The following is a 48,165-nucleotide window of genomic DNA, read 5'->3' as shown; positions in this document are numbered from 1 at the left end:
TCACGTGAAACATTGCGCCGGGGCGCTGCTGCGCGGTTACGCGCCGATGAAGCCCTCGAGGTCGCGGAGGATCGCGGCCTTCGGCTTGGCGCCGACGATGGTCTTGGCGACCTCGCCGCCCTGGTACACGTTCAGGGTCGGGATGGACATCACGCCGTACTTGGCGGCGGTGGCAGGGTTCTCGTCGATGTTGAGCTTGACGATCTCGATCTGGTCGCCGTGCTCTGCCGCGATCGCCTCCAGCGAAGGGGCGATCTGGCGGCACGGGCCGCACCAGGCGGCCCAGAAGTCCACCAGAACGGGCTTGTCGCTCTTGAGGACGACATCGTCGAAGGTGTCGTCCGTAACGTGCTTCAGGTCGCCGGCCACGGCGGCCTCCTTAGTCTCTCGGGGTGGTGGGGGTGCGGTGCGGACGTTCAGACGGCCGGGGTCTTCTCCGGCTCGGCGGGCTCCGCGTCGGCCAGGGCCGCGAGGAAGCGCTCGGCGTCCAGGGCGGCGGAGCAGCCGGTGCCCGCTGCCGTGATGGCCTGACGATAGGTGTGGTCGACCACGTCTCCGGCGCCGAACACGCCGGTCAGGTTGGTGCGCGTGGAGGGCGCCTCAACCTTCAGGTAACCCTCGTCGTCGAGCTCCAGCTGGCCCTTGAAGAGCTCGGTGCGCGGGTCGTGGCCAACGGCGATGAACAGTCCGGTCACGGGGAGCTCGGAGGTCTCGCCGGACTTGGTGTTGCGCAGGGTCAGACCGGAGAGCTTCTGGTCACCTTTGACCTCGGCGACCTCGCTGTCCCAGGCGAACTTGATCTTCGGGTCGGCGAAGGCCCGGTCCTGCATGGCCTTGGAGGCACGCAGGGTGTCGCGGCGGTGGACGATCGTCACGGACTTGGCGAAGCGGGAGAGGAAGGTCGCCTCCTCCATCGCGGTGTCACCGCCGCCGATCACGGCGATGTCGTGGTCCTTGAAGAAGAAGCCGTCGCAGGTGGCGCACCAGGAGACGCCGCGTCCGGAGAGGGCGTCCTCGTTGGGCAGTCCCAGCTTGCGGTGCTGGGAGCCGGTCGTGACGATGACGGCCTTGGCGCGGTGGACGGTGCCCGCGGTGTCGGTGACGGTCTTGATGTCACCGGTGAGGTCGACCGCGACCACGTCGTCGGGGATCAGCTCGGCGCCGAAGCGCTCGGCCTGGGCCCGCATGTTGTCCATGAGCTCGGGGCCCATGATGCCGTCCTGGAATCCGGGGAAGTTCTCCACGTCGGTGGTGTTCATCAGCGCACCGCCGGCCGTGACGGCGCCCTCGAAGACCAACGGGTTCAGCGAGGCGCGGGCGGTGTACAGCGCGGCGGTGTACCCGGCCGGTCCGGAGCCGATGATGATCACATTACGGACGTCGCTCACGGGTTGCTTCCTCGTTTCTGCAGACTGCCTAACTGCTTACGGGGTCGGTTCAACGACTCTCACCCCACCCAACGGATCCTACGGCTGATGCATTCCCGAACGTGCCGCGGTGGTCGCCGACGGTTTTCAGGGGCGGTGGTAGGCGCGGGTGAGCAGCAGCTGCCCGGTGGATTCAGGGGTGGTGTCCACGCAGGAGGCGGCCACGAGGTAGGCCTGTACGCGTGAGGTGTCGCTCGGGTGCGGAAGGACGACGAGGTAGGCGTCCGTCCCCTGGTACGTCCCCTCGTCGAGGGCGAGGGCCGGGGTGGTGCGGCCGGTGGCCTGCTGGACACAGGGGGGAACGGCGACGGCAGGGGCCTTCAAAGGGCTCCTGGACGTCTCGGCGTCGGGCGTGTGAGTTCCGTCCAACCATTGCATGTCCACGTCCGGCGGCACCTTCTTGGCACCGGGGCTCTCCTGGCCCGATCCACCGCCGAGCAGTTCCTGCACCCGGGATTCGAGCGTGCCGTCGGCGTAGGCGTGCGCGCCGCTCTCCGCGGCGCTGACTCCGCTGTCGGCCGCGGTCTTGGGGGAGTCGCCGGACGGGACGATGGACTGGAGGAAGGAGACGCCCATCCCGATGACCGCCGCGCCGAACGCGGTGCCGAGCACCACAATGCGCCGACGCCGACGGGCGGGACGGCGGCCAGGCCCGGTAGCGGCGGAGGACCGGCCCTCAGGACGGTCCGAGGCGGGGGCGCCGACGCTCCTGGGAGCGGACGCACTCGTCGCACGGTCGGTCGACGTGTCTTCGGCAGTCGTTGTTTCACGTGAAACAACGACCGGCTCGTCCACGGCGGGAGCGATGGGGCGGACCTCCGCCGCGAGGGCCGCGTCGATTCGGGCAGCGATGTCCTCGGGCATCGGCTCGGAGGAGGGCATCGATCCGAGCATCTCCCGGATCTCCTCCAGGGAGTCAGCGACCTCGGAGCAGAGGTCGCACCCCGCGACGTGCTGCCGGACTTCCGCCGCCCGGGAAGGGGGGAGCAGCCCCTCGGTGAGATCGGAGATCTCGGAGACCTCCGGGTGCTGAGCCGTGTCGGCCGTGGATGTCACGGGCGCCCACCTCCTCCCTTCGTGGCGGCAGGATCGCTTGCTCCTGCGTCTCTGGGGCCTGGCGCAGGTGGGACGGATGGTCCGGGCGTCCGGTTCCTTCCGGCGTCGTTCTCCCCGTCGGGGGTCTGTCCCCCGGTTCCCGCGCGCAGATGGCGGACCAGGGGGGCCAGTCTCGCCCGGCCCCGGGCGCATCGGCTCTTCACGGTGCCGGTCGGCACCCCCAGGATGCTGGCCGCCTCCGCGACGGGGTAGCCCTGCATGTCGACGAGGACGAGGGCCGCCCGTTGCTCGGCGGGCAGTGTGGCCAGGGCTTCCTGGAGCTGGCGCTGGAGGTCCTGCCGCACGGCGGGGGCCTCGGCCGATTCGTGGGGTTCCAGGAGCTGGTCGAGCCGTTCGGCGTCGTCCACCGGGGACGTCTTGCGGGAGGCGGCCTTGCGGACCCGGTCGAGGCAGGCGTTGACGGTGATCCGGTGGAGCCAGGTGGTGACGGCGGACTGGCCGCGGAAGGTGTGGGCGGCGCGGAAGGCGGAGACCAGGGCGTCCTGGACGGCGTCGGCCGCCTCCTCCCTGTCTCCCAGGGTGCGCAGTGCCACGGCCCAGAGCCGGTCGCGGTGGCGGCGTACGAGTTCACCGAAAGCGTCGGGGGCGCCCGCCACATGCTGGGCGAGCAGCTCCGAGTCGCTCGGTGCCTCTGGTGGAACGGAATCCACCGTGCTCCCCCTCCGAACCGGATCCGATGTCACATGTGGGCCGCGCCCTGCGAAGCGGTGGCGACGGGGAGAAGCCTGCCGTCACGGGTATGACGGCCGCAACCCTCGGCGCCGTCGGCGCTCGGTGGGCGAACGGTCCGCCCCACAGTACGGGGCGGTGGATCAGCCGAGGACGGAGATGTCGGTGATGCCGCCCCGGTATCCGCCCGTTCCGTCCGACGGGAGCTCCGTGATGTGGATCAGGACATAGCGGGTACGGACGGGCTTGTCGAGCTTCTCCTCGATCTTCGATCCCGAGACGGTCCGCTTGACGATCGGCTGGTCGAAGTCGGCCGTCGCGGACGGGGACGAGGCGTCCGGGGACGCGGCGAGCACGGTCGTCGTCTGCCCCTTCCGGTACATGGACACGTCGATGCCGGAGACGTCACGCACCTTGCCGAGGTCGACGATGATTCCGCTGCCCTGCTTGCGCTGGGGGAGGTTGCCGAAGTTGGCGAAGTTCTCGTACCGCGGGGTGACCCAGTGGGTTCCGGGATTGCCGTCGATGGTGTTCGGCACCGTCCGCTGCTTGATGCCGGAGCCGTCGGGCATGAACTCCGTGGCCCCCGCGATGTCCAGGGGTTCGGCGGACGGCGCGGGCTTGTCGTCCTTGTTCTTGTCGTTATCGTTCGGCTCGGTGACGCCGGTGTCGTCGGAGCCCTTGGTCCGGTCGAGCAGTGCCTCCGCGAGCTGCCAGCTGCCGAGGCCCAGCGCGGCGATGAGGAGTGCCGAGACGGTCCACTTGAGGACGCGGCCGGTACGGCTCTGCAGCGGGGCCGGAGGCACCGGCATCACGGGCTGGGTGACGGCGGGCGGGTGGGAGGACGGGCGCCCGTACGTGCCCTGTTGATAGGTCGTCCGCTGGTACGCCGGCGGCGCGGTGAACGTGGGCTCCGGAGGAAGGATGCGCGGCATGGCCGCGACGGCCCGGGCCAGCTCGTCCGGAGTGGTGCAGGGCGGTTCCTGCCGGGAGGCGGTGGCACCGTCGTTGGCGAGCGCCCGCATGGCGAGCTCGGAGAGGCCCCGGTGGACGCCGGCCCGGACCTGGTCCGGGGCGATGAGTCCCATGCTCTTGGGCAGCCCGGAGAGCCCGTGGGCGTCGCTTCCGTACGGCCAGCGGTGGGTCAGCGCGGCGTACAGCAGGGCACCGATGGCCTCGGTGTCCGTACGGAGGGGGCGTTCGGCGGTGATACCGCGCAGGGCGGCGTTCACGGCGAGGCCGCGGATCCGGTACTGCCCCGTGGAGCTGCGCAGGACCGCGCCGGGGGTGAGGCGCAGATGGGCCAGCCCCTCGCGGTGGGCGGCGGCCATCGCCTGGGAGAGCTGGCTGACGAGCTGGTAGGCGTCATGGGCCTCCATCGGCCCGGTGGCCAGCAGCGCGGTGAGCTCAGTGGCGTCCGGCAGCCATTCGTGGACCACGTAGACGAGGTCGTTCTCCTCGACGGCGTCCAGGACCTGGACGAAGCGGGGGTCGCCGAGCAGGGCGGAGGAACGGGCGGCGGCCAGCACCGAGCGGGCCCGCGGGTGGTCCGCGGGCAGCAGGTGCACGCCTACCGCCCGGCGGAGCTTCTCGTCGACAGCACGCCAGCTGCTGAAGCCGTCCAGACGGGTGACACACTCCTCCAGGCGGTAGCGCCCGGCGAGTTTGTGACCGCTGTGCAGATCGGGTGACGCCGGAACGACCTCGGAACGCTCCCGCCCACCGTCCGTGTTCTCGGTGTCCTTGGGGCTCGCGCCCTTGGTGTCCTCGGCTTGCGCCGTCCCGTCGGTCGTGGCCTCGTCCGCCTTGGCGGTCAGCGGCTCGTCGCCGCTGTTGTCGGCCACGTCGACGGCGGCCGTGCTACGTTCCGCCACCGTCGTTCCTGCCTCCCCATCCGTTGCGCGATGCCAGCCAGCTCTGCACAGTCACGCCAATTGTGCCCACACTCCAGCGCTATGCACGACACGCGGAGTGCGGCGATGGTTGTGCGGGCGGGCGCTCATTCAGCGTCCGAGCCGTCCACGGACCATGCCGACCAGGCCGTTGACCTCTTCGATGCGCATCCTCTTCGCCGCGACGAAGAAGATGCCCAGGAGGAGTACGCCGCCGCAGATCAGCGCGGCCAGTGAGCCGAGAGCACCGGTGCCGACCACTTCCAGGATCCCGAATCCGACGGCGCCGCCGACCAGGGCGGCGGGCACCGCGGCCATGCAGAGGCGGGCGTAGGTCCGCACGATGTGCGCCCCGTCCAGGTCGCCGCCCAACCGGTTGCTCAGTCGGCGCCAGGCGATGCCGACGCCGACCGCGTAGGCCAGACCGTAGGAGAAGGCCATGCCGACGACGGCCCAGCGGGCGGGCAGGACGACATAACAGAGGGAGGAGGCAGCGGCGTTGACGGCGGCCACGATGACCGTGTTGTAGAAGGGGGTACGGGTGTCCTCGTAGGCGTAGAACCCGCGGAGGACGACGTACTGCACGGAGTACGGGATCAGGCCGAGCGCGAACGCCATGAGGATGAAGCCCATGGAGCGGGCGGCCTCGGTGCCACTGGAGGCGTACAGCAGGGTGGCCATCGGCAGGCCGAGCGCGAGGAAGGCGAAGGCCACCGGCACGATGGCGACGGCCGAGTTGCGCAGTCCCTGCGAGATGTCGTCCCGGACCGCACCCGGGTCGTTGTCATGGGCGGCCCGGGAGATGCGGGGCAGCAGCGCGGCCATGACGGAGACGGTGATGATGGCCTGCGGCATGCCCCAGATCAGCTGGGCGTTGGAGTAGGCCAGGAACCCGGTGCCGTCGTGGCCCGAGGCCGCGCCCGCCGCGGTGGCGAGTTGGGTGACGACCAGAACGCCCGCCTGGTTGGCCAGGACGAACAACACGGTCCATTTGGCCAGTTTGACGGTCTTGCCGAGCCCGTGGCCCTTCCAGTCGAACCGGGGGCGGAAGCGGAAGCCCGTCTCGCGCAGGTAGGGGATCATCGCCAGCGACTGGACGACGAGGCCGAGCAGGGTGCCGATGCCGAGCAGCCGGACGCCCTCCGGCGGGATGGTGTCGACGCCCATCTGCGACTCGCCAGAGGTGCCGTAGACCCAGATGAACAGCCCGAACGTGATGATCATGACGATGTTGTTCAGGACCGGGGTCCACATCATCGCGCCGAACTTGCCACGGGCGTTGAGGATCTGCCCCATCACCACGTGCACACCCATGAAGAAGATGGTGGGCAGGCAGTACCGGGCGAAAGTGACGGCCACGCTGTTGGCGGCCACGTCGTCGGCGATCGTGCTGGACATCAGTTTGATCAGTACCGGTGCGACAAGGACCGCGGCGGCGACGATCAGGCCGAGCGCGACCATCACCAGCGTCAGCAACCGGTTCGCGAACGCCTCGCCGCCGTCCTCGTCGTTCTTCATGGCGCGCACGAGCTGCGGGACGAAGACCGAGTTCAGGCCGCCGCCGACGGTGAGGATGTAGATCATCGTCGGCAGGGTGTACGCGATGGTGAAGCTGTCGCCGAGGATCGCGGCGCCGAGTGCGGCGGTGATCACCAGGGACCGCACGAATCCGGTGAGCCGGGAGACGAGGGTGCCCGCGGCCATGACCGCGCTGGACTTCAGGAGCCCGGAGACCTTGCCGCCGCCCTTGGCAGGCGCGGGCGCGGGCGCCGGTTCGGGCTGGGGCGGCACCGGAGGCTTCCCCGATCCCTCCTGGTCCCGGAAGAGGTGGGCGAAGGCGTCCGGCTCCTGCCGGTCGTCCGAAGCCTGGGTGACGAGGGCGTCGACGCCGACGAACTGCGTGGTCGCCGGGCGGTCCCCGTACGGCAGGTGCCGCGAGGGCCCCGCCGGCTCGGGGGGCGGGGTCTGGGCCCAGACGCGCGGGTCGGGGGCGTAGGGAGCGGCGGGCGGCTGCTGGTAGAGCGGCCCCGGCTCCTGGTAGGTGCCGGGAGGCGGCGGAGGGTGCGCGGCGCGGTCGTAGAGCGCCTCGCCCACCGGGTCCTGGGCGGCCAGGTCCTGAGCCCGGTAGGGGTCGTCCTCGTAGGCGTGCTGGAAGTACGGGTCCGGCGGCACGGAGCCGTCCTGGCCCGCGCCCGGAGGAACCGGAGGCCCGCTCGGAGACGCTGCTCCGCCCGCGCCCTGCCCGCGGTCACCGTCGTACGGCGCGTTCATCGAAACCCCTACCTCATCGTCCCCGGCCGACCGGCCACGACAGACATCGCTCAACGGTCCACTTTCTCACCCGTTCCCGACGGGTCCCCGCTTTCCGGACCGGTGTCCGGAGTCGGGTCACTCGGCTGCTCGGGTCCGCCGCCGTTGCCGTCCGCCGTGCCGCTTGCCACGGCGCGCTTGCGGTGGCTGTACATCCTGATGCCTGCCAGCACGAGGAGCAGCAGTCCGCCGGCGATCACGAGCAGCACGGTGGGTGTCACCTCGGAGACCTTCACGGTGAAGGTCATCGCCTCGCCGTACTGCCTGCCGTCCTCCGTGTACAGCCGGGCGGTCACCTGGGCACGGCCGTTGGCGCTGGTCGCCGTGTCGAACTTCACCGACTGGCTGTGCCCGCCCGCGATGTTGATCGGCAGTGCTGCGGTACTCCCATCATCGTTGAACTTGAGCCGGATGTTGTCCGAGGTGAGCCGGAGAACCAGCCGGTCGACACCCTGCACCAGCTGGTTCTGCACGGTCACCGGAATCGTCGCGCTGCGCCCGGAGAGGGTGACGTCGGACTTCTCGATGAGCTGGACCTCGGAGGTGAGGCTCTGAAGGTAGTCGCGGACCGCGTCCCGGTACTGCTGCGCTTCCAGGGACCGTCCGCGCCAGGACGTCGACATCGAGCGGTTGACGGCGTTGCCGAAGGGCGTCACCACGCGCTCGGGCTGCGTCAGGATCGTCGCGAAGCTGTCGAGCGAGCCCTGGGTGGTGCGGATGTCCTGGAAAGCCTGTGTGGGCAGTTCCTGGGCGCGGAGCTTCTTCGGGTACGCGGCTGCCCGGGGCACCTTGGCGGTGGCCTTCGGGTCGGGCTTCACCTCGGCTGCGGCGACGAGGTCGAGTGGCTGCGTCCAGCTGTTGCCCGCCAGGCCCTCCAGGGCGCGGGCCATCGTCTGGGCCTGCGCGGCGGTAGGCATCCGCGGCGGGGCCACGACGATGCTGCGCTCGTTGTCGGGCGCCTGCTCGGTCAGTGCGAGGGTGTGTGCGAGGAACTTCTGGACCGCGAGGGTGGAGGTACCCGCCCTCGACATGTCGCCGTCGAACAAGGTCGACAGCCGGGCGTCCGCGACGACCGCGGTGGTCCCCCCGCCGATCGGCCGCGCCGCGGTCGGCGTGTACGGAAGCTCCGCCGTCTGCCCGAAGCTGTCGCTGCGAGCGATCACGTTGTGGGCGCCCGCCGAAGTCGCCACATCGACGATGGAGGAGTCCACGGCGCCGTTCACGGGCCAGGCGAAGTCGGTGGACGGTTTCACATGGAGGATGGTCTCCACCGCGGTCGCGGCCACCGTGGAGGCGTTCTGCAGATGGCTGAGCGTTCCGGAGACGTTCTTGCCGCGGTGCGCGATGGAGGCCAGATCGGGGTCGGCGAACGGCAGCGCGATCACCTTGCCGTCCTCCACCACCTTCTCCAGAGCGGTCAGCCACTGCTTGGCAACGGTCTGGTTCTTGCCCGGGACGGTGGTGTCACCCGACTCGATCTCGTACTTCCCGGCCATCGCCGCGACGCTCGCCAGGAGGTCCGGGTCGACGACCCAGGTCACGGGGAGCCGGCTGCCCAGGGCCACCATCCGCTCCAGCCGGCCGCCTGGCGCCAGCTCCTCGGCCAGGTTGTCGTCGGTGAACACGGGCGTCTGCTGTTCGTCCGAGCGGGTCTCCGCCGTGACGTGGGGAGACGCGATCAGCGGCCAGAGGAAGGTGAGCTTCGTCCTGCTGTCGCTCGCCTCGGGCTGCCAGGGCAGGAACGAGCGCTTGATGCCCAGCACCTGCTCGTAGTAGGGGGCGCTGGTCGTGCGGCCGGAGACCGAGACGCCGAGCTGGTAGACGCCGGAGTCGTCCAGGCCCAGCTTGTCGACGGGCACGGTGAGCGTGAAGTCCTGGCTGATCCCCTTGGCGAGCTTGGGGAATTTCACCGTGTACTTGTCCCCGACGGTGGCCGGGTCGACACCGGGAACGTATGCGGAGCGCTTGGCGGCGTCGTCGACCTCTCCCCGGCCGGAGAGCCGGGGGCCGACCCGCAGATCGACCTCGGCGCTGCTGATCGTCTCCTTGCCCTTGTTCGTGAGCGTTCCGGAGACGGTCAGGGTGTCGTCCTCCGTGGGAACGCTCGGGGAGAGCGTGTCCAGGGACACATCGACCGTACGGGAGCCTGTGGGGGCCTTGGCGGGCTCGGCGGACGGGGCGGAACCGGCGGCCGGAACGGCCAGGAGACCGGCCAGCAGAGGTGCTCCCAGCACCACGGAGGCCGTGCGCCGGAGCCACCGGCGGGCAGGAGACGGACGCGTCCCCTGGAAGTCTGCCGCCTCGGCCACGCGCCTACCCGTCCCTTTTCGTCGTCAGATGCTGTCGATCGTTCGGTCCTGCGTCCCCGCATGGTAACGAGGTGCGGAGAGCCGAAGTGCTGGGGTCCGTCGCACATGCTCGCGGGTATCCCGCAGGGTCCCCGTAAACGATGACGCCGCGGCCGGTCCGTGCACGTACCCTTTTCTGTTGTGCCGAACGCCAACGAAGAGAACGCCAGTGCACTGAGCCAGGTGCAGCACCGCGCGGTGAGTGAGCTGCTGAGGGTGTCCCCGGTCGCCGACGACCTCGCCCGTCGATTCCAGGAGGCCGGATTCGGCCTCGCGCTGGTCGGCGGCTCGGTCCGCGACGCGCTGCTGGGCAGGCTCGGGAACGACTTGGACTTCACCACCGATGCCCGCCCCGAGGACGTACTCAAGATCGTCCGCCCCTGGGCCGACTCGGTGTGGGAGGTCGGGATCGCCTTCGGCACCGTCGGCTCCCAGAAGGACGGGTACCAGATCGAGGTCACGACCTACCGGTCGGAGGCGTACGACCGGACCTCGCGCAAACCGGAGGTCTCCTACGGCGACTCCATCGAGGACGACCTCGTGCGACGCGACTTCACGGTCAACGCGATGGCCGTGGCGCTGCCGCAGAAGGAGTTCGTCGATCCGCACGGAGGTCTGAAGGACCTCGCCGAGCGGGTGCTGCGCACTCCGGGCACGCCCGAGGCGTCCTTCTCCGACGACCCGCTGCGCATGCTGCGCGCCGCCCGCTTCGCCGCGCAGCTCGACTTCGAGGTCGCCCCCGACGTCGTCACCGCCATGACGGAGATGGCCGCGCGCATCGGCATCGTCTCCGCCGAGCGGGTCCGCGACGAACTCAACAAGCTGTTGCTCTCCCAGCACCCGCGCAAGGGTCTGGGGCTCCTGGTCGACACAGGACTGGCCGAGCACGTGCTGCCCGAGCTTCCCGCGCTGCGCCTGGAGAGTGACGAGCATCACCGTCACAAGGACGTCTATGAGCACTCGCTGACCGTTCTGGAGCAGGCCATCGGCCTGGAGGAGGACGGCCCCGATCTCGTACTGCGTCTGGCTGCGCTGCTCCATGACATCGGCAAGCCGAGGACCCGCCGCTTCGAGAAGGACGGCAGGGTCTCCTTCCACCACCACGAGGTGGTGGGCGCGAAGATGACGAAGAAGCGCATGACCGAGCTCAAGTACTCCAACGACCTGGTCAAGGACGTGTCGAAACTGGTGGAGCTCCACCTTCGCTTCCACGGGTACGGCGATGGAGAGTGGACCGACTCCGCGGTGCGCCGGTACGTGCGCGACGCCGGGCCGCTGCTGGAGCGTCTGCACAAGCTGACCCGCTCGGACTGCACGACCCGGAACAAGCGCAAGGCGAACGCGCTCTCCCGCACCTACGACGGGCTGGAGGAGCGCATCGCCCTGCTGCAGGAGCAGGAGGAGCTCGACTCGATCCGCCCCGATCTGGACGGCAACGAGATCATGCGGATCCTCGATGTCGGCCCCGGGCCGGTGATCGGCAAGGCGTACGGGTTCCTGCTGGAGCTGCGCCTGGAGCACGGGCCCATGGAGCGGGACGCCGCTGTGGCGGCACTCAAGGAGTGGTGGGCGCGGCAGGACTGAGCCCCGGCGCGGTGATGTTTCACGTGAAACATCACCCGCTGGATGTGTCGAGGGGCGTTGTTCCACGTGAAACAACGCCCCTCGGCACATCCATGAGCCGCTACCAGCGGTCCGCGGTGCGTCGCCAGCGGAACATCGTCAGCGCGACCACCGAGTACAGCACCGATACGACCGCCACGACGGAGACCGATCTGCCGTCCGACGGGAGCATCAGGGCCGCCACGCCTGCGGCGCTCACGAACGCGACATTGAAGAGCACGTCGTAGAGCGAGAAGACGCGGCCGCGGAAGGAATCGTCGACCGAGGTCTGCACGACCGTGTCGGTCGCGATCTTCGACCCCTGGGTCATGGCACCGAGCACGAACGCGGCGATCAGCATCGGGGCGGGGGCGAAGGAGAGCCCCAGGGCGGGCACCAGGACCGCCGCCGTCCCGGCGCAGGCCACGATCCACCCGTACCGGCCGAGCCGTCCCACCCCCCACGGGGTGAGGACGGCGGCGACGAAGAATCCCGCACCGGACACCCCGACCGCCAGGCCGAGCAGGGCCAGCCCGTCGGACTCGGTGTCGGACCAGGCGTAGCGGCACAGCATGAGCACCATCACGGTGAGGGCGCCGTAACAGAAGCGGATCACGGTCATGGCGGCCAGGGCCCGGGCCGCGTGGTTCCGCTGTGCCAGATGCCGCAGCCCGGCGACGAGCCCACGTGCGGTGACGGCCAGAGCGGCCCGCAGCCGCAGGGGGCTCCCGTCGGTATCCGGTCCCAGCAGGGTGCGGGGCAGGCTCAGGGACGCCAGCGCCGACAGCAGGTAGAGCATCGATCCCAGCAGCACGACCGCCGCGTCGGACTCGTCGGCCAGTAGCCGTACGACGAAGGCGAGGCCGCCTCCCGCGGTCGCCGCCAGGGTGCCGGCGGTCGGGGAGAGGGAGTTGGCGACGACGAGGCGATCGGTGTCGACCACCCGGGGCAGGGCGGCGGAGAGCCCGGCCAGCACGAAGCGGTTGACGGCGGTTACGCAGAGGGCCGAGGCGTAGAAGAGCCAGTCGGGGACCGCGGCGAGGATCAGCAGCGCAGTGGAGCAGGCCAGGGCGGCCCGCAGGAGGTTCCCGTAGAGGAAGACCTGACGTCGGGGCCAGCGGTCCAGCAGTACCCCCGCGAAGGGGCCGATCAGGGAGTAGGGCAGGAGGAGAACGGCCATCGCGGAAGCGATGGCGGCGGCCGACGTCTGCTTCTCCGGGGAGAAGACGACGTACGTGGCGAGGGCGACCTGGTAGACGCCGTCGGCGGACTGCGACAGGAGCCGCACGGTGAGCAGGCGGCGGAAGTTCCGCAGGCGCAGCAGGGTGCGCAGATCACGCGCGACAGACATGGGAGCAAGCGTCACACACGTCGGGGGTCCGCGGGCGGATTGCCCGGGGACCCCCGACGTGCGGCAGGAAGAGGTGAGCGTCTCCGCTCAGCGCTCCGGTGAGGCTGTCAGCCGAGAAGGCCTGTTCAGCTCTCGGTGTCGCCGTTGATGAACCTCTCGACGTTCTCGCGGGCCTCGTCGTCGAAGTACTGCACCGGCGGGCTCTTCATGAAGTAGCTCGAAGCCGAGAGGATCGGGCCACCGATGCCGCGGTCCTTGGCGATCTTCGCCGCACGGACGGCGTCGATGATGACACCGGCCGAGTTCGGGGAGTCCCACACCTCGAGCTTGTACTCCAGGTTCAGCGGAACGTCGCCGAACGCGCGGCCTTCGAGGCGCACGTAGGCCCACTTGCGGTCGTCCAGCCAGGCCACGTAGTCCGAGGGGCCGATGTGGACGTTGTCCGCACCGAGCTCACGGTCACGGATCTGCGAGGTGACGGCCTGCGTCTTCGAGATCTTCTTGGACTCCAGGCGCTCACGCTCGAGCATGTTCTTGAAGTCCATGTTGCCGCCGACGTTCAGCTGCATCGTGCGGTCCAGGATGACACCGCGGTCCTCGAAGAGCTTCGCCATCACGCGGTGCGTGATGGTGGCGCCCACCTGGGACTTGATGTCGTCGCCGACGATCGGGACACCGGCCTCGGTGAACTTGTCCGCCCACTCCTTGGTGCCGGCGATGAACACCGGGAGAGCGTTGACGAACGCGACCTTGGCGTCGATGGCGCACTGCGCGTAGAACTTCGCAGCGACCTCGGAACCGACGGGCAGGTAGCAGACGAGAACGTCGACCTGCTTGTCCTTGAGGATCTGGACGACGTCGACCGGGGCGTCCGCGGACTCCTCGATCGTCTCGCGGTAGTACTTGCCGAGACCGTCGTGGGTGTGGCCGCGCTGGACGGTCACGCCCGTGTTCGGCACGTCCGCGATCTTGATGGTGTTGTTCTCGCTGGCGCCGATGGCGTCCGCGAGGTCGAGGCCGACCTTCTTCGCGTCGACGTCGAAGGCGGCGACGAACTCGACGTCACTGACGTGGTACTCGCCGAACTGGACGTGCATCAGACCGGGCACCTTGCCGGCCGGATCGGCGTCCTTGTAGTACTCGACGCCCTGCACCAGCGAGGCGGCGCAGTTGCCCACGCCTACGATGGCTACGCGAACCGAACCCATTCCGGTTGCTCCCTGTGTAATCGGTGTTTCCGATGAAGTCGCCGCGGAGTGCGATGACTTCACTTGGCGGTGTCGTCGGACGGATCCGGCCGGGTGTTGTCCCGGTGCCGGGGCAGGCCGCCCGTCTCTCCAGGTGTGTCCTGCTGAGCGGAGCCGTCGGGCGAGGATCGTCGCCGATCCCGTCCCGACCGCTCGCTCTCGATGAGCTCGTTCAGCCAGCGCACTTCGCGCTCCACGGACTCCATGCCGTGCCGCTGCAGCTCAAGTGTGTAGTCGTCGAGTCGTTCACGGGTGCGGGAGAGAGAGGCGCGCATCTTCTCCAGGCGCTCCTCCAGCCGACTGCGCCGGCCTTCGAGGACACGCATCCGTACATCGCGTTCGGTCTGGCCGAAGAAGGCGAAGCGCGCTGCGAAGTGCTCGTCCTCCCAGGCGTCCGGACCGGTGTGCGACAGCAGCTCCTCGAAGTGCTCCTTACCTTCTGCCGTCAACCGGTAGACGATCTTCGCCCGGCGTCCCGTCAGTGACGAGGAGGCAGCGGCCGGGCGTCCGGCGACCGGCGCGGTGTCCGCCGGGTCACCGGCGGGCTCCTCGATCAACCAGCCGCTGGCGACCAGCGTCTTGAGGCAGGGGTAGAGGGTTCCGTAGCTGAACGCACGGAAGATCCCCAGCGAGGTGTTGAGGCGTTTGCGCAGCTCATAGCCGTGCATCGGCGATTCGCGGAGCAGGCCGAGAACGGCGAACTCGAGGATGCCGGAGCGTCTGCTCACCGGTGCCTCCTCCTTCTCCCGCTGCTTCCGTCGGCACGGTCCACCGGAATCACCGGCGTACGTATGCCGCGCTGATGTATCGACTCGATACATCAGCACGATAGATCGCTCCGACCCATTCGACAAGGGTGACCTTCGTGAACGGCGTCACATCAACAATTCTCAGGGTTCGACTTGCGTTGTTTGGGGTGAAGTTCGGCCCTAGGTGGGTTTTGACCGTGCGTAGTCTGTGCGGCATGCAGACCACCGGGAACCGCGAGGCGCTTTCGCGCGTCAGTCATCGCGGACTGCCGGATGCACTGCGGGTGAGCCTTCCGCAGTGGCTTGTCCGTAATTCGGGGGGACCGGATCTCAACTGCCGCTTCCAGGCGCTCTCGCCTGCCCGAGGAGTAGTCGTTCCATGAGCGAGCACCGTCGCAAAACGCCTCAGCCACAGGGTGGCGGGCGCGCCGCGGCCAGACGAGCCGCCCAGCAGTCGACCGGACGCCGAGCGGTCCCGTCACGCAGAGCCACGTCTGAGTCACCTTCCGAATCACCGTCCGAGTCACGCGGTGGCCAGGAGCGCCAGTACGGCAGTCGGGCCGAGGCCCGCCGTGCGTCCCAGGGCGGCGGCCGACGGCGCGGTGGCGGTTCTGACGGCCCGAGGGGCCGGGGGCGCGACAACGGCGGCCCCGGAAAGAAGCGCTTCATCGACTACCCGCGGTACGGCAAGCACGGGTTCCGTCGCTGGGTGCCCTCCTGGAAGCTGGTCTCGGGGCTCTGCCTGGGGTTCCTCGGCGTCCTGATGGGCATCGGGGGCGTCGCCTATGCGTTTGTGGTCAAACCGGAAGTCAGTAAAACGGCCGCGGCGCAGAACAACGTCTACTACTGGGCCGACGGCACGCAGATGGTGGCGACCGGCGGTGCGGTCAACCGTCAGATGCTCAAGTACGAGCAGATCCCGGTGGAGATGCGCAACGCCGTGATCTCGGCCGAGAACAAGAGCTTCGATTCGGACCGCGGCATCGACCCGATGGGCATCGGGCGCGCGCTGTTCAACATGGCCACGGGCGGCGAGACCCAGGGCGGCTCGACCATCACCCAGCAGTACGTGAAGAACTCCATGCTCACCCAGGACCAGACGCTCAAGCGGAAGTTCCAGGAGCTCTTCATCACGCTCAAGGTCGCCGAGGAGGACTCCAAGGAAGAGGTGATGGCGGGCTACCTCAACGTCTCCTACTACGGACGTGGGGCCTCGGGTCTGCAGGCGGCGGCCCGCACCTACTACAACAAGGACGCCGGCGACCTGAACGCGAGCGAGTGCGCCTTCCTGGCCACCCTGCTCAAGGGCGCGAGCTACTACGACCCCGCCGGCGCCACCGACATCGACAAGGTCAACGCGACCAAGGCGAAGAACACCAAGCGGGCCAAAGAGCGTTGGAAGTGGATCCTTGACGAGCAGGTCAAGGACGGGCGCATGACGGCGGAGGAGCGGTCCAAGCACACGAAGTTCCCGGATCCGCTGCCGAAGAAGAAGGACGCCAAGCTCGGCGGCCAGACCGGCTACCTGGTGGACCTCGCCAAGAAGTACTTCGTCGCCAACAACGACCAGGGCATCGACGCCAAGCAGCTCGAACTGGGCGGCTTCGAGATCCACACCACCTTCCAGAAGAAGAGGGTGGAGGAGCTCGAAGCAGCGGTGGACAAGGTCTACAAGGCCAAGATCCGGCCCAAGGAGCGGCCCAAGACGGACACGCACGTCGAGTTCGGCGGTGCGTCGGTGGACGCGAAGACCGGTGCCATCATCGCCACGTACGGCGGCCAGGACGCCACCACGCACTTCACGAACAACGCCGACGCCACCGGTGCCCAGGTCGGATCGACGTGGAAGCCGTTCGTACTGGCCGCGGCCATGCAGTACGGCGTGCGCGATCCTTCCGGTGGGAAGGAGCAGAGCAACTCCGAGCGCACCCAGGTCTCGCCGGAGAGCATCTACAACGGCGACAACAAGCTGCGGATCAGGGACTACACGGGCAAGATCTGGCTGAACGAGAACGGCGACGAGTGGCGTCAGACCAACGACGGCGACCAGAACTACGGTGAGATCGACCTGCGGACGGCCATGGAGAAGTCCGCCAACTCCCCGTTCGTGCAGCTCGGCATGGACGTCGGTACGGACAAGGTGAAGGACGTCGCCGTCGCCTCAGGCCTGAAGGACGACACCTTCATGGCGAACGCGACCGTTCCCTCGTTCTCCATCGGCACCTCGTCGCCGAGCGCCATCCGCATGGCGGGTTCCTACGCCACCTTCGCCACGAGCGGCCAGCAGAACGACACGTTCTCGGTGTCCGAGGTGAAGAAGGGGGGCGTGACCGTCTTCAAGCACAAGAAGAAGTCCAAGCGCGCCTTCAGCCCGGACATCGCCGACAACATCACGGATGTGCTGAAGAACGTCGTGGAGAACGGGACGGGTACGCCCGCCCGGCTGGAGGGCCGTGAGGCCGCGGGCAAGACCGGTACGACGGACGGCAACCGGTCCGCATGGTTCGTCGGGTACACGCCGCAGATCTCGACCGCCATCAGCATGTTCCGGTACGACGACGACGAGACGAACAAAGAGCGCGAGTTCGAGATGATGTTCGGCACCGGTGGTGAGGAGAAGATCCACGGAGCCTCGTTCCCGGCCTCGATCTGGCACGACTACATGACCGGCGCGATGAAGGGCAAGAAGGCCGTCTCCTTCCCGGAACCGAAGGACCTGGGTGATGTCGTGTGGGGCGGTGGCGCGGTGAGCCCCAGCCCGACGCCCAGCCCCACGCCTTCGCCGACGCCCTCCGAGGAGCCGCCGCCGACCCCGGATCCGACCCGGACCACCCCGAGTCCGTCGCCGACGCCGAGCAGGACCTGCGGCATCTTCGACCCGAACTGCCACGCGGCCGACGGCGGGGCCAACGCCGGGGCGAACTCCGGGGCGAACACCGGAACGACCGACGGCGGCGACAACACCGGAGTGACCGACGGCGGCGACAACACCGGAGTGACCGACGGCGGCGACAACACCGGAACGACCGACGGCGGCGACAACGGCGGTGCCCAGGGAGCGGACGGCAACCCGGGTGGAACCGGCTCGATCTGGGGCAACCGGGGATAGCCGGAACGCAGGCCGGGGCCCTTTCCGGCCGGACCGGCACAGCGGCGAGGGCCGCCGTACCTGGATGGGTACGGCGGCCCTCGCCGCGTTCCCGGCGGCACGCGGTCTCCTGCGCTCTCCTGCCGTGTCCTCCGGGCGGTCCCTGCCCCGGGCACAGCCCCGTACGGCAGGATGTGCGGCATGCCAAGCCCCAGCGCAGAAGACACGAGCGTGCACCAGGAACGGCCCGTCGTGCGGCCCACCGATCAGGACGAGGTCGCGGCGGCCGGCAGCGAGCTGTTCGGTGGCCGGGTGGGACGCTGGGCGCGGCTCGGCGATGGTCCGCTCACGCCCGTACGCGTCGTCGCGCTGGTCATGATCGGGATGTTCGCCCTCGGCATGGTGCAGAAGATCCCCTGCTACGAATGGGCCTGGTTCCGCGGGGCCACCTCGCAGTACACGCACGCCTGCTACTCCGATATTCCGCACCTCTTTCTGGGACGCGGGTTCGCCGACGGCCTCGTGCCGTACTTCGACCGGCTGAGCGGCGATATGCAGTACCTGGAGTACCCCGTACTGACCGGGGTGTTCATGCAGGTGGCGGCCTGGCTGACGCTGACGCCCGACAGCGACCCCATCCAGCAGCGCGAGCAGATGTACTGGATGGTCAACGCGGGCATGCTGATGATCTGCGCGGTCGTCGTCGCCGTGTGCACCGTCCGCACGCACCGCCGCCGCCCCTGGGACGGTCTCCTGGTCGCGCTGGCCCCCGCGTTCGTCCTCACCGCGACCATCAACTGGGACCTGCTGGCCGTCGCCCTGACGGCTGCGGCGATGCTCATGTGGTCCCGGGGCCGGGTCCTCGCGTTCGGCATCCTGATCGGCCTGGCCACGGCCGCCAAGCTCTACCCCGTCCTGTTGCTCGGCCCGCTCCTGCTGCTCTGCTGGCGGGCGGGCAGGTGGCGCGAGCTCGGGACGGCCCTGCTGGGTGCGGGGGCGGCCTGGCTGGTGGTGAACCTGCCGGTGATGCTCTTCGCCCCCGAGGGATGGCGGAAGTTCTACACCTTCAGCCAGGAGCGGCCCATCGACTTCGGCTCGTTCTGGCTGATCATCACCCAGCGCACCGGCAAGCCCATCGACGTGGAGACGGTCAACACCGCCTCGGTCGTCCTGATGGCCGTGCTCTGCGCGGGCATCGCGGGCCTGGCACTGTCCGCGGCCCGCAGGCCGCGCTTCGCCCAGCTGGCGTTCCTGGTGGTGGCCGCGTTCATCCTGACGAACAAGGTCTACTCACCGCAGTACGTGCTCTGGCTGATCCCGCTGGCCGTCCTGGCCCGGCCGCGCTGGCGCGACTTCCTCATCTGGCAGGCCTGCGAGGTCATGTACTTCCTCGGGATCTGGTTCTACCTCGCCTACACCAGCGGCGGGGACAAACACCAGGGACTGCCGCAGGAGGGCTACCAGGTCGCGATCGCCCTGCACCTGCTGGGCACGCTGTACCTGTGCGCGCTGATCGTCCGGGACATCCTCCTGCCGGAGAAGGACCCGGTGCGCAAGGACGGGTCGGACGACCCGTCGGGCGGCGTCCTCGACGGGGCTCGGGACGCGTTCGCGCTGGCGCCCGAGCCCCGTCCGTCCGGGCACCCGGCCCCGACGGTCACAGGACCTCAGGTGGAGTGGGGCGTGACACCCACCCGGGACGGCTGAGCCGGGGCCCGGCGCGGCCGTTCAGGGCCGCGCCCGGGCGGTTCAGCGGTCGACGAGCCGGTCGTACTGGGTGGTCGTGTGGCGCAGATGGGCGACCAGCTCGTCACCGACCCGGGGCTCCTGGGCGTCCGAGGGCACGAACAGGATCGACACCTGCATGTGCGGCGGCTCGGCGAACCACCGCTGCTTGCCCGCCCAGACGAACGGCGACAGGTTGCGGTTGACCGTGGCCAGGCCCGCGCGGGCGACGCCCTTGGCCCGCGGCATCACGCCGTGCAGCGCCTTGGGCGCCTCCAGGCCGACTCCGTGGGACGTACCGCCGGCCACGACGACCAGCCAGCCGTCGGACGCGGCCTTCTGCTGGCGGTAGCCGAACCGGTCGCCCTTGACGACGGGGGTGACGTCCAGAACGGCTCCCCGGTACTCGGTGGCCTCGTGGTCGCCGAGCCAGAGCCGGGTGCCGATACGCGCGCGGAAGCGGGTCTGCGGGAACTGCTGCTGGAGCCGGGCCAGCTCCTCGGCGCGCAGATGGCTGACGAACATGGTGTGCAGCGGCAGCCGGGCCGCGCGCAGCCGGTCCATCCAGCCGATGACCTCCTCGACGGCGTCGGAGCCGTCGGTGCGGTCCAGCGGCAGGTGCAGGGCGAAGCCTTCGAGCCGTACGTCCTCGATCGCCGCGTGCAGCTGTCCGAGCTCATCCTCCTTGACGCCGTGGCGCTTCATCGAGCTCATGCACTCGATGACGACCCGGGCGCCCACCAGGGCGTGCACCCCGTCGACGGAGGAGACGGACCGGATGACGCGGTCCGGCAGCGGTACGGGTTCCTCACCGCGCCGGAACGGGGTCAGGACGAGCAGGTCGCCGCTGAACCAGTCCTTGATCCGGGCCGCCTCGTAGGTCGTCCCGACGGCGAGGGTGTCGGATCCGAAGCGGATCGTCTCGTCGGCGAGGCGCTCATGGCCGAAGCCATAGCCGTTGCCCTTGCAGACGGGTACGAGACCGGGGAACTGGTCGATCACGGACTTGTGGTGCGCCCGCCAGCGCGCGGTGTCGACGTAGAGGGAGAGCGCCATGGCGGCCCGGAACCTTTCTGGTGGCTGCGGTGGATCAGGAACGAACGGTTGTGTGCCGGGATGTGCCGGCCCAGGTAAGCAGTGAAGCGGATCAGCGGCGCGACATATAGATGTCGAGCGCCTTGTGGAGCAACTTGTTGAGCGGGAAGTCCCACTCGCCGACGTACTCGACGGCTTCGCCGCCGGTGCCGACCTTGAACTGGATCAGGCCGAACAGGTGGTCGGTCTCGTCCAGCGAGTCGCTGATCCCGCGCAGGTCGTAGACGGTCGCGCCCATCGCGTAGCTGTCGCGCAGCATGCGCCACTGCATGGCGTTCGACGGCCGGACCTCGCGCCCGATGTTGTCGGAGGCGCCGTAGGAGTACCAGACGTGTCCGCCGACGACGAGCATCGTGGCCGCGGAGAGGTTCATGCCGTTGTGCCGGGCGAAGTAGAGCCGCATCCGGTTGGGGTCCTCGGAGTTGAGGACGGTCCACATGCGCTGGAAGTACGAGAGCGGGCGCGGCCGGAAGTGGTCGCGCACGGCGGTGATCTCGTAGAGCCGCTGCCACTCGGCCAGGTCCTCGTAGCCGCCCTGGACGACCTCGACGCCGGCCTTGTCGGCCTTCTTGATGTTGCGGCGCCACAGCTGGTTGAAGCCCTTGAGGACGTCCTCCAGCGAGCGGTTGGCCAGCGGCACCTGGAAGACGTAGCGGGGCTGTACGTCACCGAATCCGGCGCCGCCGTCCTCGCCCTGCTGCCAGCCCATCTTCCGCAGCCGGTCCGCGACCTCGAAGGCGCGCGGTTCGATGTGCGTGGCCTCGACGTCGCGCAGGCGCTTCACGTCCGGGTCCTGGATGCCGGACTTGATGGCCGCCGAGTTCCAGCGGCGGATGACCACCGGGGGGCCCATCTTCACGGAGAAGGCGCCCTGCTGCTTGAGGTGGGCCAGCATCGGCTGGAGCCAGTCGTCCAGGTTCGGCGCGTACCAGTTGATGACCGGGCCCTCGGGCAGGTAGGCCAGGTAGCGCTTGATCTTGGGCAGCTGGCGGTACAGGACGAGGCCGGCGCCGACGATCTCGCCGTTCTTGTCGAACCAGCCCAGGCTCTCCGAGCGCCATTCGGTCTTCACATCAGCCCACGCCGGGACCTGGCAGTGACTGGCCGAGGGCAGGCTCTGGATGTACGCCAGATGCTGCTCTCGGCTGATGGTCCTCAGGGTCAGGCTCATGCGGGGCGCTCCTCGGCAGGTGTGTCCCCATCGGTCAGGGGCTCCGGCTCTCGCGCCGAAGCCTACTGTGACCGAGGGGCGCCCGGTCCGGCCCCGGGGGCCCGGAACGCACGGCGGACCGGTGCGGGCACCCGGGCACCCGCACCGGCCGGCGTTCGGGCCGATGGCCCGGTCAGGTGATCACGCCGCCGAAGAGGCCGCCGTGGGCCATGCCGAGGAAGAAACCGACGGCGGACGCGCCGAGTCCGATGATCAGGCCGAACCGCTCGCCGGTGGTCTTGGAGACGTACATCCCGTACCCACCGGTCAGGACGCCGACGAGCCCGGCCCACGAGCTGATCAGGTGCAGGTGGTGGAACATCGCCGTCACGAAGGCGAGTGCGCCCAGTACGAGGGTCACGGCGAGCAGGGTGTCCTGGAGCGGGTGCGGCTTGCCGTCCGTCGCGAAGAGCGAGCCGGTGGCGGGGCGAATGGTCTGTGCCATGGAGTACCTCCTGGCCGGACGGATGGGCGGGTGAATCCAGCGCCTCCCGCACCGCGGCGGGTGTAGCGCCTCTCACACCGCATCTGTCTCGATTGTGCCCTCTGAGCTCATGATTTCAACCGGAAGCCGGTCTACGGGTAGTCTGTACGGTCTGCACCGGTGTCTGCCCAGGCCAGCACGGCGAGCCCCTACCCAAACCCCCACTTCGGGATCGTTCGGGAGCGGATTGTCAGTGCCGGGTGTTCTCCTCGGGAACGCCGTTGCAACACGCATCACGACCCTCCTGCCACGGAACGACCGTGGCCGCTGAGTCCAAAGGAGGTGGGTTCCACATGCGTCACTACGAGGTGATGGTCATCCTCGACCCCGATCTCGAGGAGCGAGCAGTCTCCCCGCTGATCGAGAACTTCCTCTCCGTCGTCCGTGAGGGCGATGGAAAGGTGGAGAAGGTCGACACCTGGGGCCGTCGTCGGCTCGCCTACGAGATCAAGAAGAAGCCCGAGGGCATCTACTCGGTCATCGACCTGCAGGCCGAGCCTGCGGTCGTCAAGGAGCTCGACCGCCAGATGAACCTGAACGAGTCGGTCCTCCGGACCAAGGTCCTCCGTCCCGAGATCCACTGAGCATCTAGCTCAGCGGTTTTCGGGTCCGAGTAGCAGCAAGCAGCCAGAAGCAATCCCCGCCGAGAGGTTCACCCATGGCAGGCGAGACCGTCATCACGGTCGTCGGCAATCTCGTCGACGACCCCGAGCTGCGCTTCACCCCGTCCGGTGCGGCGGTCGCGAAGTTCCGTGTCGCGTCCACTCCCCGCATCTTCGACCGGCAGACCAATGAGTGGAAGGACGGCGAAGGCCTGTTCCTGACCTGCTCGGTCTGGCGTCAGGCGGCGGAGAACGTCGCGGAGTCGCTTCAGCGAGGCATGCGCGTCGTCGTGCAGGGCCGGCTGAAGCAGCGGTCCTACGAGGACCGTGAGGGCGTCAAGCGCACGGTCTACGAGCTGGACGTCGAGGAAGTCGGCCCCAGCCTCAAGAACGCCACGGCCAAGGTCACCAAGACCACCGGTCGCGGCGGTCAGGGCGGCCAGGGCGGATACGGCGGCGGCCAGCAGGGCGGCGGCAACTGGGGCGGCGGTCCCGGTGGTGGTGGCCAGCAGGGCGGCGGCGGTGCACCCGCCGACGACCCGTGGGCGACCGGCGCGCCGGCAGGCGGCCAGGGCGGCGGGGGACAGCAGGGCGGCGGAGGCGGCTGGGGCGGAAGCTCCGGCGGTTCCGGCGGTTCCGGCGGTGCCTCTGGCGGCGGCTACTCGGACGAGCCTCCCTTCTAGGGCTGCTCGTACCCCCACTTCTTGATCACACAGGAGAAACACCATGGCGAAGCCGCCTGTGCGCAAGCCTAAGAAGAAGGTCTGCGCGTTCTGCAAGGACAAGACCCAGTACGTGGACTACAAGGACACGAACATGCTGCGGAAGTTCATTTCCGACCGCGGCAAGATCCGTGCCCGCCGCGTCACCGGCAACTGCACGCAGCACCAGCGTGACGTCGCCACGGCTGTCAAGAACAGCCGTGAGATGGCGCTGCTGCCCTACACGTCCACCGCGCGATAAGGGAAGGGTGACAAGAGCATGAAGATCATCCTCACCCACGAGGTCTCCGGCCTCGGCACCGCCGGCGACGTCGTCGACGTCAAGGACGGGTACGCCCGCAACTACCTGGTTCCGCGTGGCTTCGCCATTCGCTGGACCAAGGGCGGCGAGAAGGACGTGGCGCAGATCCGCCGCGCCCGCAAGATCCACGAGATCGCGACGATCGAGCAGGCCAACGAGATCAAGGCCAAGCTCGAGGGCGTGAAGGTCCGTCTGGCTGTTCGCTCCGGCGACGCCGGCCGTCTCTTCGGCTCGGTCACCCCGGCCGACGTCGCTGCGGCGATCAAGGCCGCCGGTGGTCCCGACGTCGACAAGCGTCGCGTCGAGCTCGGCTCGCCGATCAAGACGCTCGGCGGACACCAGGTGTCCGTCCGTCTGCACCCCGAGGTCGCAGCGAAGCTCGGCGTCGAGGTTGTTGCTGCCTAAGGGCAGAGCTCAGCTGAGTCAGTGAAGGGCCGCACCCATCGGGTGCGGCCCTTCACTGTGTTTCACGTGAAACAACCCCGGGACGTTTCACGTGAAACAGCTCGTGCGGTGTACCGCTCAGCGCGTAGCCCCGGTGACGATCCAGCGGCCCGATCGGGTACGTAGCCAGAGCGTGACGAGGCGGACGGTCATCATCAGCGTCATTGCCCACCAGAGCGCGGTGAGCCCGCCGCCGAGAGAGGGCACCAGGAGCGCGACGGGAGCGAAGACGGCGAGTGTCACCAGCATCGCCCAGGCGAGATAGCGTCCGTCGCCCGCCCCCATCAGGACGCCGTCCAGGACGAAGACCACGCCGGCGATCGGCTGGGAGACCGCCACGACCAGGAGCGCGGGGAGCAGGGTGTCCTGCACTGAGGGGTCGTTCGTGAAGAGCGGGATGAACAGGGGGCGGGCGAGCACGATCAGGACGCCGAGAACGATGCCGCAACCGATGCCCCACTCGACCATGCGGCGGCAGGCCTCGCGCGCGCCCTTCTCATCGTTCGCCCCAAGGTACCGGCCGATGATCGCCTGACCCGCGATAGCGATGGCGTCGAGCGCGAAGGCGGTCAGGCTCCAGAGGGAGAGGATGATCTGGTGCGCGGCGATGTCGACGTCCCCGAGGCGGGCGGCGACGGCGGTGGCGATCATCAGGACGGCACGCAGGGACAGGGTCCGGACCAGCAGGGGTACGCCGGCCCGTGCGCTGGCCCTGATGCCGGCCGCGTCGGGGCGCAGGGAGGCGCCGTGCCTCCGGGCCCCGCGGATCACCACGACGAGATAAGCGGCGGCCATACCGACCTGGGCGATCACCGTTCCCCACGCCGATCCGGCGATGCCGAGCCCGGCACCGTAGACGAGGGTCACATTGAGGGCGGCGTTCGCCGTGAAACCGCCGATGGCGACGTACAGCGGGGTGCGGGTGTCCTGGAGGCCGCGGAGTACGCCGGTGGCGGCGAGCACGACGAGCATGGCCGGGATACCGAGGATGGAGATCCTCAGGTACGTGATGGCGTATGGAGCCGCAGTGTCGGACGCGCCGAAGATGTCGACGAGCCAGGGGGCCGTCGGGACCGCGAGGGCGACGACGGCGGCTCCGAGCAGCAGAGCGAGCCAGATGCCATCCATGCCCTGACGGATGGCGGCGGGCAGGTCGCCCGCCCCCACGCGGCGGGCGACGGCAGCCGTGGTCGCGTAGGCGAGGAAGACGAAGATACTCACGGCGGTCATCAGGAGGGCCGCGGCGATGCCGAGGCCGGCCAGTTGCGGAGTGCCGAGGTGGCCGACGACGGCGCTGTCGACCATCACGAACAGGGGCTCGGCGACGAGCGCGCCGAACGCCGGGACGGCGAGCGCGATGATCTCGCGGTCGTGCCGTCGGCGGCCGTTCTTCGAGGTCGCGGGGGCCTGGGTCATGGGGGTCAATCTAATCTTCCACAGGTAAGAGATGCAATCGGTCTACGGCCCTTACTTTCTTCCTGGTGGGCCCTTCCCTCCCGCGTCGTTTGCGGTGATCTTGAAATGAGGGTGAAAGTTTTTCTCCCCCACAGTCGGTGGACGGAGAATCCGCAGGTCAGGGTGGTCACAATGGTGTCGCTATGAGTTTGTCCACAGTGCTGTCCCCCGGTCCGTGCACAGGTTCGGCGGGGTTCTCCACAGCATCTGGTCCGTCGTCCACATGCCTTGTGGATAACCAGATTGGCTGACGGTGCGGAGGGGCCTACCGTGGTCCGGCGCCCGCACTCCGTTCCGGCACCGGAATCCACCGAACCAGATGCGCCGGAAGTGGAGTCGGGCGACCTGTTTGTCGGTGCCGTGCCGTAAGAAAGAGTGGCACGGCTAGGTCCGCGATGCGGACGGGAGGAGGCGGCCCGGTGAGCATTCCCGAGCCTTTGGACGACCCTTGGACCGAGAGCGGTCCCGGGGACCGTCTGTCTGTCTCCCGCCAGCGTCGCGGGGACCGCAAGGGGCGTGAGGACCGCCACGACCGTGGCTCGGACGAGGCCTGGGAAGGCGGTTCCCCCGGGTTCGAACGGGTGCCGCCCCAGGATCTCGACGCCGAGCAGTCGGTCCTCGGCGGCATGCTGCTGTCCAAGGACGCCATCGCGGACGTCGTGGAGATCATCAAGGGGCACGACTTCTACCGCCCCGCCCACGAGACCGTCTACACGGCGATCCTCGACCTCTACGCCAAGGGCGAGCCGGCCGACCCGATCACCGTCGCCGCCGAGCTGGTCAAACGCGGAGAGATCACCAAGGTCGGCGGAGCGCCGTATCTGCACACCCTGGTGCAGTCCGTCCCCACCGCGGCCAACGCCTCGTACTACGCGGAGATCGTCCACGAGCGGGCGGTGCTCCGGCGGCTGGTCGAGGCGGGCACGAAGATCACGCAGATGGGATACGCGGCCGACGGGGACGTCGACGAGATCGTCAACTCCGCGCAGGCCGAGATCTACGCGGTCACCGAGCAGCGCACCAGTGAGGACTACCTCCCCCTCGGCGACATCATGGAGGGCGCGCTCGACGAGATCGAGGCCATCGGCTCGCGCAGCGGTGAGATGACCGGGGTGCCGACGGGCTTCACGGACCTCGACGCCCTGACGAACGGTATGCACCCCGGCCAGATGATTGTCATCGCGGCCCGTCCCGCCATGGGCAAGTCCACATTGGCGCTGGACTTCGCGCGCGCCGCGTCGATCAAGAACAACCTGCCCAGCGTCATCTTCTCCCTCGAAATGGGGCGCAACGAGATCGCCATGCGTCTGCTGTCGGCCGAGGCGCGGGTGGCCCTGCACCACATGCGGTCCGGCACGATGACGGATGAGGACTGGACGCGGCTCGCGCGCCGGATGCCCGAGGTCTCGGCCGCCCCGCTCTACATCGACGACTCCCCCAACCTGTCGATGATGGAGATCCGTGCGAAGTGCCGCCGGCTCAAGCAGCGCAACGACATCAAGCTCGTGATCATCGACTATCTGCAGCTGATGCAGGCCGGTGGGTCGAAGCGGTCCGAGAGCCGTCAGCAGGAGGTCTCGGACATGTCCCGAAACCTGAAGCTGCTGGCCAAGGAGCTGGAGGTCCCGGTGATCGCGCTCTCGCAGCTGAACCGTGGTCCCGAGCAGCGCACGGACAAGAAGCCGATGGTGTCCGACCTGCGTGAGTCCGGCTCCATCGAGCAGGACGCCGACATGGTCATCCTGCTCCACCGCGAGGACGCGTACGAGAAGGAGTCACCGCGCGCGGGCGAGGCCGACATCATCGTCGGCAAGCACCGTAACGGTCCGACGGCCACTATCACCGTGGCGTTCCAGGGGCACTACTCCCGCTTCGTGGACATGGCGCAGACCTGACGGAAGGATTACAAGAAGCACGCACCGGTCGAACGGGACTGGCTCTACGACCAGTACGCCGTGCACCGTCGGCTCTTGTAGAAGGCGGCCCAAGCCCTCGGTATCCATCCGTATCCATCTCTCCACGTTGATCAAGAAGATCAACGAGCTCGAGCGGGATCTGGGCAACGCCCTGCTCGAACGTGCTGAACGTGTCCGCGGTATGCGACCGATCCCATTCGGCGCCGAAGTCGCGCGGGCCGGCAGGACGGCCATTACGGGCTCCGCCAACAGCATCCGCTCGTAGACGTGTTGATCTACGATGCCGCGTTCAACCCGAGCGCGCTGTCATGTGCTCCCGGGTGGCACGGAGACGACCGTCGCCCAGAGGTGAGCACACCTGCCGCCGCTGACCATCACACCAGTGGTCGAAGCCGCCGACGCAGATCGCGCAACTTCCAGTTCCAGGGGCTCCCGCGCCGTGCCGACACCCTCTGCCTGAGGCGTCAGGTGCGTCAGGTGCGTCCGGTGCGGCGGGCGTAGGCGCGGGCGGCGCGTGCGCGGTCCCCGCAGCGGGTGGAGCACCAGTGGCGGCGGCCGTGGCGGAGCAGGTAGCGGTTGCAGGGTGTGGAGGCGCAGGCGGTGAGGCGCTCGGCATCGGGACCGGTGAGGAGGTCGGCGGCGTCGGCGGCGAGCGCCGCCAAGGCGTGATCGACGAGTTCCGAGGTGGGGTGGGGCATGGCGCGGTAGGGGCCGCTCTTGTCGACCCAGACCAGCAGCGGGGCGGTGGGCACACGGGTCAGGGTGTCGTTGATCGCGGCGACAGCGGCGGGCAGGGCGGGCAGCCCCGCGACACGGGACGCGAACAGCGCCCGGACCTGCTCGCGCAGGGAGCGTAGCTGCGCGGCGCACATGTCGAGCATGCCCGCGTCGACCGGGGTGAGGCCCTGCTGCGTCAGCCACTGGTCGGCCCCGGCAGGGGTGCCGAGCTGGTCGACGTAGTGCCCGCCCGGTAGCGCGACGGCGCTGTTGACCAGGGCGAGCGAGGGGTGATGCTCGGCCCCCGGCGCCGGCGGCAGCCCGGAATCGGTGGTGAGGCTCTCTTCCATACCGGTCATGGTACGACCTGCCCACCAACGTGACTCACGGTTGGACTTGCCTTCATCCGTGATGCCTGGCTATGGTCGACTCACGGTTCAGTCGTATCTATCCGTGAGGTTTTCGTGTCTGTTTCCCCTGCGACCACGCAGTTCCCCGTCCGCGTCTTCGGCGGCCCCACGGCCCTGTTCGAGTACGGCGGCCTGCGCTTTCTGACCGACCCGACCTTCGACGCCCCCCGCACCTACCCCGCGCCCCCCGGCGCCCCGGCCCTGACCAAGACCGCCCCTTCCACCGGCACCCCCGCCGACGTGAGCCCCGTCGACGTCGTCCTGCTCTCCCACGACGAGCACGACGACAACCTCGACAGCGCCGGCCGAGCCCTGCTCGCCGACATCCCGCTCACCCTCACCACCACCGGTGGCGGTGAACGCCTCGGCCACAACGCCAAGGGGCTGGCCGACTGGGAGTCCATCGAGCTGGACCGCCCCGGCGGCGGCACGCTCACGGTGACCGCCGTCCCCGCCATCCACGGGCCCGGCACCCGCGAGGAGGTCGAACCGATCGTCGGACAGGTCATCGGCTTCGTCCTCACCGGCCAGGACCTGCCCACCGTCTACGTCAGCGGCGACAACGCCTCCCTCGACGCCGTCCGGGAGATCGCCGAACGCTTCGCCCCCATCGGCACAGCGATCCTCTTCGCCGGCGCGCCCCGCTTCGCGGAGATCTTCGACGGCGGACTGATCGTCCTGGACAGCGCCCAGGCCGCCGAGGCCACCCAGATCCTCGGCGCCCGCCGCGTGGTGCCCGTCCACTTCGACAGCTGGTCCCACTTCACCGAGGGCCGGGACGAACTGCGGGCCGCCTTCACCGCCGCAGGTCTGGCCGACCGCCTGCAGCTGAACTGAGCAGACCAACCGCAGCCTGCCCGTGGGGGTGTGTCCGGCTCGCCGGGCNNCCCCCACGCCCCCGTCTCCCACGCCCCCGTCTCCCACGCCCCCGTGTCCCACGTCTGCGCCCGCTCCTGCCGACGGATGAGCGCACCATCGCCCGTCCGCATCCACTCATCGAGGCAGCCGACCGACCTCTCTATCTCACCGAGACAGCCGGCCCCTCCCGCCGGCCCGCCAGGTATGCCCACACTCACCTCCGGGCCTGTCCCTCCTGGATCAGCCATGGCTCACCACACGACCGCCCCGAACACCCCCTCCCCCCAACTCACCGCTCCGGGCGGCGGCCTGCCGCACGCCCGTACGCAACAGCGCATCCTCACCGTGCTGTTCGCCTCCCAGGTCCTCAGCGGACTCGGGCTCGCCGCGGGAACCACCGTCGCCGTCCTGCTCGTGCAGGACATGCTCCACTCCACCGCCCTGGCCGGACTGAGCAGCGGCCTGCTCACCGCAGGCTCCGCGCTCGCAGCCATCGCCGTCAGCCACCTCTCCCAGGCCCGCGGCCGCCGCCCCGGACTGGCCGCCGGATACCTCGTCGGAGCACTCGGCGCGGTCGGCGTCATCGTCGCCGCCGTTATCAACAGCCCTGCCCTGCTCTTCGTTGCCCTGTTCCTTTACGGCGCCGGCACCGCCGTCAACCTTCAGGCCCGCTACGCCGGAGCCGACCTCGCCGCACCGGCCCACCGCGCCCGCGCCATCTCCACCGTCCTGGTCGCCACCACCGTCGGCGGTGTGGCCGGCCCCGCCCTCGCCGGCCCCACCGGCAACCTGGCAGAAGTGCTCGGCCTGCCCAGCCTCACCGGCCTCTTCGTCATCGCCGCCGCTGCCTTCACCCTGGCCGCCGTCGTCCTGCTGATCTGGCTGCGCCCCGACCCCCTCCTGATCGCCCGCACTCTTCACACCGACACGGGCATGGGTGCGGCACAGCGAACGAGCGTGCCTGAGGCATCCGCGCCGCGCACCGTACGGCGCGGGCCGAGCCTGAGGCTGGGAGTCCTGGTCCTGGTCCTCACGCAGATCGTCATGGTGGCGGTCATGACGATGACCCCCGTCCACATGCACGCCCACGGCCACGGCGCCGGCGCCTCCGGTCTGGTCATCGCCCTGCATGTCGGCGCCATGTACCTGCCCTCACCGCTGACCGGCCGACTCGTCGACCGCTTCGGCTCCGCATCCATCGTCGTCTGGGCCGCCCTCACGCTCCTGGCCTCCGGCATCCTCGCCGCCACCGCACCGGACGACTCGGTCGCCCTGCTCGCCCTCGCCCTCATCCTGCTCGGCCTCGGCTGGAACTTCGGCCTGGTCAGCGGCACCGCCATCGTCACCGACGCCGCCCCCTTGGCCACCCGTGCCAAGACCCAGGGACTCGTCGACGTCGCCGTAGCCATGGCCGGCGCCGCCGGCGGCATGATCTCCGGCCTCGTCGTCGCCACCACCAGCTACTCCGCCCTGGCCGTCACCGGAGCAGTCATCGCCCTCGTGCTGCTGCCCGTCATCATCGCCACCGCTCGCAAGCGCTGACCGCACTCCGCATCGGACCGATCGCCACGTCGTGGCGTTCAGGGACACCGACATGCTCCTGCCTGGCCGCAGCGGGATCAGAGGGAACTCTGGCCAGAACGCGAACGAAGAACCCGACAGGGAAGTGCACGACGGCGGGCAACGCCTGCGGCACCTGAAGGACGGGGAGAGTGCCGGTCCTACCCGGTCGCCTGGCACGTTCACCTCGCTCACTTGTGTTCATCGTCCCCTCCGGCCGCCGCCGTTCGGCAGCGAGGCCGCGAAGGCTGTCCGGACAGCCATGACGACTCAGCCGCCCTCGTGAGCAGGACGACGGCCCTTCCTGGTCATGTCGCGTGTGGAGCGGGCCGGGTGTGGACGGGCGGCGCCTGCCCTGCACGGGCGAGGAGGGGAAGCAGGCGGTCCCAGTGGTGCCGCAGTCCGGCCGGGTCGAAGGCGTCGGTGTCGGACATGGTGAAGCCGTGGACGGTGCCGGGGTAGATCTCGGAGGTGTAGTCGATTCCTGCGGCGTCCAGGGACCTGTTGAGCTCGGCGAGTGCCTCGGGCGTGATGTCCGTCTCCGCGTGGCCGAAGTGCACCTCGGCGGTGAGACGGCTCAGGCTGTCGGGCCCGTCGGCGGCGACAGGGGCGTGGAACGCGGCGACGGCGGCCACCTGGCCGGGGTGGGCCGCGGCGGTGCGCGTCGCCAGGAGGCCGCCGATGCAGTAGCCGGTCACCGCGACCGGTCCGGCGGCGACCTCGGGCTGGGCCGTGAGGAACCTGAGGTAGGAGTCGGCGTCGCGCCGTACGCGTTCGGCGGTGTGCGCCTCGATCAGGGGCATCAGCCGGGCGACGAGCGCGGACCGGTCCGCATCCCCGATGTGCTCGGGAAGGTCGATGAGTGGCGCCGGGCCGTGCCGGTAGAGGAAGTTGGGGACGAGCACGTAGTACCCGTGTCCCGCCAGCTCGCGGGCCATCTCCCGCAGTACGGGCCGGATGCCGAAGCCGTCCGCGTACATCAGTACCCCTGGATGCCGCTCGCCGTGCTCGGGGTAGGCGGCGAAGGCGTCGGCCAGGCCGTCCTCGGTGGGGATCTGTACTGTCTTGGCGGGAATGGCGGATCTTCCTTCCTGGGAGTTCGCCGTTGACGTTTGTGGCGCTAACGTTCGTCGCACCAACGTTTTCGGCGCGAGTGAACGTACAGCGTCCGTCGGACCGGCGCAAGGAGAGAGTGGACGTCATGGGCGGAGCCGAAACCGTGGGCATTCCCGACGACAGCACTCCTCGGACGCCCGACAGGCTGCGCCGGCGGCCGAGCCGGTTGCTGTCGCAGCTGACCGTGCGGTCGGACCGGCTGATCACCGATGGGCTGGTTCAGGTCGACGCGCGCAAGTGGCACTACGCGGTGCTCGCCTCATTGCAGGAGTACGGGCCGGGCAGCCAGGCCGAGCTGAGCAGTCGCTCCGGCATCCATCGGAGCGACATGGTCGGCGTGCTCAACGAGCTGGCCGAGCGCGGTCTCGTCGTGCGGGTGCCGGATCCCGAGGACCGGCGACGCAACGTCATCACGATCTCCTCCCGGGGCCGTCGGCACCTGTGCCTGCTGGACGAGACGCTGGACGACCTGGAAGGCGAACTGCTCGCGCCGCTGAGCCCGTCGGAACGCGACCAGCTCGTCCGGTTGCTCACCCGCTTGCTGGATCACCACACCGGGGCCGCCTGACCCCACGTCATGGGGCTCTCGTGCCGGCGCGCATGGTTCTGGCCGGCTGGGTGCGCGGTTCGGGGCGGTGGGTCGCCTCCAGGCGGAGTTCCAGCACCGGGCCCTGCCCTGCGCGGGTCTGGAATCCGCCGGCTCGACTCCGCGGAAAAGAGTTCGTCAAGGAGGGGCCCGTCGGGTAGGGGTTGGACCATGACCTCTATCGACGAAGCCCTGCTTCCCAGTACCCGGCGCGCTCTGTTGCACCGCATCGCCGTCGCGCAGCGGGACGGCCGTGCGCCGTCACTCGTCGCCGCGGTGGGGCGACAGGGGCGTACGGCCTGGAGCGGGGCGCGTACGTGCGTCGAGGGGCATGCTCCCGACGCTGATACGCAGTACCGGATCGGCTCGATCACCAAGACGTTCACGGCCGTCCTGGTTCTGCGGCTGCGGGACGAGGGGCTGATCGACCTGGACGATCCCCTGGAGAAGCACCTTCCCGGTACGGGGGCGGGCGGGGTGACCGTCTTTCAGCTGCTGGGCCACAGCGCGGGGCTGGGCGCCGAAGCACCCGCCCCCTGGTGGGAGCGGACGCCCGGTAGCCTGCGGCCCGAGATCGCCGACGTGCTGGGTGACCGGCCGCAGACGCACCCGTCCGGTCATCGCCATCACTACTCCAACCCTGGTTACACCCTGCTCGGTTCGCTGGTGGAAGCGGTACGCGGCATCTCCTGGGAGGAGGCGCTGCGCCGCGATATCCTGGAGCCGCTGGGCATGCACCGCACGACGAGCGGGCCCGTGGCACCGCACGCCGGTGGCTGGGCCGTCCACCCCTGGGCCGACGTCATGCTGAGCGAACCCGCCGAGGACCTCGGGATCATGGCCCCCGCCGGGCAGCTCTGGTCCACAGCGGCGGACCTGTTGCGGTTCGCCGCCTTCCTGACCGAGGGCGACGACCGGGTGCTGTCGGCGTCCTCCGTGCGGGAGATGCGGACGCCCGCCGCACCGGTCGAGACGGGTGGCAGTGGTTACGGTCTCGGTCTCCAGATCGTGGGCGGCGAAGGGCGGGCGCTCTTCGGTCATTCGGGATCGCTTCCCGGGTTCGTCGCCGGCCTCTGGTTCAGCGAGGATGAGGACGTGTCGGCGGTTGTCCTCGCCAATGCCACCTCCGGACTGCCCGCAGCGATGGTGGCCGCCGAACTCCTGGGGATCGTCATCGAGGCCGAGCCGCGGATCCCGGACCCCTGGTGCCCGCTGCCCGAGGTGGACGACGAACTGCTCGCGTTGACCGGGATCTGGCACTGGGGCACCAGCACGTTCACGCTGAGACTCACGGGGGACCGGGGCCTGCAGCTCACGCCACTGGGCGGCAAGGGGCGCGGCGCAGCCTTCACGTATCGATCGGACGGCACCTGGACGGGCCAGAACGATTACTACGCGGGGGAGACCCTGCGCGTCGTACGTAAGGACGACGGCTCGGTGGACCACCTCGACCTCGGCTCGTTCGTCTTCACCCGGGAGCCCTACGAGGCGGGGGCGGCCGTACCCGGGGGTGTGGACGCGGAGGGCTGGCGCGGTCTCGGCGGCTGAGGTCCGGGCAGGGGCGTCCGAGCAACCCTGATCGACGATGCGCCCCGTGGGGGCGGGTGGGTGTTTCACGTGAAACACCCACCCGCCCCCCTCACGTCAGAGCGCCAGTTTGAAGCCCACATGGCTGGCCGTGAAGCCGAGCCGCTCGTAGAAGCGGTGTGCGTCTTCGCGAGTGACATCCGAGGTCAGCTGCACCAACTGGCAGTTCTGGCGGCGGGATTCGTCCACTGCCCACTGGATGAGCTGAGTGCCGAGGCCGCTGCCGCGCTCGTCGCCATGGACGCGGACGCCCTCGATGACCGAGCGGGTTGCGCCACGGCGGGACAGCCCCGGGATGACAGTCAGCTGAAGGGTGCCGACGACCCGGTCCTCGCGAACAGCGACGACCACGTGCTGGTTCGGGTCGTCGGTCAGCCGCTGGAACGCCTGCCGGTATGGGGTGAGGTCGTCCGGGGACTCGCGCTGTGCGCCCAGGGGGTCGTCGGCGAGCATCGCGACCACCGCGGCCAGGTCGTCCGGGGCGACGGGGCGTATTTCGAGATCACTCATGATCGGCATCCTAGGACGGCGGCCCCGGAGGGCGACTCGTCGTTCAGGGCCGGTCAGACCGGGGCCTTCAGCTCTTCGACCGCCTTGACCAGGGGAGCGAGCTCCGGGTTCTCCGCCGCCTCGTCCAGGGCCGTCCGCAGCGCGCTGTCATTCGTCGGCCGGGCGGCCTCCAGCAGCGTGAGCCCGGCCTCGGTGACGTCGGTGTAGATACCCCGACGGTCGGTGTCGCACAGGTAGCGGGTCAGCAGCCCACGGTCCTCGAGCCGGGTGACGAGCCGGGTGGTGGCGCTCTGGCTGAGGACGACGGCGTCGGCGACCTGCTTCATCTGGAGATGTCCGCCGGTGCCGTTGTGCTGTCGGCTCAACACGTCGAGCAGGGAGTACTCGCGTGCGCTGAGTCCGTGGCCAGCCTGGAGTGCCCGCTCGATACGGGCCTCGATCTTCCCGTGGAGCAGCGAGAGGGCGCACCAGCTCTGGGCGATGGTGGTCAGGGCGGGGTCGGTCGCCGTCATTTCTCTCTCCTCCGTACGGGAGCCGCGTGACTCCAGGATAGGGGACATCCGCAATAGCCCGCGCTTGCAAATAAACGGCGTCTGCAATTATTGTGGACGCTCGTAAGGCGCAGACGCAATCTTCAGGGAAGGTGAAACCCATGCCGCTCGCGCTCCTCGCCCTCGCCATCGGGGCATTCGGGATCGGAACGACAGAGTTCGTGATCATGGGGTTGCTCCCCGAGGTCGCTGGTGACTTCCAGGTCTCGATCCCGACCGCGGGTTTCCTGGTGACCGGCTACGCGCTCGGTGTGGTCCTCGGCGCCCCGCTGCTGACGCTGCTGGGCACCCGCATCACCCGTAAGCGCATGCTGATGCTCCTCATGGGGCTGTTCATCGTGGGCAACGTGGTGTCCGCGCTCGCCCCCGTCTTCGGAGTCATGCTCGCCGGACGCGTGATCGCCTCCTTCGCGCACGGTGCCTTCTTCGGCATCGGCTCGGTGGTCGCGGCCGATCTGGTCGTCCCGCAGAAGAAGGCCGGGGCCATCGCCATGATGTTCACCGGGCTCACCGTCGCCAACGTCGTCGGCGTTCCGCTCGGCACGTTCATCGGACAGACCGCGGGCTGGCGGACCACGTTCCTCGTCGTCGCCGCTCTCGGCGTCATGGGACTGCTCGGCGTCGCGAAGCTCGTCCCGGACCAGCCCAGGGCGGAAAGCGTGCGCATCCGCCACGAGCTGGCCGCGTTCCGCAACGTCCAGGTGCTGCTGGCGATGGCCATGACCGTTCTGGGCTTCGGCGGAGTCTTCGCCGCGATCACCTACATCACCCCGATGATGACCGAGGTCGCCGGCTACTCGGCCTCGTCCGTAACCTGGCTGCTCGTCCTCTTCGGCCTCGGAATGGTGGGCGGCAACCTGATCGGAGGCAGGTTCGCCGACCGCCACCTGATGCCCATGCTGTACGTCTCGCTCGGCGCGCTCGCCGTCGTCCTCGGCCTGTTCACCGTGACCGCCCACAACAAGGCCGCCGCGGCCGCCACCATCGTCCTGATCGGCGCCCTGGGCTTCGCGACCGTGCCTCCGCTGCAGAAGCGGGTCCTCGACCAGGCCGCGGGTGCGCCGACGCTGGCCTCCGCGGTCAACACCGGGGCCTTCAACCTTGGCAACGCCCTCTCCGCCTGGCTCGGCGGCCTCGTGATCGCGGCCGGTCTCGGCTACACCGCCCCCAACTGGGTCGGCGCCGTGCTCGCGGCGTCAGCCCTGGTCCTCGCCGTGTTCTCCAGCCTGCTGGAGCGCCGAGGGACCGGCAAGGACCGGATCGTCGCCGGGAGCAGCCTCGAACCGGTCACCATGGCGGTGGCCCGGCACTGAACGCCAGGGGCCGCGGAACAGCCGCACCGAGAATCGGCCGCACCGTGGATCAGCCGCACCGCCCTCGTGCGGTGCGGCTGATCCACGATGCGGCCCGTAAGCCCGTAAGCCCGTCAGCCCGTCGCGACGGTGAGCGGGGCGAACCTGCGGGCGGCGTCTCCCGGCAGGTCCGGGATGCCGTATGTCATCACGGTGGTCCGGGCGAGGGGCTCCAGCCCGCGCTCCGCCAGCCAGCCGAGCAGCTCCTTGTGCCGGGCGTAGACATCGGTACGCAGCGGCCGGTCCGTCGTGGCGGCCAAGGACGCGACCAGGGCCTGCGCGGTGGCCGTGTCCCGCGCGACCAGCGGCCCGACCACCTCGGCGTGCCCGCTCGGCCAGAGCGCCGCGTAGCCGACCAGCTCGCCGTGCTCCTCGGCGACCTGGAGCCGGTCGGAGAAGGCGGGCAGCCGGGCGAGGAGGTGCGTCCGGTCGGTGCCGAACACGGGGAGGTCGAGCCGGACCATCGCCTGCAGGTCGTCCGCCGCGGCCGGGCGTGTGGTCAAGGGCGCGCGGGAGGGAGAGACCACGGCCGAGGCGGAGCCGCCGGAGCCGGGAGCCCCGAAACGGCCGCCGATGCGTTCGGTCCTGCCCACGGGGGAGAAGCCGAGGTCTTCGTAGAGCGGCTGTCCCTGCTCGGTGGCGTACAGCGCGAGCGGGGTGTCTCCCACCGCCTCCATCACGTACCGCATGAGCCGCCGGGCGAGCCCCTGACGTGCGTAGCGTTCGGCGACGAGGAGCATGCCGACCGCGGTGAGGTCGGATCCGTACGGCATGGTCAGACAGGTCCCCGCCAGGCCCTTGCCGTCCGGTGCGTCGATCCCGTACCCGGTGCCGGCCGAGAGGAGCAGCCCCCACCGGTGTTCGTCGCGTGGCCAGCCACGGTCCTCGCAGAGATCGGCGCAGGGGACCAGATCTCCCCGGTTGAGATGCCGGATCGGCAGGTCGACGAGGGAGTGGGGTGATGGGCTGTGCATGGGGTCAGGCTGTCTGACGGGGCGATCGCACGTCCACCGATTTCGCGGAACTGGCCGAGATCCTCAGCCGCCTGCCGCGCCGGGTGGGCCCTCAGGGCTTGAGCACCGAGATCGCGGTAGGTAGGTGGCCGTGGCCACCGACGGCGCGATCACGAGGTCGAAGTCCACCACCTCGTAGGCGACGGCCGCGTTGATGCCGGGGCGCAGAGGTCTCCGGTGAGGAACGAGGTGAGGCCGAGAGCCAGCAGACCGACGGTCAGCCCGAGCCGGCTGACGGAGACGGCGACATGGGCGACGAGGATTCCTCGGCGCACGGGACGCTTGAGTGGTTTCACGTGAAACACGATGCCGGGCCGGACACCCCGGGGCGTCCGGCAGCGGGACTGTCCACGCGTACCGGCCGGGGAGTACGCGCCCCGGCGAGCCCGGGGCGCCTGCCCGGCCCGGGAGACGTCAGCCCAGGTCGGGGGCGTGCATCGCCCGTACGCCTTCGATGTTGCCGTCCAGGTAGTGCCGCAGGGACAGCGGCACGAGGTGCACGGCCGCGATCCCGACCCGGCTGAACGGCACCCGGACGATCTCGTACTCCCCGGTGGGCTCGTCGATCTCCGGGCCGTGCCGCAGGGAGACATCCATCGACACCAGTCGGCAGACGAAGAAGTGCTGGACCTTCACTCCCGTCACGCCGCCGTCCGCGATGTGCTCCACGGTGTCGACGAAGCAGGGGACCACGTCGACGATCTTGGCACCGAGCTCCTCGTCGACCTCGCGGTGCAGCGCTTCGACGACGGTGGCGTCCTCCGGCTCGACCCCGCCGCCGGGCGTGAGCCAGTACGGATCGACTCCCGGCTTCGTACGCTTGATCAGGACGAGATCGTCGCCGTCTAGCAGGATGGCGCGTGCGGTGCGCTTGACCACAGGACGTTCGGTCATGGCAAGAGAGTGGCCCGTGGAGGACCGTCTGAAACTCCCCAGGCCTACCGGACCGCCGTGTCCAGCGCCTGGTCGACGTCGGCGAGCAGGTCCTCGGGGTCCTCCGCGCCGACCGAGAAGCGGATGAAACCCTCCGCTACGGCGTCGCCGCCCCAGCGGCCCCGGCGTTCCGCGGTGGACCGGACGCCGCCGAAACTCGTCGCGTCGTCGACCAGGCGCAGCGCGGACAGGAAGCGTTCCGCGGTGTCCCGGTCGGCCAGTTCGAAGGACACCACGGACCCGAAGCGCCGCATCTGGCGCACCGCGACGACGTACGACGGGTCGGTGTGCAGCCCCGGATACCGCAGCCCGGTGACCCCCGGGCGCCCCGCCAGCGCCTCGGCGAGAGCGAGGGCGGTGGTGCACTGCCGGTCGATGCGCAGCTGGAGGGTGGCCAGGGAGCGGTGCGCGAGCCAGGCCTCCATCGGCCCCGGAACCGCCCCGACGACCTTCCGCCAGCGCCGTACGTCGGCCGTCAGCAGGGGATCGCGGCAGGTCACATGGCCGAGCAGGATGTCGCCGTGCCCGGTCATGCCCTTGGTGTCGCTGGCGACCGAGAAGTCGGCGCCCAGTTCCAGCGGGCGCTGGCCGATCGGGGTGGCCAGGGTGTTGTCGACGGCGACCAGCGCGCCCGCCGCGTGCGCGGCCTCCACCAGCCGCCGGATGTCGCAGACGTCCAGGCCCGGGTTGGACGGGCTCTCGATCCACAGCAGCTTTGCCCCGGTCAGCAGGGCCAGTTGGGCGTCGCCGCCGGTCGGCGCGGTCCGGACCTCGACCCCGTACGCCGCCAGTTGCTCCCGTACGAGCGGCAGCGCCTGGTAGCCGTCGTCCGGCAGGGCCACGGCGTCGCCCGCGCGGACCTGGGAGAGCAGCACCGCGGTGATCGCCGCCATGCCCGAGGCGAACACCGTCGTGCCCACCTCCTCACCGGGAGCCTCCAGCTCGCCGATGGCCCGCTCCAGGTGGGTCCAGGTCGGGTTGGTCTCCCGGCCGTAGGTGTAGGGGCCCACCGGGTCGCCGGAAAGGTGGAAGTGCGCGGCGAAGACCGGGCCGGGCAGCGTGGGTTCGAACTGCTCCGGTGCGGGAAGCCCGGCGCGTACCGCACGCGTACCGTCGCCCATGGTGCTCATGCCTGCTCCTTCACTGATCTCCCCGGCGGTGGACCGGTGTGCCCTGCACTCTTTCAGAGGCCCGGGAAAGGCCTTCCCCGGAGGCCCGGAACCCCGGAATCAGTTGTCGTCGGGCAGGATGACATTGAGCGCCCAGGACACGACCGAGATGATCAGTCCGCCGAGCACCGCCGTCCAGAACCCGTCGACGTGGAAGCTGAGATCGAACACGCCGGCCAGCCAGGAGGTCAGCATCAGCATCAGGGCGTTGACCACCAGGGTGATCAATCCCAGCGTCAGGATGAACAAGGGGAACGTCAGCAGCTGGACCACCGGCTTCACCAGGGAGTTCACCAGCCCGAAGATCAGCGCGACGAGGATAAGGGTGAGGACCTTGCGGCCCGTGCTGCCGCCCTCCAGCGTGATGTTGCCGATCAGCCAGATGGCAACGGCCAGCGCACCCGCGTTGGCGATCGTCTTGACTACGAAATTCTTCATGTGTCTGATCGTGGCAGACATGACCGGTGGTGGACACCGGCAGCACAGGTACAGCCGACAGCGTGGGCACAAGGGGCGGAACGGGCCATGAAGGCATTCAGACTGGACGAGCTGGAGGCGGAGCGCGCCGCCAACGACGGCGCCTACCTGCAGTTCGTGCGGGAACGCAATATGTCCGTCGGCCTGTACGCCCTGGCCGTGGGAGAGCTCGATCCGCAGCTGCCGCACCAGCAGGACGAGGTCTACTTCGTCGTCAGCGGGCGAGCGGCGATCACGGTGGGGATGGAGACGACGCAGGTCGGCAGGGGAAGCGTCGTCTACGTGCCCGCGGGCGTGGCCCACAAGTTCCACCACATCACCGAGGACCTGAGGGTGATGGTCGTCTTCTCGCCGCCCGAGGGCTGAGGAGCCTGGTCCCTGACGGTGTCGGGCGCGCGCGTCCTCGGGGATCCCTAGGGGCTCGATCAGGGGTGTTCAAGGGCTGCCGGCCACCCGCCGGGGGGTTCGCGCCCTTAGCATCGAGGCAAGGACTCAGAGAGACGAGGTAGAGGCGATGGCCGTGCGGGAGATATACGCGGGAATGCCCTGGTGGGTGAAGTGGATCGCGGTGCCCGTCATCGCGATCTTCGTGTTCGGCGGACTGATCGCCAGCGTGATCGGCTTCGTGATCAGCCTGCTCTTCAAGGTGCTGGTCTTCGTCGTCGTGGTCGGCGGGCTGGTCTTCGTCGTCCGCAAGTTCATGTCGTCGTCCTCTCGCGGTGACTGGTAGTACACGGAACGCGGGCCGGCGCGGGGGTCGGCCCGCGTTCCGTCCGGGGCCCGCAGGACGCGGCGCGGCCAGGGCTGATTAGCCCAGCAGAGCTAAGTCCCGGAGGAAACCACCCGTCTGCCGCAGGCGGCCGATACAGTGGCAAACCACTGCCGCCATCCGGAATGTGGCCCTCCGTCACCACATCGATCGCCTGATCGATCCTGGGTACGACAGTCCGGTCGTTGGCCTCCGATCGCCGGCGCCCGGACCGGTCCTCGCCGGTCACGGGTCACCGGATCTCCGGTCCCCTCCGGTCCTCGGGATCGCGGCAGGCTCGTGGGGGCGGCCCCCACGGGAGGGCCGACGGCCCGTCACCATGCCTGGGGGTGACCTTTGACCACGGCATCGAGTACCGCTGTCCCGACGTTGATCGGTTCGGTTCAGCGGGCGTTGAGGCTGCTGGAGGCTGTGGGCGCTCATCGGGACGGGGCTCCCGCCAAGCAGCTGGCACGTGAGGCGGGGCTACCGCTGCCGACCGCCTACCACTTGCTGCGGACTCTCACCCATGAGGGCTACCTCCGCCGCGAGAACGGTGTCTTCCACTTCGGCGCGGCCGCCGAGAACCTGATCGCCGCCCCCGGCGTCAGGAGCCACCCACGCCCCGCCTCCGTCGCCGACTCCCTCGGCTACTGGCGGGACGCCATCGGGGCCCCGGTGTACTGCGCCGTCTACTGCGACGGCGAGATCGAGCTCATCGCGGTCGCGGACGCTCCCGACACCCCTGCGGTGGAGGAGTGGGCCTCGTTCCGGGAGACCGCCCACGCACACGCCATCGGCCAGTGTCTGCTCGCCCAACTCGACGAGAGGGCCCGCGAGGACCACCTCGACCGGCATCCCGTGCGCCCCCTCACCCGTTACTCAGTGCGAGATCGCGCCACACTTCTGGAACGGCTGCGTACCCTCCGACGAGGTGAACCGGTCATCGAACGCCAGGAGTACGCACTGGGGACCGTGTGCGCCGCGATTCCCGTCATGGCCGGTGCCACCATTGCGGCGATGGCCATTTCCGTACCCCTGGACCGCGAAGAACGGTTGCTGCCCGCAGTCGAACAGCTACGTGGCGAAGTCGCCAGCCTCTTGCGTTCGTTCGTGTTCTCTATCAGTATCTGAAAAATCACTCCTTGTGATCTGCTATCGCGTGCACCACGATGGCGTCAATAGGGCCATGGGGGATCATTCCTGGCCAGTTTCATCTACTGCGGGGTTGAACGATGCGCGAGTCGGTTCAAGCAGAGGTCATGATGAGCTTCCTCGTCTCCGAGGAGCTCTCGTTCCGTATTCCGGTGGAGCTCCGGTACGAGGTCGGCGATCCGTACGCCATCCGGATGACGTTCCACCTGCCCGGCGATGCCCCTGTGACCTGGGCGTTCGGCCGTGAGCTGCTGCTGGACGGGCTCAACAGTCCGAGCGGCGACGGAGATGTGCACATCGGCCCGACCGAACCCGAGGGCCTCGGCGATGTGCACATCCGGCTCCAGGTCGGCGAGGACCGTGCGCTGTTCCGAGCGGGTACGGCACCGCTGGTGGCCTTTCTCGACCGGACGGACAAGCTGGTGCCGCTCGGCCAGGAGCACACGCTGGGTGACTTCGACGGGAACCTGGAGGATGCGCTCGGCCGCATCCTCGCCGAGGAGCAGAACGCCGGCTGACCGGGTGTACCCGTCGGCCCGTCATCCCTTCCTGCGACGACGGCCCCGGCCCGACCGCGCGGGCGCGGCCGTAGCCGCCTGTGCGCCGCCGTGCCCCGGACGGTCCGCGGAGACGACCAGCGCGGCGAGCGCCGTGGTCACCGGTACCGAGGCGACCAGGCCGATCGACCCGACCAGCGTGCGAACGATCTCCTCGGCGACCAGCTCGCTGTTGGCCACCGTCCCCACACTGCTCTGGGCGATGGAGAAGAGCAGCAGCAGCGGCAGCGCCGCGCCCGCGTACGCCAGCACCAGGGTGTTGACCACCGAGGCGATGTGGTCCCTTCCGATCCGGATACCTGCCCGGTACAGCCCCTTCCAACCCATCTGCGGGTCAGCCTGGTGCAGTTCCCAGACGGCGGAGGTCTGAGTGACCGTCACATCGTCGAGGACCCCGAGCGAACCGATGATGACACCGGCCAGCAGCAGACCACTCATATCGATGTCCGGGTAGAGGCCGTGGATGAGGCCGGTGTTGTCGTCGGTGTTGCCGCTCAGGCTCGCCCAGCCGATGAACAGGGAGCCCAGCAGCCCGATCAGCAGCAGCGAGATCAGTGTGCCGACGACCGCGACAGACGTACGGGCCGTCACCCCGTGGCACAGGTAGAGGGCCGCCAGCATGATCGCGCTGGCCCCGATCACCGCCACGACCAGCGGGTTCGAGCCCTGCAGGATCGCCGGCAGGATGAACAGGGTCAGCACGGCGAACGACACGGTCAGTGCCACCAGCGCCATCACGCCGCGGAGCCTGCCCACCGCGACCACCGCCAGCGCGAAGATCGCGGCCAGCAGCGCCATCGGAACCTTCCGGTTCACGTCGGTCACTGAGTACTGGAGGTCGCGCGGCGCGTCGGGGGCGTACGCCACGACCACACCCTGACCCTCCTTCAACTGCCGGGGCGCGTCGGGCTGGACCACCTCGACGAACTTGCGGCCCTTGTCGTCGCCGCTGGTCACCTCGATGGTGGCCTTCGCGCACTCCCCTTCCTGCTCGTTGACCGCCTCCCGGCCCGAGGGTGTGGAGGTGTCGCCGGTCGGGGGCACCTGCGCGGCGTTGACGTCCGCGCAGTCGACCTTGACGATTTGGACGACCTTGCCGGCCTGGGTCTGCCGGTCGAATCCGACGCCGGTGCGCTCGTGGTCGGGCGCGCCGCCCGGCCAGAACGCGATCAGGCCGACGACGACCGCGGTCGCGAACGGGATCAGTACGGCGGCGATGACCTTGCGCAGGTGCCGGGAGACCGGAGCGGCCGGCCCGTGGCTGTGTGTGTGGCCGTGGGGCGGCTGAGGCGCGGGGTCGCTCTGGGGGGAGGTCACGGGGCGATCATCGCAAGAACAGGAGGGCCCTCTGGTCAGCTCGCCGGAAAGGACGCTAGCGTGGAGGTACCTTTGCACACGCGGGAGCTCGGAGCACCGGGCTGAGAGGGCGCTGATCGCCGTACATCCGTACGGGACACGCTGCGCCGACCGCCGAACCTGTTACCGGGTAATGCCGGCGTAGGGAGTAGGTCTCATGACCACAGCGGACGCACGCACGCCTGCCTCGAACCAGAACGACGGAACGCCGAACGGTGGCACGACGTCGGGCGACGGGACTTCGAACGACGAGGCCGGGAAGTCCATCGGCTGGCACAAGGGGTACGTCCAGGGCTCGCGCCCGGATCTCCTGGTGCCGGTCCGACAGGTGCACCTCACCAACGGCAAGGACGTGACGCTGTACGACACGTCGGGGCCGTACACCGATCCCTCGATCGACACCGATGTCCGCCGCGGCCTCGCGCCCCTGCGGGAGAACTGGATCATCGCCCGCGGTGACACCGGGGAGTACGCGGGCCGTCCGGTCCGCCCCGAGGACGACGGGCTCAAGCACACCTCGCCGCGCGGCGGACTGCGCAACCTCGACGCCGTGTTCCCCGGCCGTCCGCGCCAGCCGCGCCGCAGCCGCGACGGGCGTCCCGTCACCCAGCTCGCGTACGCCCGGCGGGGAGAGATCACCCCGGAGATGGAGTACGTGGCGATCCGGGAGAACGTGGAGGCCGAGGTCGTCCGCGACGAGATCGCGGCGGGCCGGGCCGTGCTGCCCGCCAACGTCAACCACCCCGAGATCGAGCCGATGATCATCGGCAAGCGGTTCCTGGTGAAGGTCAACGCCAACATCGGCAACTCGGCCGTCTCCTCCTCCATCGAGGAGGAGGTGGACAAGATGACCTGGGCGACGAAGTGGGGCGCCGACACGGTCATGGACCTGTCCACCGGCCGCAACATCCACACCACCCGTGAATGGGTGCTGCGCAACTCCCCCGTGCCGATCGGCACCGTCCCGCTCTACCAGGCCCTGGAGAAGGTCGACGGCCGGGCCGAGGAGCTGACCTGGGAGATCTACAAGGACACCGTCATAGAGCAGGCCGAGCAGGGCGTGGACTACATGACGGTGCACGCCGGCGTGCGCCTGCCGTACGTCCCGCTGACGGCCCGCCGCAAGACCGGGATCGTCTCGCGCGGCGGCTCGATCATGGCGGCCTGGTGTCTCGCGCACCACAAGGAGTCGTTCCTCTACGAGCACTTCGAGGAGCTCTGCGAGATCCTCGCGACGTACGACGTCACCTACTCGCTCGGCGACGGGCTGCGCCCCGGTTCGATCGCGGACGCCAACGACGAGGCGCAGTTCGCCGAGCTGCGCACGCTGGGCGAGCTGAACACGATCGCCAAGCGGTTCGGCGTCCAGACCATGATCGAGGGCCCGGGGCATGTCCCGATGCACAAGATCAAGGAGAACATCGACCTCCAGCAGGAGATCTGCGAGGAGGCGCCGTTCTACACGCTCGGCCCGCTGACCACGGACGTCGCGCCCGCCTACGACCACATCACCTCCGGCATCGGCGCCGCGATGATCGCCTGGTGGGGCACGGCGATGCTCTGCTACGTCACGCCCAAGGAGCACCTGGGGCTGCCCAACCGGGACGACGTGAAGACGGGCGTGATCACCTACAAGATCGCCGCCCACGCGGCCGATCTCGCCAAGGGGCACCCGGGCGCGCAGGAGTGGGACGACGCCCTCTCCGACGCGCGGTTCGAGTTCCGGTGGGAGGACCAGTTCAACCTGGCCCTCGACCCGGACACGGCGCGCGAGTTCCACGACGAGACGCTGCCCGCCGAACCGGCGAAGACGGCGCACTTCTGCTCGATGTGCGGGCCGAAGTTCTGCTCGATGAAGATCTCCCAGGACATCCGGCGGCAGCACGGCGGTTCGCAGGAGGAGATCGAGGAGGGCATGGCCGAGAAGTCGAAGGAGTTCGCGGCCGCCGGCAACCGGGTCTACCTGCCCATCGCCGACTGACAGTGATGATGTTCGTGGTGACGCCGCCGGTGGGTCTGACCCTCCGACTGACTGACGTCTCGACTGTCCTGTCTGGGATTTGTCGGCCCGCCCGGCGTCACCACGCACGCGGCCGGACGGGCGCTTGTGACTTCATAGGAGTCAGCCGTTCACCTGCGGATGACGCCTCGCGGGCGTGAAAATCGGTACGGGGGCTGTCCGCCGACGCCGATCGATGTTTGGGCTGTGAGCCCGCATAGGAGTCTGGTGAGGGAGTCGTCCGAGGGGCCGCACACTGTCGCCTTGAGCACGCCGATCAGCTTCTCCGTTCCCCTCAGGCTCTCCGGGCAGCCCCCGCCCGCGCGAGTACGACAGGGAGTGTGTGATGGAGGAGTTGAGAGAGGATCACGACGACGGAACGGTGGGCAGGGTCGCGGCGATCGACATCGCCAAAGCATCGGGGATGGTCTGCCTGCGCGTCCCGCACGACACCATCGAGGGCCGGCGCGTCCAGCAGGTCTGGAACGTCGCCTCGACCACCAATGCGATCCTGGAACTCGGAGACCGGCTCGTCTGCCAGGGCGTCGAGCGCGTGGTGATGGAGGCGACAGGCAACTACTGGCGCTCCTTCTTCTACCTGCTGGAAGCCCGCGGCCTTCAGTGCTGGCTGGTCAACGCCCGTGACGTGAAGAACGTCCCCGGCCGGCCCAAGACCGACAGGCTGGACGCGGTCTGGCTGGCGAAGCTCGCTGAACGCGGCATGGTCCGGGCCTCGTTCGTCCCGCCCGAACCCGTCCGGCAGCTGCGGGACTTCACCCGCACCCGCACCGTGTTCGTCCAGGAACGCACCCGGCACAAGCACCGAGTGGACAAGGCCCTGCAGGACGCGCAGATCAAGCTGTCCGGGGCCGTCTCGGATCTGTTCGGCCTGTCGGGGCGGGCCATGATGGACGCCATGGTCGCCGGTGAACGCAACCCGCGTGCCCTCGCCGAGCTTGCCCAGGGCAGCCTGGTCAAGAAGAAGGCGCTGCTGGTGGAAGCCCTGACCGGCCAGTTCGAGGACCACCACGCTCGGCTGCTCGGGGTGCTGCTGGCCACGGTCGATCATCTGACCACACAGGTCCACGAACTCGACCGGCTCATAGCCCGGACGCTGGAGGAGATCACCACACCGCACGACGGCACGGGCGCCGATGACGAGCCTGCCGCCCCGGTGAGTGCGCGAGTCCTGGTCGAACGTCTCGATGCCGTTCCCGGTATCGGGCCGACCACCGCGCAGACCATTGTCGCCGAGATCGGCGCGGACATGAGCCGCTTCCCCACCCCCGAGCACCTGGCCTCATGGGCGAAGCTGTGCCCCAGAACCATCCAATCCGGCGCGAAACACACCACAGGCCCGGCCGGACAGGGTAATCCCTGGCTCAAGGGCGCGCTCGGCGAGGCCGCCAACGCCGCCGCCCGCACCGACACCTTCCTCGGCGCCCGCTACCGCAGGATCGTCAAACGCCGCGGACACGCCAAAGCCCTCGTCGCCGTCGCCCGCTCGATACTCATCATCGCCTGGCACCTGATCAACGACCCGGACGCCTCCTGTCAGGAGCTTGGTGCCGACTGGCACCGGCGCCATCTCGACTCCGCCCGCAAGACCCGCGACCTCGTCCGCCAGCTCCAAGCCCTCGGCCACCAAGTCGCCCTCACTCCGACAGCAGCCTGACCGTCCGGTCACCGTCATCCGGTCCGCAGGCGGCCCGGATGCTGCCGCCTGCCCTCCCGAAGGTCGATTTTCCGTTCAGCATC

The 48,165-nt window shown here is 69.3% G+C and carries 43 protein-coding genes, 1 pseudogene and 1 riboswitch; of the genes and pseudogenes, 20 read left to right on the top strand and 24 right to left on the bottom strand.

Annotation, left to right across the window (positions count from 1 at the left end):
* Positions 1–36: 36 nt before the first annotated feature.
* The 7 genes from trxA to B9S58_RS34835 all read right to left on the bottom strand — a co-directional run bounded on the left by trxA (position 37) and on the right by B9S58_RS34835 (position 9,723).
* Positions 37–369: a thioredoxin gene (gene trxA / locus B9S58_RS34865; RefSeq protein ID WP_103535867.1), complete on the bottom strand. Its 333-nt coding sequence runs from the start codon at positions 367–369 to the stop codon at positions 37–39.
* Positions 370–416: 47 nt separating this feature from the next.
* Entirely contained in the window at positions 417–1,388 is a 972-nt protein-coding gene (trxB, locus tag B9S58_RS34860; RefSeq protein WP_103535866.1) for a thioredoxin-disulfide reductase, read from the bottom strand.
* A 126-nt stretch (positions 1,389–1,514) separates the two neighbouring features.
* Positions 1,515–2,483: an anti-sigma factor gene (locus B9S58_RS34855; RefSeq protein WP_103535865.1), complete on the bottom strand. Its 969-nt coding sequence runs from the start codon at positions 2,481–2,483 to the stop codon at positions 1,515–1,517.
* Entirely contained in the window at positions 2,480–3,193 is a 714-nt protein-coding gene (gene sigM, locus B9S58_RS34850; protein ID WP_103535864.1) for an RNA polymerase sigma factor SigM, read from the bottom strand. Before sigM ends, B9S58_RS34855 begins: the two co-directional genes overlap by 4 nt.
* 162 nt (positions 3,194–3,355) lie before the next feature.
* Positions 3,356–5,086, bottom strand: a complete 1,731-nt coding sequence (locus B9S58_RS34845) for a protein kinase family protein (protein WP_103535863.1) — start codon at positions 5,084–5,086, stop codon at positions 3,356–3,358.
* A gap of 129 nt (positions 5,087–5,215) precedes the next feature.
* Positions 5,216–7,375: a murein biosynthesis integral membrane protein MurJ gene (murJ, locus tag B9S58_RS34840; protein WP_103535862.1), complete on the bottom strand. Its 2,160-nt coding sequence runs from the start codon at positions 7,373–7,375 to the stop codon at positions 5,216–5,218.
* 50 nt (positions 7,376–7,425) lie between these two features.
* Positions 7,426–9,723 (bottom strand): DUF6049 family protein, encoded by a 2,298-nt coding sequence (locus B9S58_RS34835; protein ID WP_103535861.1) that lies wholly within the window; start codon positions 9,721–9,723, stop codon positions 7,426–7,428.
* A gap of 180 nt (positions 9,724–9,903) precedes the next feature.
* Between B9S58_RS34835 and B9S58_RS34830 the strand changes: the two genes are divergently transcribed.
* Positions 9,904–11,346 (top strand): CCA tRNA nucleotidyltransferase, encoded by a 1,443-nt coding sequence (locus B9S58_RS34830; RefSeq protein WP_103535860.1) that lies wholly within the window; start codon positions 9,904–9,906, stop codon positions 11,344–11,346.
* A gap of 100 nt (positions 11,347–11,446) precedes the next feature.
* Here the strand turns inward: B9S58_RS34830 and B9S58_RS34825 are convergent, their stop codons facing one another.
* From B9S58_RS34825 to B9S58_RS34815, 3 genes are all read right to left on the bottom strand, one after another.
* Entirely contained in the window at positions 11,447–12,715 is a 1,269-nt protein-coding gene (locus tag B9S58_RS34825; protein ID WP_103535859.1) for an MFS transporter, read from the bottom strand.
* 125 nt (positions 12,716–12,840) lie between these two features.
* A complete protein-coding gene (locus B9S58_RS34820) occupies positions 12,841–13,923 on the bottom strand; it encodes an inositol-3-phosphate synthase (protein WP_097865587.1) in 1,083 nt (360 codons plus the stop codon).
* Positions 13,924–13,982: 59 nt separating this feature from the next.
* On the bottom strand, positions 13,983–14,690 hold the full coding sequence (locus B9S58_RS34815) for a PadR family transcriptional regulator (protein ID WP_103535858.1): 708 nt from the start codon (positions 14,688–14,690) through the stop codon (positions 13,983–13,985).
* A 400-nt stretch (positions 14,691–15,090) separates the two neighbouring features.
* Between B9S58_RS34815 and B9S58_RS34810 the strand changes: the two genes are divergently transcribed.
* Together B9S58_RS34810 and B9S58_RS34805 are read left to right on the top strand one after the other, a co-directional pair.
* The gene (locus tag B9S58_RS34810; RefSeq protein WP_103535857.1) at positions 15,091–17,820 is read left to right on the top strand and encodes a transglycosylase domain-containing protein; all 2,730 of its coding nucleotides are present in this window, start codon (positions 15,091–15,093) and stop codon (positions 17,818–17,820) included.
* Between the two features lie 171 nt (positions 17,821–17,991).
* Positions 17,992–19,506, top strand: coding sequence for a glycosyltransferase family 87 protein (locus B9S58_RS34805; RefSeq protein ID WP_181009555.1), 1,515 nt, complete (start codon positions 17,992–17,994; stop codon positions 19,504–19,506).
* 42 nt (positions 19,507–19,548) lie between these two features.
* Here B9S58_RS34805 and B9S58_RS34800 read toward each other — a convergent pair whose 3' ends face one another.
* The 3 genes from B9S58_RS34800 to B9S58_RS34790 form a co-directional block, all read right to left on the bottom strand.
* On the bottom strand, positions 19,549–20,580 hold the full coding sequence (locus B9S58_RS34800; RefSeq protein ID WP_103535855.1) for an alanine racemase: 1,032 nt from the start codon (positions 20,578–20,580) through the stop codon (positions 19,549–19,551).
* Between the two features lie 91 nt (positions 20,581–20,671).
* Positions 20,672–21,790 (bottom strand): peptidoglycan bridge formation glycyltransferase FemA/FemB family protein, encoded by a 1,119-nt coding sequence (locus B9S58_RS34795; RefSeq protein WP_103535854.1) that lies wholly within the window; start codon positions 21,788–21,790, stop codon positions 20,672–20,674.
* Positions 21,791–21,962: 172 nt separating this feature from the next.
* Positions 21,963–22,274, bottom strand: a complete 312-nt coding sequence (locus B9S58_RS34790) for a hypothetical protein (RefSeq protein WP_103535853.1) — start codon at positions 22,272–22,274, stop codon at positions 21,963–21,965.
* 332 nt (positions 22,275–22,606) lie between these two features.
* Between B9S58_RS34790 and rpsF the strand changes: the two genes are divergently transcribed.
* From rpsF to rplI, 4 genes are all read left to right on the top strand, one after another.
* On the top strand, positions 22,607–22,897 hold the full coding sequence (rpsF, locus tag B9S58_RS34785; protein ID WP_018957345.1) for a 30S ribosomal protein S6: 291 nt from the start codon (positions 22,607–22,609) through the stop codon (positions 22,895–22,897).
* A 74-nt stretch (positions 22,898–22,971) separates the two neighbouring features.
* The gene (locus tag B9S58_RS34780) at positions 22,972–23,598 is read left to right on the top strand and encodes a single-stranded DNA-binding protein (protein ID WP_018957346.1); all 627 of its coding nucleotides are present in this window, start codon (positions 22,972–22,974) and stop codon (positions 23,596–23,598) included.
* 43 nt (positions 23,599–23,641) lie between these two features.
* The gene (rpsR, locus tag B9S58_RS34775) at positions 23,642–23,878 is read left to right on the top strand and encodes a 30S ribosomal protein S18 (protein WP_003967857.1); all 237 of its coding nucleotides are present in this window, start codon (positions 23,642–23,644) and stop codon (positions 23,876–23,878) included.
* An 18-nt stretch (positions 23,879–23,896) separates the two neighbouring features.
* Positions 23,897–24,343, top strand: a complete 447-nt coding sequence (rplI, locus tag B9S58_RS34770) for a 50S ribosomal protein L9 (protein ID WP_003967856.1) — start codon at positions 23,897–23,899, stop codon at positions 24,341–24,343.
* Positions 24,344–24,460: 117 nt separating this feature from the next.
* On the opposite strand, the gene B9S58_RS34765 is transcribed toward rplI, so the two are convergent.
* The gene (locus B9S58_RS34765; protein ID WP_103535852.1) at positions 24,461–25,798 is read right to left on the bottom strand and encodes an MATE family efflux transporter; all 1,338 of its coding nucleotides are present in this window, start codon (positions 25,796–25,798) and stop codon (positions 24,461–24,463) included.
* 458 nt (positions 25,799–26,256) lie between these two features.
* Here B9S58_RS34765 and dnaB point away from each other — a divergent pair, with 458 nt between their 5' ends.
* Both dnaB and B9S58_RS39820 read left to right on the top strand, forming a co-directional pair.
* Positions 26,257–27,732, top strand: a complete 1,476-nt coding sequence (gene dnaB / locus B9S58_RS34755; RefSeq protein WP_103535851.1) for a replicative DNA helicase — start codon at positions 26,257–26,259, stop codon at positions 27,730–27,732.
* Positions 27,733–27,859: 127 nt separating this feature from the next.
* Positions 27,860–28,018: a hypothetical protein gene (locus tag B9S58_RS39820; RefSeq protein WP_258045208.1), complete on the top strand. Its 159-nt coding sequence runs from the start codon at positions 27,860–27,862 to the stop codon at positions 28,016–28,018.
* A 208-nt stretch (positions 28,019–28,226) separates the two neighbouring features.
* On the opposite strand, the gene B9S58_RS34745 is transcribed toward B9S58_RS39820, so the two are convergent.
* A complete protein-coding gene (locus B9S58_RS34745) occupies positions 28,227–28,820 on the bottom strand; it encodes an ABATE domain-containing protein (RefSeq protein ID WP_103535850.1) in 594 nt (197 codons plus the stop codon).
* A gap of 114 nt (positions 28,821–28,934) precedes the next feature.
* Between B9S58_RS34745 and B9S58_RS34740 the strand changes: the two genes are divergently transcribed.
* Complete coding sequence (locus tag B9S58_RS34740) at positions 28,935–29,717, top strand: MBL fold metallo-hydrolase (protein ID WP_103535849.1); 783 nt, start codon at positions 28,935–28,937, stop codon at positions 29,715–29,717.
* Between the two features lie 267 nt (positions 29,718–29,984).
* Positions 29,985–31,280 (top strand): MFS transporter, encoded by a 1,296-nt coding sequence (locus tag B9S58_RS34735; protein ID WP_103535848.1) that lies wholly within the window; start codon positions 29,985–29,987, stop codon positions 31,278–31,280.
* Between the two features lie 326 nt (positions 31,281–31,606).
* Here the strand turns inward: B9S58_RS34735 and B9S58_RS34730 are convergent, their stop codons facing one another.
* Positions 31,607–32,374, bottom strand: a complete 768-nt coding sequence (locus B9S58_RS34730; RefSeq protein ID WP_103535886.1) for a dienelactone hydrolase family protein — start codon at positions 32,372–32,374, stop codon at positions 31,607–31,609.
* 125 nt (positions 32,375–32,499) lie between these two features.
* On the opposite strand from B9S58_RS34730, the gene B9S58_RS34725 reads away from it, so the two are divergent.
* Together B9S58_RS34725 and B9S58_RS34720 are read left to right on the top strand one after the other, a co-directional pair.
* Positions 32,500–32,982, top strand: coding sequence for a MarR family winged helix-turn-helix transcriptional regulator (locus B9S58_RS34725; RefSeq protein WP_103535885.1), 483 nt, complete (start codon positions 32,500–32,502; stop codon positions 32,980–32,982).
* A 189-nt stretch (positions 32,983–33,171) separates the two neighbouring features.
* Positions 33,172–34,548, top strand: a complete 1,377-nt coding sequence (locus B9S58_RS34720) for a serine hydrolase (RefSeq protein ID WP_103535847.1) — start codon at positions 33,172–33,174, stop codon at positions 34,546–34,548.
* Positions 34,549–34,644: 96 nt separating this feature from the next.
* On the opposite strand, the gene B9S58_RS34715 is transcribed toward B9S58_RS34720, so the two are convergent.
* The gene (locus B9S58_RS34715) at positions 34,645–35,097 is read right to left on the bottom strand and encodes a GNAT family N-acetyltransferase (protein WP_103535884.1); all 453 of its coding nucleotides are present in this window, start codon (positions 35,095–35,097) and stop codon (positions 34,645–34,647) included.
* Between the two features lie 53 nt (positions 35,098–35,150).
* Positions 35,151–35,609, bottom strand: coding sequence for a MarR family winged helix-turn-helix transcriptional regulator (locus B9S58_RS34710; protein ID WP_103535846.1), 459 nt, complete (start codon positions 35,607–35,609; stop codon positions 35,151–35,153).
* Between the two features lie 140 nt (positions 35,610–35,749).
* Here B9S58_RS34710 and B9S58_RS34705 point away from each other — a divergent pair, with 140 nt between their 5' ends.
* Positions 35,750–36,961, top strand: a complete 1,212-nt coding sequence (locus B9S58_RS34705) for an MFS transporter (protein ID WP_103535845.1) — start codon at positions 35,750–35,752, stop codon at positions 36,959–36,961.
* Positions 36,962–37,074: 113 nt separating this feature from the next.
* On the opposite strand, the gene B9S58_RS34700 is transcribed toward B9S58_RS34705, so the two are convergent.
* From B9S58_RS34700 to B9S58_RS34680, 5 genes and pseudogenes are all read right to left on the bottom strand, one after another.
* Positions 37,075–37,974 (bottom strand): GNAT family N-acetyltransferase, encoded by a 900-nt coding sequence (locus B9S58_RS34700; protein ID WP_103535844.1) that lies wholly within the window; start codon positions 37,972–37,974, stop codon positions 37,075–37,077.
* Positions 37,975–37,978: 4 nt separating this feature from the next.
* Positions 37,979–38,309 (bottom strand): annotated as a pseudogene (locus B9S58_RS40380) (hypothetical protein).
* 118 nt (positions 38,310–38,427) lie between these two features.
* A complete protein-coding gene (locus tag B9S58_RS34690) occupies positions 38,428–38,907 on the bottom strand; it encodes an NUDIX domain-containing protein (RefSeq protein WP_103535843.1) in 480 nt (159 codons plus the stop codon).
* A gap of 44 nt (positions 38,908–38,951) precedes the next feature.
* Positions 38,952–40,076 carry a cystathionine gamma-lyase gene (locus B9S58_RS34685; protein WP_103535842.1) on the bottom strand — a complete coding sequence of 375 codons (1,125 nt, stop codon included), beginning with the start codon at positions 40,074–40,076 and terminating at the stop codon, positions 38,952–38,954.
* A gap of 99 nt (positions 40,077–40,175) precedes the next feature.
* Positions 40,176–40,553, bottom strand: a complete 378-nt coding sequence (locus tag B9S58_RS34680; protein ID WP_103535841.1) for a phage holin family protein — start codon at positions 40,551–40,553, stop codon at positions 40,176–40,178.
* 87 nt (positions 40,554–40,640) lie between these two features.
* On the opposite strand from B9S58_RS34680, the gene B9S58_RS34675 reads away from it, so the two are divergent.
* From B9S58_RS34675 to B9S58_RS34660, 4 genes are all read left to right on the top strand, one after another.
* Positions 40,641–40,958: a cupin domain-containing protein gene (locus tag B9S58_RS34675; RefSeq protein ID WP_103535840.1), complete on the top strand. Its 318-nt coding sequence runs from the start codon at positions 40,641–40,643 to the stop codon at positions 40,956–40,958.
* A gap of 148 nt (positions 40,959–41,106) precedes the next feature.
* Positions 41,107–41,322, top strand: coding sequence for a DUF5326 family protein (locus B9S58_RS34670; RefSeq protein ID WP_103535839.1), 216 nt, complete (start codon positions 41,107–41,109; stop codon positions 41,320–41,322).
* A gap of 375 nt (positions 41,323–41,697) precedes the next feature.
* Positions 41,698–42,474 (top strand): IclR family transcriptional regulator C-terminal domain-containing protein, encoded by a 777-nt coding sequence (locus B9S58_RS34665; protein ID WP_308457942.1) that lies wholly within the window; start codon positions 41,698–41,700, stop codon positions 42,472–42,474.
* Between the two features lie 101 nt (positions 42,475–42,575).
* Positions 42,576–43,013 carry an SsgA family sporulation/cell division regulator gene (locus B9S58_RS34660; protein ID WP_073768137.1) on the top strand — a complete coding sequence of 146 codons (438 nt, stop codon included), beginning with the start codon at positions 42,576–42,578 and terminating at the stop codon, positions 43,011–43,013.
* Positions 43,014–43,034: 21 nt separating this feature from the next.
* On the opposite strand, the gene B9S58_RS34655 is transcribed toward B9S58_RS34660, so the two are convergent.
* Positions 43,035–44,369, bottom strand: coding sequence for a YibE/F family protein (locus B9S58_RS34655; protein ID WP_103535837.1), 1,335 nt, complete (start codon positions 44,367–44,369; stop codon positions 43,035–43,037).
* A gap of 70 nt (positions 44,370–44,439) precedes the next feature.
* A riboswitch (TPP riboswitch) is annotated at positions 44,440–44,573 on the top strand.
* Between B9S58_RS34655 and thiC the strand changes: the two genes are divergently transcribed.
* Entirely contained in the window at positions 44,566–46,389 is a 1,824-nt protein-coding gene (gene thiC, locus B9S58_RS34650) for a phosphomethylpyrimidine synthase ThiC (protein ID WP_103535836.1), read from the top strand. Its footprint overlaps the riboswitch before it by 8 nt.
* A gap of 364 nt (positions 46,390–46,753) precedes the next feature.
* Positions 46,754–48,082 carry an IS110 family transposase gene (locus B9S58_RS34645; protein ID WP_103531105.1) on the top strand — a complete coding sequence of 443 codons (1,329 nt, stop codon included), beginning with the start codon at positions 46,754–46,756 and terminating at the stop codon, positions 48,080–48,082.
* The last annotated feature ends 83 nt before the right edge of the window (positions 48,083–48,165 follow it).

The organism is Streptomyces sp. SM11 (assembly GCF_002910905.1).
Classification (GTDB): domain Bacteria; phylum Actinomycetota; class Actinomycetes; order Streptomycetales; family Streptomycetaceae; genus Streptomyces.
This window is presented reverse-complemented; position numbering and strand designations above follow the sequence as displayed.

Bases quoted from the DNA above. Each gene is read 5' to 3' on its own strand.
- murJ (WP_103535862.1), bottom strand. From the start codon at position 7,375: ATGAACGCGCCGTACGACGGTGACCGCGGGCAGGGCGCGGGCGGAGCA.
- B9S58_RS34825 (WP_103535859.1), bottom strand. From the start codon at position 12,715: ATGTCTGTCGCGCGTGATCTGCGCACCCTGCTGCGCCTGCGGAACTTC.
- B9S58_RS34820 (WP_097865587.1), bottom strand. From the start codon at position 13,923: ATGGGTTCGGTTCGCGTAGCCATCGTAGGCGTGGGCAACTGCGCCGCC.
- B9S58_RS34810 (WP_103535857.1), top strand. From the start codon at position 15,091: ATGAGCGAGCACCGTCGCAAAACGCCTCAGCCACAGGGTGGCGGGCGC.
- B9S58_RS34805 (WP_181009555.1), top strand. From the start codon at position 17,992: ATGTGCGGCATGCCAAGCCCCAGCGCAGAAGACACGAGCGTGCACCAG.
- B9S58_RS34800 (WP_103535855.1), bottom strand. From the start codon at position 20,580: ATGGCGCTCTCCCTCTACGTCGACACCGCGCGCTGGCGGGCGCACCAC.
- B9S58_RS34795 (WP_103535854.1), bottom strand. From the start codon at position 21,790: ATGAGCCTGACCCTGAGGACCATCAGCCGAGAGCAGCATCTGGCGTAC.
- B9S58_RS34790 (WP_103535853.1), bottom strand. From the start codon at position 22,274: ATGGCACAGACCATTCGCCCCGCCACCGGCTCGCTCTTCGCGACGGAC.
- rpsF (WP_018957345.1), top strand. From the start codon at position 22,607: ATGCGTCACTACGAGGTGATGGTCATCCTCGACCCCGATCTCGAGGAG.
- B9S58_RS34780 (WP_018957346.1), top strand. From the start codon at position 22,972: ATGGCAGGCGAGACCGTCATCACGGTCGTCGGCAATCTCGTCGACGAC.
- rpsR (WP_003967857.1), top strand. From the start codon at position 23,642: ATGGCGAAGCCGCCTGTGCGCAAGCCTAAGAAGAAGGTCTGCGCGTTC.
- rplI (WP_003967856.1), top strand. From the start codon at position 23,897: ATGAAGATCATCCTCACCCACGAGGTCTCCGGCCTCGGCACCGCCGGC.
- B9S58_RS34765 (WP_103535852.1), bottom strand. From the start codon at position 25,798: ATGACCCAGGCCCCCGCGACCTCGAAGAACGGCCGCCGACGGCACGAC.
- B9S58_RS34745 (WP_103535850.1), bottom strand. From the start codon at position 28,820: ATGGAAGAGAGCCTCACCACCGATTCCGGGCTGCCGCCGGCGCCGGGG.
- B9S58_RS34735 (WP_103535848.1), top strand. From the start codon at position 29,985: ATGGCTCACCACACGACCGCCCCGAACACCCCCTCCCCCCAACTCACC.
- B9S58_RS34725 (WP_103535885.1), top strand. From the start codon at position 32,500: ATGGGCGGAGCCGAAACCGTGGGCATTCCCGACGACAGCACTCCTCGG.
- B9S58_RS34720 (WP_103535847.1), top strand. From the start codon at position 33,172: ATGACCTCTATCGACGAAGCCCTGCTTCCCAGTACCCGGCGCGCTCTG.
- B9S58_RS34715 (WP_103535884.1), bottom strand. From the start codon at position 35,097: ATGAGTGATCTCGAAATACGCCCCGTCGCCCCGGACGACCTGGCCGCG.
- B9S58_RS34710 (WP_103535846.1), bottom strand. From the start codon at position 35,609: ATGACGGCGACCGACCCCGCCCTGACCACCATCGCCCAGAGCTGGTGC.
- B9S58_RS34705 (WP_103535845.1), top strand. From the start codon at position 35,750: ATGCCGCTCGCGCTCCTCGCCCTCGCCATCGGGGCATTCGGGATCGGA.
- B9S58_RS34700 (WP_103535844.1), bottom strand. From the start codon at position 37,974: ATGCACAGCCCATCACCCCACTCCCTCGTCGACCTGCCGATCCGGCAT.
- B9S58_RS34690 (WP_103535843.1), bottom strand. From the start codon at position 38,907: ATGACCGAACGTCCTGTGGTCAAGCGCACCGCACGCGCCATCCTGCTA.
- B9S58_RS34685 (WP_103535842.1), bottom strand. From the start codon at position 40,076: ATGAGCACCATGGGCGACGGTACGCGTGCGGTACGCGCCGGGCTTCCC.
- B9S58_RS34680 (WP_103535841.1), bottom strand. From the start codon at position 40,553: ATGAAGAATTTCGTAGTCAAGACGATCGCCAACGCGGGTGCGCTGGCC.
- B9S58_RS34675 (WP_103535840.1), top strand. From the start codon at position 40,641: ATGAAGGCATTCAGACTGGACGAGCTGGAGGCGGAGCGCGCCGCCAAC.
- B9S58_RS34670 (WP_103535839.1), top strand. From the start codon at position 41,107: ATGGCCGTGCGGGAGATATACGCGGGAATGCCCTGGTGGGTGAAGTGG.
- B9S58_RS34660 (WP_073768137.1), top strand. From the start codon at position 42,576: ATGCGCGAGTCGGTTCAAGCAGAGGTCATGATGAGCTTCCTCGTCTCC.
- thiC (WP_103535836.1), top strand. From the start codon at position 44,566: ATGACCACAGCGGACGCACGCACGCCTGCCTCGAACCAGAACGACGGA.
- B9S58_RS34645 (WP_103531105.1), top strand. From the start codon at position 46,754: ATGGAGGAGTTGAGAGAGGATCACGACGACGGAACGGTGGGCAGGGTC.